A 57,084-nucleotide genomic window follows, 5' to 3' on the forward strand; every position below is an offset into this window, starting at 1 on the left:
GGCGGCTCGGCCGCCGATGTCTGGATCGTCAGCCGGAAACCCGTCGAGCGCACCTCGCTGCTGCCCGCCGAAGAGGTCTTCACCCGCAACATGCCCGGTAGCCTGCCGAGCCGCGCGGCCGACAACCTCTTCTGGCTCGGCCGCTACATCGAGCGGGCGGAAGGCGCCTTGCGCATCCTGCGCGCCTGGCACGGCCGTTACGCCGAATATGCCAATCCCGGGCAGCCGCTGCTGAAGGACGTCACCGACTACCTGGAAGCGCTCGACATCGACACGTCGGAGGCCGTGCCGACAAGCCTCATCCGCAACATCGACAGCGCGGTCTTCTCCGCCAGCAATATCCGCGACCGCTTCTCGCCGGATGGCTGGCTGGCGCTGAACGACCTGTCGAAGACAGCCCGCCGCTTCCATGTCAACGTCGAGGCCGGCGACGACGCGACGCGCGCCATGACCGTGCTGCTCCGCAAGCTCGCGGGCTTCGCCGGTCTCGTGCACGAGAACATGTACCGCTTCACCGGCTGGCGTTTCCTCTCCATCGGCCGCTATCTCGAACGCGGCCTGCACATGACGCGCCTGCTCGGCCACATGTCCGGCGAGGATGCGCCCGACGGCGCGCTCGACATGCTGCTGGAGATCGGCGACAGCGTCATGACCCACCGCCGCCGCTATAATGTCGCGACCGCGCGCCTGACGGTCACGGACCTCCTCGCGCTCGACCCGCTCAACCCGCGCTCGATCCTCTACCAGCTGAACGAGATCAAGAACGAGGTCGAGCAGTTGCCGAACGCCTATGCCAACGGCCAGATGTCACCCTTCTACCGCGAGGCCATGCGGCTGCATGCGGGGCTCGCGGTGATGACGCCGGAAACGATGACGGACGCGGTCTACAAGCGCTTCGAGACGGAACTCGAAAAGCTGTCCGACATTCTTGCACAGACCTATCTGAGCTGAGCGAGGGGGAGGCGCCGAAACCATGCTCTACGACGTCAACCTCCATATCAGCTACCTCTACGACACGCCGGTTTCCGGCGGCCGGCATATCGTACGCGTGCTGCCGCTGTCGATCGCCGGGCGCCAGCGGCTCGTCGCCGGCACGGTGGGCGTGACCCCCGGCCCCGGCGAACGGGTCGACCACACCGACTTCTTCGACAACCCGATGAGCGCCATCCTCTTCCGCAACGCGCATGAGCGGCTCGACATCCGCATGCAGGCGCGCGTGCATGTCGACATGCCGGAGCCCGCCGCCGACTTCTCCCCGCGCGTCACCGACCTGCCGGAGGATATCGCGAACTACTGGTCGCTCGATGCCGGCTCGCCGCACCATTATACCGGCCCGAGCCCGCGGCTGAAGGACTGCCCCGAGATCGCCGAATATGCCCGCTCCATCGTCAGGCCGGACATGACGATCCGCGCCATCGCGACGGCCGTCTGCGCGCGCATCCACAAGGATTTCACCTACGACCCGAAGGCGACGAATGTCGACACGACGCCGCGCGAGGCCTTCAAGCTGAAGCGCGGCGTCTGCCAGGATTTCACCCATGTGATGATCGTGGCGCTGAGGAGCCTCGGCATTCCCGCCGGCTATGTCAGCGGGTTCCTGCGCACCATCCCCCCGCCGGGCAAGGAACGCCTGGAAGGGGCGGACGCCATGCATGCCTGGGTGCGCTACTGGTGCGGCCGGGTGAACGGCTGGATGGAGCTCGACCCGACCAACGACATCCCCGCCGGCACCGACCATATCGTCGTCGCCTACGGCCGCGACTATGCGGACGTCGCCCCCGTCATCGGCGTTCTGAAAGGCTACGGCCAGCACAAGACGAACCAGGCCGTCGACGTCATCCCGGTGCGCCAGACGGCATGAAATCCCGTTTGGAAACAGCCGCAAAGGCCGGTTTCTCAGGGTCTATGCAATTTTACGAAAACTATACCACGCGCCCGAACCGTTAAATAACACTTCGCTGCTAGGTTCCCCCCACATTATGAAGATGGTGGGTGAATTCTCATGACGAAGAACACGGAAAGAAAGACCTGGGTCTCCCGCCTCCTGCGGGATCGCGGCGGCAATTTCGGAATGATGACGGCGCTCATCTTCCCAGTCATGCTGGCGGCCGGCGGCGTCGCCATCGACCTGACCACCATGGTCATGAAGAAGGCCGAGTTGCAGGACGCCGCCGATGCGGCCGCGCTCGCCGCGGCCTCGGCGCTCGCCAATGACGGCAAGAACATATCCGAGGCGAAGGTCATCGCCATGCGCTTCCTGAAGACGCAGATGAGCGGTTCGACCGCGGTCGAAGACGTCGAGGTGGGCGGCGAGAACGACGACCCGAAGAACGAATACGATTTCGATGCCTCCACCGTCGTCGACATCACCGAGACGGCGCTGCTCGGCAACGGCAAGTCGTTCAAGGTGAACGTCTCGACAAGCTACGAGATGAAGTTCAATCCCTTCACGCGGCTTCTCGGCCAGACGAAGACCACGATGAACGCCGCAAGTTCGGCGGAAAGCGCGACGGAATCGAAGAACGCCCTCTCGATGTTCCTCGTGCTCGACAAATCCGGCTCGATGGCCTGGATCACCAACGAAAAGGACACATCGGTCTATTCCTGCATCAACTGGACGGAATCGAACTGGGGCAATACCAAGACCAAGGCGACGAGCCCGTGCTATGTCTCCAAGATGGCCGCGTTGAAACTTGCCGTGGCAAGCCTCTTCACCCAGTTCAAGGCAGCGGACCCGACCAACACCTTCGTGCGCACCGGCTCGATCGCCTACGATTCGGTCAGCTACACGCCGAGCGCCCTGGCCTGGGGCTTCACGAATTCGCTCGACTACGTCAACAAGCTCAATGCCGAAGGCGGCACCGCCTCTGGCAAGGCCATGGAAACGGCCTACAACAGGCTGAAGGAATCGTCTGAAAACAAGGCGCACAAGGACAAGAACGGTCAGGTCCCGACCAAGTACATCGTCTTCATGACGGATGGCGACAACAACAACACATCCGACGACACGAGCACGAAGGCGACCTGCGCCGCCGCGAAGAAAGACGGCATGGAGGTCTACGCCGTCGCCTTCATGGCACCGACCCGCGGCCAGAATCTGCTCAAGGAGTGTGCATCGAGCACGTCGCACTACTTCCAGGCCGAGAACATGGCGGCCCTGGTCTCCGCCTTCAAGGTGATCGGCGAGCGCACCTCCGCAGTGGTCTCCCGCCTGACCAAATAAGCGGCATCCCGCTATCGGAAAACGCAAAACCCGCCGGGCTTGCCCGGCGGGTTTTTTAGCATGTTCAACGTGTTTCAGGCATGTCGAAAATGCATGCTGCCTTTCTTGAAAAGCATGTTGCAAGCGCTTCGGATAGATGCATAAATTGATTTAAACGCGACTTTCGCGAGAACAGACGCACAGAATGCGAGGGGGCAAAGTTCACCGATGATGAACCGGGTTACCAACAACGATCTCGCCCCCGCCCCCGATCATCCGATCGCGAACAGCTTGCGACCGAGCTGCTGGAGCGCCTCAAATACCGTATCGGCAAGGACCCGAAAGTGGCCAAGCCGCATGACTGGCTGACGGCGGCCATCCTGGTTGCGCGCGACCGCATCACCGACAAGTGGATGGACTCCACCCGCCGGACCTATGCGACAGGCGCAAAGCGGGTCTACTACCTCTCGCTCGAATTCCTCATCGGCCGTCTGATGCGCGACGCCATGACCAATATCGGTATCATGGACGAGATGCGCCACGCGCTCGCCTCGCTCGGCGTCGACCTCGACATCATCGCCGAGCTGGAGCCGGATGCCGCCCTCGGCAATGGCGGTCTCGGGCGCCTGGCCGCCTGTTTCATGGAAAGCATGGCGACGGTCGACGTGCCGGCCTATGGCTACGGCATCCGCTACGTGCACGGCCTCTTCCGCCAGCAGATGGCGGACGGTTGGCAGGTGGAACTGCCGGAGACCTGGCTTGCCCACGGCAACCCCTGGGAATTCGAGCGGCGCGAGAGTTCCTACGAAATCGGCTTCGGCGGAGCCGTGGAAACCATCAATATCGGCGAGGAAAAGCAGCGCTTCGTCTGGAAGCCGGCCGAGCGCGTCATCGCGACCGCCTATGACACCCCGGCCGTCGGCTGGCGGGCCAAGCGCGTCAACACGCTGCGCCTGTGGGCCGCCAACCCGATCGACCCGATCCTGCTCGACGCCTTCAATGCCGGCGACCATATCGGCGCGCTGCGCGAGAGCAACAAGGCGGAAAGCCTGACGCGTGTCCTCTACCCGGCCGACGCCACCTCCGCCGGCCAGGAGCTGCGCCTCAGGCAGGAGTTCTTCTTCTGCTCCGCCTCGCTGCAGGACATCCTGCGCCGCCACCTGCAGCAATATCCGGATTTCACCTCGTTGCCGGATGCCGTCGCCATCCAGCTCAACGATACCCACCCGGCCATTTCCGTTGCCGAACTGGTGCGCCTGCTCACCGACGTGCACGGCATCGATTTCGATACGGCCTGGGACATCGCCCACCGCACCTTCTCCTACACCAACCACACGCTGCTGCCGGAAGCGCTGGAAAGCTGGCCCGTGCCGCTGCTCGAGCGGCTGCTGCCGCGCCACATGCAGATCGTCTACGCGATCAATGCCAAGATCCTCGTCGAAGCACGCAAGGAGAAGGGGTTCGAGGACCAGCGCATCCGCAACATCTCGCTGATCGAGGAATCGGGCGAGCGGCGCGTGCGCATGGGCAACCTCGCCTTCGTCGGCTCGCACTCGATCAACGGCGTTTCGGCGCTGCACACCGAGCTGATGAAGGAAACGGTCTTCGCCGACCTGCACAATCTCTATCCGGACCGCATCAACAACAAGACCAACGGCATCACTCCGCGCCGCTGGCTGATGCAGTGCAATCCGGGCCTCTTCAACCTGATCCGCGAAGCGATCGGCGATGCCTTCATGGATGATGCCGAGGCGCTGAAGGCGCTCGACGCCTTCGCCGACAACAGGGATTTCCAGGAGCGTTTCGCCGCGATCAAGCGGGAGAACAAGAACCGCCTCGCCAACCTCGTCGGGAGCCGCATGGGGGTCCGCATCGATCCCGCCGCGATGTTCGATATCCAGATCAAGCGCATCCACGAATACAAGCGCCAGTTGCTCAACATCATCGAGGCCGTGGCGCTCTACGACCAGATTCGCTCGCATCCCGAACTCGACTGGGTGCCCCGCGTGAAACTCTTCGCTGGCAAGGCGGCGCCGAGCTACCACAATGCCAAGCTGATCATCAAGCTCGCCAACGACGTGGCGAAGGTGATCAACAACGATCCGGCCGTGCGCGGCCTGCTCAAGGTCGTCTTCGTGCCGAACTACAATGTCTCGCTCGCCGAGATCATGGTGCCGGCCGCCGATCTCTCGGAACAGATTTCCACCGCCGGCATGGAAGCGTCGGGAACCGGCAACATGAAGTTCGCGTTGAACGGGGCGCTGACGATCGGCACGCTCGACGGGGCCAATGTCGAGATGCGCGACCATGTGGGCGAGGAGAACATCGTGATCTTCGGCATGACGGCGGAAGAAGTGGCGAAGGTCAGGGCCGAAGGGCACAATCCGCGCGCCATCATCGAACAGTCGAGGGAGCTGTCGCAGGCGCTCGCCGCGATCTCCTCCGGCGTCTTCTCGCCCGATGACCGCAACCGCTTCGCCGGTCTCGTCGACGGCCTCTACAATCACGACTGGTTCATGGTGGCCGCCGATTTCGACGCCTATGACAAGGCCCAGCGCGATGTCGACGCCATCTGGACCGACCGGGCCTCGTGGTACTCCAAGACCATCCGCAACACGGCCCGCATGGGCTGGTTCTCGTCCGACCGCACCATCCGCCAATACGCCAAGGAAATCTGGAGAGCCTGATGATCGCACCGCCGAAAACAGGCACGACGGGTGGGCCGTCAGAGCTTCTGGCGAAGGCGGATATCGACGCGATCTTGGAAAGCCGGCACTGGGACCCGTTCGCCGTGCTCGGCCTGCATGCGGCCGGCAACGGCTATGTCGCCCGCTGCTTCCTGCCCGGCGCGGCTGAGGTGACTGCCGAGACGCTCTCGGGCAAGGAGATCGGCGAGCTGACGCAGGTCGATCCGGCCGGCATCTTCGCCGGCGAGGTCTCCGTCAAGAAACTCCAGCCGATCCGCTACCGCGCCAGAAATGACGGCGGCGAATGGGTGGTGATCGATCCCTATTCCTTCGGCCCGGTGCTCGGCCCGATGGACGACTACTACATCCGCGAGGGTTCGCACCTTCGCCTGTTCGACAAGCTCGGCGCCCATCCGATGACGCTCGACGGCATCGAAGGGTTCCACTTCGCCGTCTGGGCGCCGAATGCCAAGCGGGTCTCCATCGTCGGCAATTTCAACAATTGGGACGGCCGGCTGAATGCGATGCGGCTGCGCCGCGACACCGGCATCTGGGAAATCTTCCTGCCCGGCATCACCATCGGCCATGCCTACAAATACGAGATCGTCGGCATCAACGGCGAGGTCCTGCCGCTGAAGGCCGACCCCTTCGCCCGCCGCTCGGAGCTGCGCCCCAACAACGCCTCCATGACGACAGGGCCGATCGACCAGGCCTGGGAAGACGCGGCGCACCTTGCGCACTGGGCCGCTGCCGACGCCCGCCGCCAGCCGATCTCGATCTACGAGGTGCATGCCGGTTCCTGGCAGAAGAACGATAGCGGCGACTTCCTTACCTGGGACGAGTTGGCGAGCCGCCTGATCCCCTATTGCGTCGACATGGGCTTCACCCATATCGAGTTCCTGCCGATCACCGAATTCCCCTTCGATCCGTCCTGGGGCTATCAGACGACCGGCCTCTATTCGCCGACCGCCCGCTTCGGCGAGCCGGAAGGTTTTGCCCGCTTCGTCAACGGCTGCCACAAGGTGGGCATCGGCGTCATCCTCGACTGGGTGCCGGCGCATTTCCCGACCGACGCGCACGGCCTGCGCCAATTCGACGGCACCGCGCTCTATGAGCACGAGGACCCGCGGCAGGGCTTTCATCCGGACTGGAACACCGCGATCTACAATTTCGGTCGCGCCGAGGTTCTCTCCTACCTCATCAACAACGCGCTCTACTGGGCGGAAAAATTCCACCTCGACGGCCTGCGCGTCGATGCGGTCGCCTCGATGCTCTATCTCGACTATTCGCGCAAGCACGGCGAATGGGTGCCGAACGAATATGGCGGCAACGAGAACCTGGAGGCCGTGCGCTTCCTGCAGTCGATGAACAGCCATGTCTATGCCGCCCATCCCGGCATCCTGACCATCGCGGAGGAATCGACCTCCTGGCCGAAGGTTTCGGCCCCCGTGCACGACGGCGGCCTCGGCTTCGGCTTCAAGTGGAACATGGGCTTCATGCACGACACGCTGCAGTACCTGTCGCGCGAGCCGGTGCACCGCAAGTTCCACCACAACGACATGACCTTCGGCCTGCTCTATGCCTTCACGGAGAACTTCGTGCTGCCGCTCAGCCATGACGAGGTCGTGCACGGCAAGGGCTCGCTGATCGCCAAGATGACGGGCGACGACTGGCAGAAATTCGCGAATCTGCGCGCCTACTACGGCTTCATGTGGGGCTATCCCGGCAAGAAGCTGCTCTTCATGGGCCAGGAATTCGCGCAATGGCAGGAATGGAGCGAGGCGCGCGCCCTCGATTGGAACCTGCTCGAATATCCGCTGCACGAGGGCATGCGCCGGCTGGTGCGGGATCTCAACGGCACCTACCGCCGCAAGGCGGCGCTGCATGCGCGCGACTGCGAGGGCGACGGCTTCGAATGGCTGATCGCCGACGACCGGGAGAACTCCGTCTTCGCCTGGCTGCGCAAGGCGCCGGGCGAGAAGCCGATCGCCGTCGTCACCAACTTCACTCCCGTCTACCGCGAGAACTACGGGGTCCCGCTGCCGGTGGAGGGCCGCTGGCGGGAAATCCTCAACACCGACGCCGAGATCTACGGCGGCAGCGGCAAGGGCAATGGCGGCGCCGTGCAGGCCAAGAAAAACGCAAATGGAAGAATAGCAGCCACGATCACCCTGCCGCCCCTGGCGACGCTGATGCTCGAGCTGGACGCATAAGATTTCGACTGTCGGGAGGACACTATGGAGCAAAAGCGGATTCAACCCCTCGCCCGTGACGCGATGGCCTATGTTCTGGCGGGCGGCCGCGGCAGCCGCCTCAAGGAACTGACCGACCGGCGCGCCAAGCCCGCCGTCTATTTCGGCGGCAAGGCGCGCATCATCGATTTCGCCCTCTCCAATGCGCTGAATTCCGGCATCCGCCGCATCGGCGTCGCCACCCAGTACAAGGCCCATTCGCTGATCCGCCACCTGCAGCGCGGCTGGAACTTCTTCCGGCCCGAGCGCAACGAGAGCTTCGACATCCTGCCCGCCAGCCAGCGCGTCTCCGAAACGCAGTGGTACGAGGGCACCGCCGACGCCGTCTACCAGAACATCGACATCATCGAGGATTACGGCGTCGAATACATGGTCATTCTCGCCGGCGACCATATCTACAAGATGGACTACGAGCTGATGCTCCAGCAGCACGTCGATTCCGGCGCGCAGGTCACCATCGGGTGCCTCGAAGTGCCGCGCATGGAAGCGACCGGCTTCGGCGTCATGCACGTCGACGAGAAGGACCAGATCATCGCCTTCGTGGAAAAGCCGGCCGATCCGCCGGGCATTCCCGGCAATCCCGACATGGCGCTCGCCTCCATGGGCATCTATGTCTTCCACACCAAGTTCCTGATGGACCTCCTGCGCCGCGATGCCGCCGACCCGACGTCGAGCCGCGATTTCGGCAAGGACATCATCCCCTACATCGTCGAACACGGCAAAGCCGTCGCCCACCGCTTCACCGCCTCCTGCGTCCGCTCGGATTTCGAGCGCGAGGCCTACTGGCGCGACGTCGGCACGGTCGATGCCTACTGGCAGGCGAACATCGACCTCACCGACATCACTCCGGAACTCGACATCTACGACGGCTCCTGGCCGATCTGGACCTTCGCGGAGATCAAGCCGCCGGCAAAGTTCGTGCATGACGACGAGAACCGCCGCGGCTCGGCGATCTCCTCGCTCGTCTCCGGCGATTGCATCATCTCCGGCTCGACGCTGCACCGCAGTCTGCTCTTCACCGGCGTGCGCGCCAATTCCTATTCCCGCCTCGAAGGCGCCGTCGTGCTGCCCAACGTCATGATCGGCCGCCATGCCAACCTCAGGAACGTCGTCATCGACCGGGGCGTCGTCATTCCGGAGGGCCTCGTCGTCGGCGAGGATCCGGTGCTCGACGCCAAGCGCTTCCGCCGGTCGGAAGGCGGCATCTGCCTCATCACCCAACCCATGATCGACAAGCTGGAGCTCTAGTCGTCCTCATGAACATCCTTTCGGTGGCATCCGAAGTATTCCCGCTGATCAAGACGGGAGGCCTCGCCGACGTCGCCGGCGCATTGCCGATCGCACTCGCCGGGCATGGTATGCACATGCGCACGCTGATGCCCGGTTATCCCGCGGTCATGCAGCGGCTGGAAAGCGTCGAGGTGGTCGCCACCTTCGACGACCTTCTCGGCGAACCCGCACGCATCCTCGCCACCCGGCACGAGGGCATCGACATCCTCGTGCTCGATGCGCCCGGCTTCTTCGACCGGTCGGGCGGGCCCTATACGGATGCCACCGGCAAGGATTTCGTCGACAACTGGCAGCGCTTTGCCGCGCTCTCCTTCGCGGGCGCCGAGATCGCCCGCGGCCTGCTGGCGGACTGGCGGCCGGACATCGTGCATGCCCATGACTGGCAGGCGGCGATGACGGCGGTCTACATGCGCTATACCGGCCTGCAGCACATCCCCACCATCGTCACCGTGCACAACCTCGCCTTCCAGGGCCAGTTCGGCGCCGACATCTTCCCGGCCCTCGGCCTGCCGCCGGAAGCCTTCACCGTCGACGGGCTCGAATATTACGGCGATGTCGGCTTCCTCAAGGGCGGGCTGCGCACCGCCTGGTCGATCACCACGGTCAGCCCGACCTATGCCCACGAGATCATGACGGCGGACTACGGCATGGGTCTCGAAGGCCTGATCAATGCCCGCGCCGGCGACCTCGTCGGCATCGTCAACGGCATCGACACCGCCGTCTGGAACCCCGAGACCGACACGAACATCGCCCGCCCCTACGCCGCCGGCTCGCTGAAGCAGCGCGCGGTCAACCGGCGGGCGCTCGCCGAGCGCTTCAATCTCGAACAGGATGACGGCCCGGTCTTCTGCGTCATCAGCCGCCTCACCTGGCAGAAGGGCATCGACCTCATCGCCGAGGTCGCCGACTGGATCGTCGATCAGGGCGGCAAGCTCGCCGTGCTCGGCTCCGGCGACCAGGGCCTGGAAGGCGCGCTGCTCGCCGCGGCCTCCCGCCATCGCGGCCGCATCGGCATCGTCATCGGCTATAACGAGCCGCTGTCGCATCTCATGCAGGCCGGCGCCGACGCCATCCTCATCCCCTCCCGCTTCGAGCCCTGCGGCCTCACCCAGCTCTATGGCCTGCGCTACGGCTGCATCCCCGTCGTCGCGCGCACCGGCGGCCTCGCCGACACCGTCATCGACGCCAACGAGGCCGCCCTTTCCGCCCGCGTCGCCACGGGCTTCCAGTTCACGCCGATCAATGCCGAGGGCCTGCGCCAGGCGCTGCGCCGCGTCTTCAAGGCCTGGCGCGAGCCGAAAATCTGGGCCCGCATCCAGAACCAGGGCATGCGGTCGGACGTTTCCTGGGAAAACAGCGCCGCGCGCTATGCCGACCTCTATTCCAGCCTTCTTTCGCGAGTGTAAGCCGATGACCATCAAGACCGTATCGACCACGCCCTATTCCGACCAGAAACCCGGCACCTCGGGCCTGCGCAAGAAGGTCCCCGTCTTCCAGCAGAAGAACTATGCGGAGAACTTCATCCAGTCGATCTTCGATTCGCTGGAGGGGTTTGCCGGCGAGACGCTGGTGATCGGCGGTGACGGCCGCTACTACAACCGCGAGGTCATCCAGCTCGCCATCAAGATGGCGGCGGCCAATGGCTTCGGCCGCGTGCTCGTCGGCCGCGGCGGCATCCTTTCGACGCCCGCGGCCTCCAATGTCATCCGCAAGTACAAGGCCTTCGGCGGCATCGTGCTGTCGGCCAGCCATAATCCCGGCGGCCCGACCGAAGACTTCGGCATCAAGTACAATATCGGCAATGGCGGCCCGGCGCCCGAAAAGATCACCGATGCGATCTTCGCCCGCACGAAGTCCATCGACAGCTACAAGATATCGGACGTCGCGGACGTGAACCTCGATCTTGAAGGCACGCACGAGATCGAGGGCATGACCATCACCGTCATCGATCCCGTCGCCGACTATGCCGAGCTGATGGAGCAGCTCTTCGACTTCGCCGCCATACGCACCCTGCTGTCCGGCGGCTTCCGCATCGTCTTCGACGCGATGAGCGCCGTCACCGGCCCCTATGCCAAGGAGATCCTGGAAAACCGCCTCGGCGCCACCAAGGGCTCGGTGCTGAACTTCATGCCGCTGCCCGATTTCGGCGGCCACCATCCGGACCCCAATCTCGTGCATGCCCGCGCCCTCTACGAGACGATGATGGCCGACGACGCGCCGGATTTCGGCGCGGCCTCCGACGGCGACGGCGACCGCAACCTCATCATCGGCAAGGGCATCTTCGTCACCCCCTCCGACAGCCTCGCGCTGCTCGCTGCCAATGCCCATCTCGCCCCCGGCTATGCCAAGGGCCTCGCCGGCATCGCCCGCTCCATGCCGACCTCCGGCGCGGCCGACCGCGTCGCGGAAAAGCTCGGCATCGGCATCTACGAGACGCCGACCGGCTGGAAGTTCTTCGGCAACCTGCTCGACGCCGGCCTTGCGACGATCTGCGGCGAGGAAAGCGCCGGCACCGGCTCCAACCATGTGCGCGAGAAGGACGGCCTCTGGGCGGTCCTCCTCTGGCTCAACATCCTCGCCGTACGCAAGGAGAGCGTTCTCGACATCGTGAAGCAGCACTGGGCGACCTACGGCCGCAACTACTATTCCCGCCACGACTACGAGGAAGTCGACACCGACGCCGCCAACGGCCTGGTGGCCAACCTGCGCGGTGAGCTCGCCACGCTGCCCGGCAAGACCTTCGGCGCGCTGAAAGTCGAGACCGCCGACGACTTCGCCTACAACGACCCGGTCGACCAGTCCGTCAGCAAGAACCAGGGCGTGCGCATCCTCTTCGAAGGCGGCTCGCGCGTCGTCTTCCGCCTCTCCGGCACCGGAACATCAGGCGCGACGCTGCGCGTCTATATCGAGCGCTTCGAACCCGACCCCGCCCGCCACGACATCGACACCCAGGAGGCCCTTGCCGATCTCATCGCCGTCGCCGACGCGATCGCCGGCATCAAAAGCCGCACCGGTCGCGATGCGCCGACCGTGATTACCTGAGATGGCGATGACCGCCCCCTCCTTCGCGCCGGGCGCCACGCTCTCCGGGGACGGGGTGGAGTTCGCGGTCTATTCGCACGACGCCGCCCGCGTCGAGCTTTGCCTGTTCGACAAGGACGGCGACAGGGAACTTGCCCGCCTCGCCATGGGACGGGACGAAAACGGCTTCCACCGCGTCTTCGTCGAAGGCGCGACCGCCGGCACGCGCTACGGCTTTCGCGCCGACGGCGTCTATTCCCCCGACCACGGCCTGTGGTTCGACCCGGCGAAACTGCTCGTCGACCCCTATGCGAAGGAGATCGACCGCCGCTTCGTGCATGACGGCCGGCTCACCCGCTTCGGTGTCGAGACGGCGGAGATCGTGCCGAAGGCCATCGTCACGCGCGACCGGCCGGTCAGCCTGAAACCGCCGCTCTTCCGCCCCGGTGGCTTCGTCTACGAGGTGGCGGTGCGCAGCTTCACCATGCTGCATCCCGAGGTGCCGGAGAGAATGCGCGGCACGGTGGCGGCACTCGCCCATCCCGCCGTGCTCGCCCATCTCAAGCGGCTCGGCGTCGACGCCGTCGAGCTGATGCCGATCACAGCCTGGATCGACGAGCGCCACCTGCCGCCGCTCGGCCTTTCCAACAGCTGGGGCTACAACCCGATCGCCCTGATGGCGCTCGACCCGTGCCTCGTGCCCGGCGGCATGCGGGAGCTCGCCGACACGGTCGCGGCGCTCCGCGCCGAAAACATCGGTGTCATCCTCGACCTCGTCTTCAACCATTCCGGCGAGAGCGACCGCCACGGCACGACGCTCTCCATGCGCGGCCTCGACAATCTCACCTATTACCGCCATGTGGAGGGCCGCCCCGGCGAGCTGATCAACGACACCGGCTGCGGCAACACCATTGCCGGCGAACACCCGGTCGTGCGCCAGCTCGTGCTCGACAGCCTGCGCCATTTCGTGCGCCATGCCGGCGTCGATGGTTTTCGCTTCGACCTCGCGACGATCCTCGGCCGCGAGGCGGACGGCTTTTCCGCCCATGCCGCGCTGCTCTCCGAAATCTGCGCCGACCCGCTCCTGAAGGACCGCGTGCTGATCGCCGAACCCTGGGACATCGGCCCCGGCGGCTACCAGCTCGGCAATTTCCCGGCGCCGTTCCTTGAATGGAACGACCGCTACCGCGACGACACCCGCATGTTCTGGCGCGGCGACGGCGACCGGCTCGGCGCCTTCGTCACCGCCTTCGCCGGCTCCTCCGACATCTTCACCCGCCACGGCGGGGATCGCACCCGCTCGGTCAATTTCCTCGCCGCCCATGACGGTTTCACGCTGATGGACCTCGTCTCGCACACGGTGAAGCACAACGGGGCGAATGGCGAGGACAACCGCGACGGCCACAACGAGAACCATTCCTGGAACAACGGCGCCGAGGGCGAGACGACGGATGGTGCCGTCCTCTCCGCCCGCCGGGCGGATGTGAAGGCGCTGCTCTCCAGCCTCTTCCTCTCCCGCGGCACCGTCATGCTGACGGCGGGTGACGAGGGCGGGCGCAGCCAGCAGGGCAACAACAATGCCTATTGCCAGGACAATGCCATTACCTGGCTGCATTGGGACAGGCTGGACGAAGGCCTGATCGAACACACCGCCATGCTCTCGGCGATCCGCAAACGCTTCCCCGCCCTCACCGAAACGACCTTCTGGAGCGGCGCCGGCGATGTCGAATGGCGAACGCTGTCAGGCACCCCGATGACGGTCGGCGACTGGGAAGCGCCGTTCGCCGGAACCCTGCTTGTCCTTCTCAAGACACCTGATCTACAACAGCAGCGGATCGTCCACCTCGCGATCGCCATCAACCGGACGCATGGTGAGCAGGCGCTCGCCCTGCCGCCGCCGGAGGGACGCGACTGGACGAGCCTGCTTTCCGCCAACCATCCCGCGACCGGCCTCCTCCATGCCCGCAGTGTCGAGATTTTTGTCGAAAAGCACTGATCTTCATTGTCCGGACAAAGCGTCTCTCTAAAGCATGTCGCAAATGCGCCGCTGTCTTGCGAGAACACCGAATCCAGGCGCGCATCGAGCGGCAGGAAAACCATATGCCAGAGACCATTCACCTGAAGGACGTCAGTACTCTTGTCGGCACCGAACTCGGCCTGTCGCGCTGGTTCACGGTCGACCAGACGATGATCGACCGCTTCGCCGAGGCGACGGAAGACCATCAGTTCATCCACACCGACCCCGTGCGCGCCAGCGCGGAAACGCCGTTCGGCGGCACGATCGCGCATGGCTTTTTGACGCTCTCGCTGCTCTCGGCGATGAACTACGATTGCGTGCCGCGCATCGCCGAACAGACGATGGGCATCAACTACGGCTTTGAAAAAGTCCGCTTCATGACGCCGGTGAAGAGCGGCGCCCGCGTGCGCGGCCGCTTCATGCTCGCCGAGGCCCGCTTCCGCGGCGCCGGCATGGTGACCATCCGCTATGACGTGACCGTGGAGATCGAGGACGAGCGCAAGCCGGCGCTGACGGCCGACTGGATCACCATCATCCAGTTCGACCCGAAGGATCGCCCGGAGGACGCATGAAGATCCGGCCGGCCACGTCGGGGGACTTTCCGATCCTCGGTGCCTGCGACTTCTCCTTCCTCGTCACCCGTGAGGCCGTTCCACCCTTCGAAGGCGACTGGCTGGCGCATGCCCGGCCGGTGGAGCCCTACGCCAAGAGCTACGGCTTCGATCCCGATGAACTCGGCGCCCACGCGGGCGATGGCGACAGGGCGCTCTTCGTCGTCCTCGGAGATGAGGCGCCGGTCGGTTACATCGCGCTTTCGGCGGGGTGGAACAATTTCGCCTTCGTCGATGATATCGCAGTCGACATGGAATGGCGCGGCACGGGCGCGGCGCAACGGTTGATGCAGCACGCCTGCCATTGGACGAAGGAAAAGGGCCTGCCCGACATCCGCCTCGAAACCCAGACGAACAATATTGCAGCCTGCCGGTTCTACCTGCGCCAGGGTTTTGCGCTCGGCGGCCATGACCGGCACCTATATGAAGGGCTGTCCCCCGGCACGCGGGAGACAGCCCTGTTCTTCTATCGCTTCCTCTGACTGCGATCAGAGCCCGGCGTCTTCCGCGCCTTCCGCCAGAAGGCCGAAGGCATAAGGCGAAAACGAGCGCCAGCATTCCACACGGTAGTCCTCTTCGCCGGAGCGGAAGAGCACGATCTCGATCTTGCCGAGCACGGTGCGCGCCGCGGCGCCGACCGGGAAGATCGTGTTGCCGAGATCGAGCGGGCAGGCGCTGGCGATCGCCCCGGCCGCATCCGGGCCGGAAACCAGGATCGCCGTGTTGCGGTGGGAGACATCCGTCGCCGAATGCAGCGCGGAAACACCGGATGCGATGCCCATCAGGTCTGTGCCGTTCTCGTCGATCAGCAGCCACTCGTCCGGGCCGAGCCAGAGCGCGTGACGGCCGCTGACGGAGGCCGAAGTCTTGGGCCGCCGCGGCAGTTCGAGGCCGAAGGCCAGCGAGAGCGTGCCAATGGCATCCTCGCCGGCGCGCAGCGAGAGACGGGTCGCGGCAGCGGCGGGCGTGACGCGCGCACCGGCGGAGCCGCCATGGCGGCCAGCAAGCGGCGCCTTGCGAAGAGCTTGATCAGCCATTGAGGCGTCCTCCTTCCTTGTCGATGAAGACCATGTCGCTGACCTCGACCGCGATGGTGCGGTCGGGCATCGGCACGTAGAGCGTCTGGCCCATGCGCGCCTGGCCGCCGGCGACGAGCGCCATGGCGATGGAGCGGCCGCAGTTTTCCGACCAGTAGGACGAAGTCACGTGGCCGAGCATCTTCATCGGCTTCGGCTCGTTCGGATCGGCGACGATCTGCGCGCCCTCCTCCAGAACCACCTTCGGGTCCTTGGTCAGAAGGCCGACGAGCTGCTTGCGGCCTTCCTTGACGAGGTCCGGTCGCTTCAGGCCGCGGATGCCGACGAAATCCGCCTTCTTCTTGGAGACGGCCCAGCTCAGGCTCGCATCATGCGGCGTGACCGTGCCGTCCGTGTCCTGGCCGACGATGATGTAGCCCTTCTCGGCGCGCAGGACGTGCATGGTCTCCGTGCCGTAGGCGCAGGCGCCGAGCGGTTCGGCGCGCGCCCAGATGGCTTGCCAGACGGCTTCGCCGTAATCGGCGGGGACGTTGACTTCGTAACCCGCTTCGCCGGTGAAGGACATGCGGAACAACCGGGTCGGCACGCCGCAGATCTTGCCCTCGCGCACGCTCATATGCGGGAAGGCTTCGTTGGAGATGTCGATGCCCTCGACGAGCGGTTCGAGGATTTCACGCGCCTTCGGCCCCTGCACGGCGATGACCGCCCACTGTTCCGTGGTGGAGGTCAGCCAGACCTTCAGGTGCGGGAATTCCGTCTGGAGATAGTCTTCCATGTGGTGCATGACGCGCGGCGCACCGCCCGTCGTGGTGGTGACATGGAAGCGATCTTCCGCCAGACGCCCGACGACACCGTCGTCATAGACGAAACCGTCCTCGCGCAGCATGATGCCGTAGCGGCAGCGGCCGGGCTTCAGCGTATCCCAGGCGTTTGTGTACATGAGGTTGAGGAACTCGGCGGCATCCGGGCCGACGACCTCGATCTTGCCCAGCGTCGAGGCGTCGAACAGGCCGGCAACATTGCGCACCGTGCGGCACTCGCGGTTGACCGCGTCGTGCATCGTCTCGCCGGAGCGCGGATAGTACCAGGCGCGCTTCCAGTTGCCGACATCCTCGAAGACCGCGCCATGCGCCTCTTCCCAGGCATGCATCGGCGTCTTGCGCGCCGGATCGAAGAGCTCGCCGCGCGAATGGCTGATCAGCGCACCGAAGGTGACGGGCGTGTAGGGCGCGCGGAAGGTCGTGAGGCCGATCTTCGGGATCTCGCGGTTCAGCACTTCCGATGCGATGGCAAGGCCGTGGATGTTGGACAGCTTACCCTGGTCCGTCGCCATGCCGTTGGTGGTGAAGCGCTTGATGTGCTCGATCGAATGCATGCCCTCGCGCACGGCAAGGCGGATGTCCTTGGCGCAGACGTCGTTCTGGAAGTCGACGAAGGCCTTGACGGTGGTGTCGATCCCGGCGCCCTCGCCGCTGCCTGCCATGCCGCCGGTCCATTCGAAGGCGTTTTCGCCGCGAAGCTCGACCTTGCCGCCGCCCTCATTGCCGGTGGCGCGGGCCATCAGCTCGCCGGCGGCGAGCGATTCCTCGATCGTCGCCTGCAGGCCGTCCGTGCCATTGCACGAGCCGACCGAGAGGCAATCCTGCGCATAGGTGCCCGGCAGGAAGCGGCCGGAAGCGGCGTCATAGGCGACCTTGCCGCGCGACTGCGAGAAGAGATGCACGGAGGGCGTCCAGCCGGCGGACATCAGGAGCGCATCGACCGGAATGGCGCGGGCCGAGCCGCCACCGTTGCGGACGACCGACATGGAGGAGACGCGGAGCTTGCCCTTGGTGTCGACGACCGAATGGCCCGTCAGCACTTCGATGCCGAGCTTGCGAGCCTCGGCGAGAACCGCCTCGCCGGGCTTCTCGCGGTTGTCGACGATGGCGGCGATGGTGACGCCGGCGCGCTTCAGGTCGAAGGCGGCCTCATAGGCCGAATCGTTCGCCGTGTAGACACCGACCTTGCGGCCGACGGCGACGCCGAAATGGTTGAGATAGGTGCGCGCCGCAGACGCCAGCATGATGCCCGGCCGGTCGTTGTTGGCGAACACCATGTGGCGCTCGATCGAGCCGGTGGCGAGGATGACGCGCTTGGCGCGGACCTGCCACAGACGCTCGCGCGGCAGCGTCTTGTCCGGACGCGCGAGGTGATCGGTGACGCGCTCGACGAGGCCGACGAAATTGTGGTTGTAGTAGCCGAAGGCCGTGGTGCGGGTGAGAATGGTGACGTTCTCCATCGCCTCCAGCCTGGCGGCCGTCGCCTGCGCCCAGTCGTAGCCGTTCTGGCCGTCGATCTTCACCGACGTGTCGAAATGCAGGGCGCCGCCCACTTCCGGCTGCTCGTCGCAGAGGATGACGCGGGCACCGGCCTCAGCGGCCGCAAGCGCTGCCGAGAGACCAGCCACACCGGCGCCCGCGATGAGCACGTCGCAATGGGCGTAGCGGTTGGCATAGCGATCCGGATCCTCCTCCGTCGGCGCGACGCCGAGGCCGGCGGCACGGCGGATGAAGGGCTCGTAGACCTTTTCCCAGGCCGCCTTCGGCCACATGAAGGTCTTGTAGTAGAAGCCGGCGGCGAAGAAGGGCGAGAGCAGGTTGTTCACACCGCCGACATCGAAGGCGAGCGACGGCCAGCGGTTCTGCGAGGAGACCTTCATGCCGTCGAAGACTTCCTGCACCGGCGCGCGCACGTTCGGCTGGCGGCGCGCGGCGTCGCGGGACACATCGATCAGCGCGTTCGGCTCTTCCGGACCGGCCGAGAGAATGCCGCGCGGGCGATGATACTTGAACGAGCGGCCGACGAGGTGCACGCCGTTGGCGAGCAGCGCGGAGGCGACGGTGTCGCCTTCCAGCGCGTCGAAGGTCTTTCCGTCGAAGGTGAAACGCGCCGTCCTGGCGGGGGTCAGGCGGCCCTGACCGGCAATGCGATTGGCGCCGCTCATTTCGCGGTTCCTTCCGTGGCTTCATAGGTTTCGACGGTCTTTTCGGTGGCGGTCGGCTCGCCGGAAAGGTTCGGCTTCGGCTCGCCCGCCTTGTAGCTCATGACGAACTTGTCGCTCACCGTGTCGCGCGCCGCGTTGAAGAAGCGGCCGCAGCCATGGATATGGCGCCAGCGTTCGAAGATCAGGCCCTTCGGGTTGTCGCGCAGGAAGAAGTAGTCCTGGAACTCCTCGTCCGTGATGTCGGCGATGTTGGTCGGCCGGGCGATGTGCGCGTCGCCGCCATGGCGGAATTCGAGCTCGGAGCGCTCTTCCTCGCAGTAGGGGCAGTAGATCAGCAGCATTTTATCCTACCTGTTTAAAGCTCTGGTCCCGTCACGAACGTGCCCGGGTCCTGGTCGCAAAGTCGCTGGCCCATGGTGACGAAGGGAGCAATCCGGTGCACGAGCTGCTCGACAGTGTCGTAAGGGGCCAGAATGTCGTTCATTCCCAGATTGACGATGCTCATCGCAAAGACGTTCATGTCGAGGTTGAAGGCACGGTTCATGTCGGTCTCATCGGGAATGAAATAGACCGCCCGATTGCCCAGCACCTTCGTGCACCCCAGCATTCCGCCCTTGGCCAAGAAGGGCCATTCCACCTCGCCCGCCGCCCGATGGATCTTCTGGAAACGGAAATCCCCCGCCTCGGGGAAGATGTCTCCAGCCGGAACGGCACCAGCCGTCATCAGCAATCCGGCGACGAGCGCGCCGTTCATCAGTGGGCCACGGCCGCCGCCGCCGCCTCGTCGATGAGGCGGCCGGTGCGGAAGCGGTCCAGCGTCAGGCCGGCGGCCAGCTTGTGCGGCTCGCCCCTGGCGATGAGGTGGGCGAAGAGATGCGCCGAACCCGGCGTCGCCTTGAAGCCGCCGGTGCCCCAGCCGCAATTGACGAAGAGGTTCTTCACCGGCGTCACGCCCTGGATCGCCGAGCGGTCCGGCGTGTTGTCGGTGATGCCGCCCCACTGGCGCATCATCTTGACGCGGCGGAACATCGGGAAGAGTTCGCAGATCGCATCAAGCGTGTGCGTGATGATCTGCAGGCCGCCGGTCTGGGAATAGGAGTTGTACTGGTCCGTGCCCGCGCCGATGACGAGTTCGCCCTTGTCCGACTGCGAGATATAGGCATGCACCGAGTTGGACATGACCACGCAGGGGAAGATCGGTTTCATCGGCTCGGAGACCAGCGCCTGGAGCGGCACGGAATGCAGCGGCAGCTTGACGTCGGCCATGGCCATGATGACCGAGTTGTGGCCGGAGGCCGACACCGCGACCTTCTTCGCGCCGATGAAGCCCCTGGAGGTCTCGACGCCCGTCACCGCGCCGTCCGGCCCGCGGCGGATGCCCTTGACCTCGCAGTTCTGGATGACATGCACGCCACGGTCCGAGGCGGCGCGCGCATAACCCCAGGCGACGGCATCGTGGCGGGCGGTGCCGCCGCGGCGCTGCAGGGCCGCGCCGTTGATCGGATAACGGGCGGAGGCGGAGATATCGAGAACAGGCACGAAATCCTTCGCCTGCTGCGGCGTCAGCCATTCATTGTCGATGCCGTAGAGCCGGTTGGCATGGACATGGCGCTGGAAGGACTGCTTGTCGTGCACGTTGTGCGACAGCATCATCACGCCGCGCGGCGAGTACATGACATTGTAGTTGAGATCCTGGCTCAAACCTTCCCAGAGCTTCAGCGAGTGCTCGTAGATGTCCATGCTCTCGTCATAGAGATAGTTCGAGCGGATGATCGTCGTGTTGCGGCCGGTGTTGCCGCCGCCGAGCCAGCCCTTCTCGATGACCGCGACATTGGTGATGCCGTGCTCCTTGGCGAGGTAATAAGCCGCGCCGAGGCCATGGCCGCCGCCGCCGACGATGATCACGTCATATTCCTTGCGCGGCTCGGGCGAGGTCCATTGCGCCTCCCACCCCTTGTGGCCGCGCATCGCCTCGCGGGCGACGGCGAAAACCGAATATTTGCGCATCCCGTGTCCTCAAATTCCCGCCGGCCCGGCCGGCTTGTTTCCTGCCCCGATAGAAAGCAAATCCTGGCGCGCCGCGCCGTATTCTTTGCGACGCATTCGGGCGCACCTTGTACCACATGCGACATGAGCACCGCCGGGAATTTTGCCGCGGCCTTTCGCGCGACAACAGCGCATGGGAAGCACCCCTGTCCGTGGGAGGCGTGCATGACGAGAGGCCACCTATACCGCGATTTCCGTGGCTCCTCGCAAATATCCTCAGCCTTCCGGCGCTTCAGGCTGGACTTCTGCGCAGGCTTCTGATATCCGACGCCTCAATCGTCAGCCTTCCGGGCTGCGCGAACGTCATTTATTTGCCTGACGAGCGATAGAATCGCCGGGCTAACAACGAACAAAGGAACGGGATTCTCGTGCAGGTACTTGTCCGCGATAACAACGTTGATCAGGCTCTCCGCGCTCTCAAGAAGAAGATGCAGCGCGAAGGCATTTTCCGTGAAATGAAGATGCGCGACTTTTACGAAAAGCCGTCGCAGAAGCGTGCGCGTGAAAAGGCCGAAGCCGTCCGTCGCGTTCGCAAGCTGGCCCGCAAGCGCGCCCAGCGCGAAGGCCTTATCGGCGGTCGTCCCGGCGCCCGTTGATCGGCCGTCTTTTCGACGTTTTCGGATGCAAGACCGGGCGGGGGCGAACATTTCGCCGCCGCCTTTTTTGACGTGACCGGACGTTCTTTCACGGAAGTGAAAGACTTCCCGTGCAATTCCGGGCGCCATCGCTACGCACCTTCGCCGGAATTGCTTTCAAGCGTAGCGTTTTCATCGCGCATGAGGCGCGACAGAAGCCCACTTTGAGGATTCGCACTTGGACATGGCTGCATCTACCGGGTTCCCGACCGACCGCTTCTCCCTCTCGGCTGCCCGCCTGCGCCGCCCCCTGATGGCCGCCGCCGCCGCCACGTCCATCGCGCTTCTGCTCACCGGCTGCCAGTCGACCGCGACGTCGACGGATGTGCTGAAGGTCGAGCGCGCCCAGGGCTCGGAAGAGAACATCTCCTCGCTCTCGGCCGTCATCGCCGCCAATCCGCAGGATCCGGCAGGCTACAACGTGCGCGGTTCCGCCTATGGCCGCGCCGGCCAGCATCGCCGCGCGATCGACGACTTCAACCGCGCCATCGAGCTCAATCCGCGCTTCTACCAGGCCTATGCCAACCGCGCGCTCGTCGAGCGCAGCCAGGGCAACCAGGCACAGGCGGCGAGCGACTACAACATGGCGCTGCAGCTCAACCCGAACTATGACGTCGCCTATATCGGCCGCGGCAACCTCTATCGCCAGGCCGGCCGCCTCGATGACGCCTTCCGCGACTTCAACCGCGCCATCCAGCTCGACACGACCGATCCGCGCGCCTATCACAATCGCGGCCTGATCTACCAGGCACGCCGCCAGCACGACAAGGCGATCGAGGATTTCTCGAAGGCCATCTCGCTCTCGCCGAACTCGGCCGAGCCCTATAACGGCCGCGGCATTTCCTACGCCGCGCAGGGCGACGACGACAACGCGTTCCAGGATTTCAACACGGCGATCAACCTCGACGGCAAGCTCGCCGAATCCTGGGCGAACCAGGCACTGATCTACGAGCGCCGCGGCGACATGGCCCGCGCGGCGAAATCCTATTCGCACGCGCTGAGGCTGGACCCGAACTACAAGCCCGCCAAGGACGGCCTCGCCCGCACCCGCGGCCCCGCCAGCGCCGCCAAGCCGGCCTGACCGGCGCAAGAGATCGACTACCTCTCCTTCGTCATGCCACGGCTGTGGATCCTCGGGTCAAGCCCGAGGATGACGGGAGAAGAGAGGTAAGCAACATATAAAAAGGGCACGGCATGCCGCACCGCTTGATAGGCCCCGCCCCTCTCCTCCGTCATCCTCGGGCTTGACCCGAGGATCCACGCTCCGGGCGGGTCACAAACAAAAAGCCCGCGATCATCTCGCGGGCTTTTTGTTTCGGGCTGTTTGCCGGTCAGTGGTTCATCGCCTTGACGATGTCCTCGGTCATCTTCTTGGCATCGCCGAGCAGCATCATCGTGCCGTCCTTGTAGAACAGCGTGTTGTCGATGCCCGCATAGCCGGAGCCGAGCGAGCGCTTGACGAAGAGGCAGGTCTTGGCCTTGTCGACATCGAGGATCGGCATGCCGTAGATCGGCGAGGACTTATCGTCGCGCGCCGCCGGGTTCGTCACGTCGTTGGCGCCGATGACATAGGCGACGTCCGCCTGCGCGAATTCCGAGTTGATATCCTCCAGCTCGAACACTTCGTCATAGGGGACGTTCGCCTCGGCGAGCAGCACGTTCATGTGGCCCGGCATGCGGCCGGCGACCGGATGGATCGCGTATTTCACCTCGACGCCCTGCTTCTTCAGCGTATCGGCAAGCTCGCGCAGCGCGTGCTGGGCCTGTGCCACCGCCATGCCGTAGCCCGGCACGATGATGACCTTCGAGGCGTTCGCCATCAGGAAGGCCGCGTCGTCGGCCGAGCCCTGCTTGACCGTGCGCTGCACGCCGTCGTCAGCAGCAGCGGCCGTCTCGCCGCCGAAGCCGCCGAGGATGACGGAGACGAACGAGCGGTTCATGCCCTTGCACATGATGTAGGAGAGGATCGCGCCCGAGGAGCCGACCAGCGCGCCGGTGATGATCAGCGCGAGGTTGCCGAGCGTGAAGCCGATGCCCGCCGCCGCCCATCCCGAATAGGAGTTGAGCATGGAGACGACGACCGGCATGTCCGCCCCGCCGATCGGCACGATGAGCAGCACGCCGAGCGCCAGCGCCAGCACGACGATCAGCCAGAAGTCCATATGGCTTTCCGACAGCGTCAGGCCGACGATGAAGAAGACGATCGCGGCGAGCAGCACGATGTTGATGACATGCCGGTAGGGCAGCATGATCGGCTTGCCGGACATGCGCCCGTCGAGCTTGAGGAAGGCGATGATCGAGCCGGTGAAGGTGATCGCGCCGATGGCGGCGCCGAGCGCCATTTCGACGAGCGCCTGGCCATGGATTTCGCCCACCGCGCCGATGCCGAAGGAGACCGGCGAATAGAGCGCGGCGGCCGCCACCAGCACGGCGGCAAGGCCGACGAGCGAATGGAAGCCGGCGACGAGCTGCGGCATGGAGGTCATCGGAATGGAGCGGGCGATCCAGGCACCCGCGCCGCCGCCGATGGCAAGGCCGAGCACGATGAGCACGAGGCCGCCGAAGGACGGCGTCGCCAGCAGCAGCGTCGTGCCGATGGCGATGCCCATGCCGATCATGCCGAGCATGTTGCCGCGCCGGCTGGTCGTCGGATGCGACAGGCCGCGCAGCGCCATGATGAAGAGCACGCCGGAGACGAGATAGAGGAAGGCTGCGAAGTTTGCGTTCATCGGGCCGGCCTCACTTGTCTTTTTTCTTGTACATCGCCAGCATGCGCTGGGTGACGAGGAAGCCGCCGAAGATGTTGACGGAGGCGAGGATCAGCGCCACGAAACCAAAACCCGTAGCAACGCCCGAAAGCGAGATGCCGACGGCGAGCAGCGCGCCGACGACGATGACCGAGGAGATCGCGTTGGTGACGGCCATCAGCGGCGTGTGCAGCGCCGGCGTCACCGACCAGACGACATAGTAGCCGACGAAGATCGACAGCACGAAGATCGCCAGGCGGAAGACGAAGGGATCGATCGCCCCGCCGGAAACGCCATGCGCCACGGCGGCGGCCGCGTCCGGCACATATTCGGAGGCGGTGCGCACAGCCTCCACGGCACGTTCCAGATCGGTGATTGCCTTGTCGAGAAGTTCGTTCGCCATCACTTGCCCTCCCCTTGCTGAACGGCGCCGCCGAAGTTCGGATGCACCACGGCGCCGCCGTTGGTCAGCATCGTCGCCTTGACCAGCTCGTCCTCGACATTGACCGAGACCGATTTCGTTTCCTTATCGACCATGGTCTCCAGGAAGGTGAGAAGGTTCTTGGCATAGAGCGCCGAAGCCGACGCCGCGATGCGGCCGGGCACGTTGAGATAGCCGATGACCTTGACGCCCTCGACCTCGACGACCTTGCCGGCTTCCGACCCTTCGATATTGCCGCCGCGCTCGACCGCGAGGTCGACGGCGACGGAACCGGTGCGCATGGCGGCCAGCATCTGGCGCGTCACGAGACGCGGCGCGGGACGGCCGGGGATGAGCGCGGTGGTGATGACGATGTCCTGCTTGGCGATATGGTCGGCGACAAGCGCCGCTTGCTTCGCCTGATATTCGGCGGACATTTCCTTGGCATAGCCACCGGCGGTCTCCGCGGCCTTGAACTCGTCGTCCTCGACGGCGATGAACTTTGCGCCGAGCGAGGCAACCTGTTCCTTGGCGGCCGGACGCACGTCCGTCGCGGAGACGGCGGCGCCGAGGCGGCGGGCGGTGGCGATGGCTTGGAGGCCGGCGACACCCGCGCCCATGACGAAGACCTTGGCGGCCGGGACGGTGCCGGCGGCAGTCATCATCATCGGCATGGCGCGGTCGAATTCATGCGCGGCGTCGATGACGGCCTGGTAGCCGGCAAGGTTCGCCTGCGAGGACAGGATGTCCATCGACTGGGCGCGCGTGATGCGCGGCATCAATTCCATGGCGAAGGTGGTGAGACCGGCACGGCCCATCTCGGCGATGGCCGCTTCGTTGCCGTAGGGATCCATCGTGGCGATGACGATGGCGCCGGATTTGTAGCCGGCGATCTCGGCGGCAGTGGGCCGGCGCACCTTCAGGACGACGTCGGCCGCTTTCGCCTCGTCCGCCCCGACGATGCGGGCGCCGGCGGCCTCGTAGTCGGCATCCAGGATGCGTGAAGCAAGGCCGGCACCGGCCTCCACCAGCACGTCGAGCCCGAGGCCCTTCATTTTCTTGACGGTTTCAACGGAACCCGCGACGCGGCCTTCCGCCGGGTCACTTTCCCTTGCGACAAAAACACACTGACTCAAACCGTGGTCCTCCCCCCGAGACTGGCCGTGTTGGATCACGGCGCCGGGATGGCGCCGCGTGACAAACCGCGAATGCGGCTGTTCAGGTCAACGCAGCAGGAAGTAGCCGACGACGTTGAGAATGATGAGGAGCAGCAGGCTCGAGAAGAAACCGGCGCTCGTGAAGAAGCCGGCGGCCATGGCGATCAGCAGCGCGACGCAGAACAGCGTGCCGTATTTGGCACCGGCGATGAAGAGGTCGTAGGTCTTCTCGTGCTCCGGGTAATCCATCGCAGCGCCCGTTTCGACCGGTCCGGAATGATGTTCAGCCATAGTCTACCTTCTCCTAAGCACCCGCACCCGTGAGCAGAAAGCCCGACCCGACGAGCGCCAAAAACAGATTCCCTCAAGCGTGAAGACACGCGTCTTTCTGGCCATACACAATGGATTGGCAAAGCGCAACGGCAAGGCAGGCAGAGCGTTTCGACCTGTATCGTTTCCGAAACAGAACGGGCCGGTTTCGGAAGAAACCGGCCCGGCATGCGACATCAGGGCGCGGGCGCCCTACCCGGCATAGGCGTTGCCGGAAAGCTGGATCCGCTCGCCGCCGAAATGGGCTCTACGCGCCGTCGGGCGCACGGTCAGCGGGCTGAACGGCAGGTCGTCGCCGCGGGCGAACATCATGCGGCGCTCATAGGGCTCCGACTTGAAGAACGGGAAGCGCTGGTAGAGCGAGGGCAGCGTCTCCTTGACATTGGTCGCCAGCAGCATCAGGTCGATGATGAACTTGCCCTGGTTGCTCTTCGGCGAAGCGACGAAATCGGCATCGAAGACGCGCTTGTAGAAGGCCGAATGCGCGGGCTTGACCATCTGCACGCAGCGATCCGTCTGGAAATAGTCCGTCGCCATCGTGGCGATGCGCAGCGTCAGATACGGAATGGCCGGCATCTCGCTCCAGATCTCCGGGTCGGCCGCAAGGCGAACCGGGTCGATCAGCGACATGCCCGCGTCGAGGAAGGCATTGATCTCATCCGGGAAGACCTTTCCCGACGAGGTGACGCGGTGCTCGGGCGTCACATGGTGCAGGCGCACCGTCGAGATCAGCCGCTCCTCGTAATAGATGCCGAAGACATAGGCATGGCTGTCGAAATCGACCTCGTCGATGAGGACCGCCTGATCATCGAGATGCATGACGGCACCGGCCTTGTAGGCCTTGTAGCGGATGCGGGCGACATCCTCCATGTCCTCGCCCGTCTCGACCCGGCGGTACTCGATCCTGTCGAGCAGTCCCAGAAGCTTGTCCGAAAAGCGGTTGGTCGCCGTCTCCACGCTGGCCATTGTCCCCGTATCCTCGATTGAAAAACACCGGCAGCCACCGCGCTGCCGTCCTTACAATCGTCGATATAAGACAATTTGTGTAAAATACCATTCATTAACCTTAATAGATGGTTAACGCTAATTTTGAATAAGCTGATATATCGTATCGACTTCACATACTGCGGGAAAAGGAAGGATCAGGCGACGCGGCGGCCGCGGCGACCGGAGGAGGAACCGCCGGATTTGCGGGCGAGCGTGTCGTAGAGATCGCGCAGCGCATCGGGCGACATGGGCGCCGCGAAGACATAGCCCTGCACGAGATCGGCACACTGGTACTTGTTGATGAGCGCGAGCTGCTCGCGCGTCTCCACGCCCTCGATGACGATGCGCAGGCCGAGCTCGCGGGAGAGGTTGACCGTGCCGCGCAGGAGCTTGAAGCGGCGCGGGTCCTCACCGATGTTGCGCACGAAGGAGCGGTCGATCTTGATGACGTCGAGCGGCAGCTGGTCGAGATAGCTGAGGCTGGAATAGCCGGTGCCGAAATCGTCGATGGCGATGGTGATGCCGCGGGCGCGCAGCTCCTGCAGGATCGCCTGCACCTTGACCGGCTCCTCCATGAGGCAGCTTTCGGTGACTTCCAGATGCAGCCGGTGCGGCGCGAGCCCCGCCGCCTCCAGCGCCTCGGCGACGAGGTCGATGATGCCGGTGCCGCGCAGGTCCTGCACGGAAAGGTTCACCGAAACGCCCATATGCGCCGGCCAGCCCGCGCAGTCGGCGCAGGCGCGCATGATCATGAAGCGCGTGATCTCGGAGACGATGCCCATCTCCTCGGCGAGCTGGATGAAGACATTCGGCGGCACCGGGCCGCGCTCGGCATGCGTCCAGCGCGACAGCGCCTCGCAGCATTCGATGCGCGACCCGTCCGGCACGAACATCGGCTGGTAGGCGACGGAGAGCGTGTTGCTGGCGAGCGCCTCGCGCAAATCGTCCTTGAGCTTCTGGCGATCCATGTATCGCGCGTCCATCTCCTGCTCGAAGACGGTGACGCTGCCCTTGGCGCGCGATTTCGTCTCGAAGAGCGCGAGATCGGCGCGAATCTGCATTTCCTCCAGCCGGAAATCATCGCTCGACACCATCACGGCGCCGGCGCTGAAGGAGACGAGGAAGGTCATGCCATCGAAATCGTAGTTGCCGCGAAGCTGCTCGTGGAAACGGCGCATGCGCGTTTCGAGGTCGCGGCGGTTCGTCTCGTTGGGGAAGAAGAGGATGAATTCGTCGCCCATCAGATGGCCGGCGAGCACCTTGTCGCCGGCAAGCCGGCGCAGGCGCTCGGCAATGGCGCAGAGCAGCCGGTCGCCGGTGACGTGCCCCTTCATGTCGTTGACATGCTTGAAATCGTCGACATCGAGCACCATGAAGCCGACCGTACCGGGCTTCTTACGCTCGCCCAGCGCCTCCTGCACGAGATCGGCGAAATAGGTACGGTTCGGCAGGCCGGTGAGGCTGTCGTAGCGCACCATGTGCAGGATCTTCTTTTCTGCCCGAACGCGCCCCGTCACATCCTCGAAAATCAGCACGGCGCCGCCGTTTTCACGCGGCGAGGCGGTGAATTCGAGATAGAGCCCGTCCGTGACCTGGACCAGCGCACGGGAGCGCTCGCCCTTCAGGAGTTCGTCGAGCTGGCGCAGGATCACCCTGCTCTGCTCGGCATTGAGGAAGGTGTTGCGCACGCCGAACCTGAGGACGACATCGAGATGGCAATCCTTCAGCCGCTCCTGGTTGCCGAGATGCAGCAGCTCGCAGGCCCGGCGGTTGGCGACGAGGATGCGATGATCGGCATCCAGCATGAACAGGCCGTGCGGCATGTTGTTGAGCGCCGTGTCGAAACGGTCGGCGATGATGGAGACCTCACGCGTCGCCAGCACGTTCTTGTAGAGGAATTCGCGCACGCCGTTCGCCATCATGCGCGTCGTCATCACGAAGGGCAGGATGAGCACCGCCAGCACCGCGTGGTAGAAATCCTGCAGGCCCAGGAAGCCGACGACCATGGGGAAGCAGGCGGAGAAGGTCATGTAGTCGACGGCCCGCTTCGAGCCGCAGTTGCGCCCGACGACGGAGACCATGGTGGCGAGCGTTACCGCGATCGTGGCAAGCTCGGCAAAGCTGTCGCGGCTGAAGAGCAGGCTGTAGCCGCAGGAGGTGCCGAGCGCCAGCGTCGTGCCGACGGCACCGAGATTGTACCAGTTCTCCCAGTAGCGGATGCCGTCCATGTCGAGCGCCGCATGGTCCACCCGGTCGAAATGGCGCATGCCGACGGCGCGCAGCGACCAGATGGCTACGACAAGGCCGCTCCAGATCAGGAAAAAGGGGTCGGATGTCTTGGCGTAGACGAAGGAGAACGTGATGACATGCGAAATCATGCCCACGAAAAGGGTCTGGCGGTTCCCGTACAGCGAGCTGACAAACGACAGATACACATCAGCCGGCAGTGTGTTTTGACCCTTATCCTTCATGGACTCGGCACTCCCTATGACACGAGAGGGTTACCGACCAAAATTTAATGAATGATTTCGGGAAATTACCCAATAACAAGGGTATTGCCCGGCATTATTGCACGCGCATTCAACCCACGGAAGATGCCCTCAACCCCATATTGCAGAATTAGGGTCTTTCACGCGATGAATTCAACCTCGCATGAGTCATCCGCGCAATATCCTGTCTCCAAGGCGACACAGTATTACACGCAAGCAAAGCGAAAAAAGTCGTCCGTGCAATCGTTGTTTGCAAGCGTGTGGTTAATGAGGCGTCGCCGGACGGGGCTGAGATCCGTCAATCCGATACCACTATATCCTGCCGCCTACCGCCTGGAAACCGGGCTTCGGCCGTCATTTCGCCCGAATGGGGGAATTGACTGATGGAAGATTTGATAGCAAATCGTCGATTGGTATTTCTTTTTCCGGAGCCCCTCATGTCGAAACCCGTCGTCGCCATTCCCGCCGATATCAGGGAAATCGAAGGCAACGTCTGGCAGGCCACCCCGAACCAGTATGTGCGCGCCGCCGTCAAGGGCGCGGACGTCACGGTGTTCCTCGTGCCGGCGCTCGAAGCGGACAACGATTTCGACGGCATTCTCGACCGGGTGGACGGGCTCCTCGTCAGCGGCTCGCGCACCAATGTGCATCCCTCGCTCTACGGCAAGGAAGCGACCGAGGCGGAAGGCCCCTATGACACGGCGCGCGACGCCACCAGCCTGCCGCTGATCAGCCGCGCGCTGGAACGCGGCATTCCGCTGCTGGCCATCTGCCGCGGCATCCAGGAGCTGAACGTCGTGCTCGGCGGCACGCTCGCCAACGAGATCCAGGAACAGCCCGGCATGTGGGATCACCGCAAGCCGGATACGCCCGTCCTCGACGTCGCCTACGGCATCCGCCAGACGGTCCATGTCAAGGAGGGTAGCTGCCTTGCCGCCGTCGTCGGCGCCGGCGAGGTGCAGGTCAACTCGCTGCACCGGCAGGCGATATCCGACATCGCGCCGCGCCTTGCCGTCGAGGCCGTCGCCGAGGACGGCACGATCGAGGCCGTCTCCGTCATCGGCGCCAAGGCCTTCGCGGTCGGCGTGCAGTGGCATCCGGAATACTGGGTCGGCTCCGACCAGCCGTCGAACAGGCTTTTCGCCGCCTTCGGCCAGGCCGTGCGCGACTATGCCGCCTCCAAGCAGGCGACTGCGCACCGGACCGCTGCCGAATGATCGCTCAGTCGGCAGAAATCATCGTGATCATGGCGTCGGCAGGCTCGACGGCCTCGTAGGCAGGGCCGTCGCCGTCGACGACGGTCAGGATGGCCTCGCCCTGCGCATCGGCGACGACCACCGTGCCGTCACCATTCTTGACCCAGGTCCGCGCGGCGGAAAGACCCGGCCACACGGCATCGCAATCGGCGCCGGCGGAGAAGCGCTCGCTGCGGCTCGAAATGCGGTCGCCCCGCTCGGCAAGGCAGGCGGTGTTCGCCACCACGTTGGAAATGGTATAGCTGTGCGCTCCCACCGCGGCGGGAACGGAACTCGTCGTCACCGGGTCCACGGCCGGTGCCCGGTCCGCGGCAACGCTCCAGAGCCCCAGCGCCAAGGCGCCGACCGCGGCGGCAATCATCAGCGTCTTCATGGGGCTCTCCTTCGCGCTCGACTCGATGGCAAAAGCATGCGCCCGCAAAATTGCCGAAAGGTTAACGAAGGCTTTCCAGACCGTTCCCTGTTTTTCGCGTAAAGGGTGTTTCGGGCACCGGCGTCAGGGCCGCGCCACGCGCGAACCAGGCGAAGAGATTGTCCGCCACGAGATCGGCCATGGCATCGCGTGTCGCCACCGAGGCGGAGGCGACATGCGGCAGCAGCGAGACGTTCGGCAGGTCGAGCAGCGCCTGCGGTACGTTCGGTTCGTCATAGAACACGTCGAGCCCCGCCGCCGCGATCACGCCGTCCTTGAGCGCCGTGGCAAGTGCATCCTCGTCCACCGTCCAGCCGCGCCCGACATTGATCAGCACGCCGTCCGGCCCCAGCGCGCGAAGGATATGCGCATCGATCGTCCGGTGCGTCTCGGCCGTCTTGGGCACGATGGCGATCAGGATATCCACCGCCTCCGCCAGCTCCGCCAGCGAGGGGTAATAGGCAAAGGGCACGCCCTCGCGCGGGCGCCGCGTGTGATAGGCGATTTCGATGCCGAACCCCTTGAGCCGCTCGGCGATCGCCATGCCGATACGCCCGAGCCCGTAGATGCCTGCCTTGCGTCCGCGCAGGCTGAGGGGCGTCAGCGGGAAGGCGCCCTCGCGCACCCAGCGCCCCTCGCGCAGCCAGGTCTCGGCCTGCGGAAAGCGGCGCACCGTGTTAAGCAGCAGGCCGATCGTCGTATCGGCCACCTCGTCGTTCAGAACGTCAGGCGTGTTTGTGACGGTTATGCCGCGCGCCGCTGCGGCCGCCACATCCACGCCGTCATAGCCGACGCCGAAGCTCGCGATGATTTCCAGCGCCGGCAGATGCTCGATCATCGCCGCACCGAAGCCGCCGGAGACCGCGACGCCGGAAATGGTCGCCGCCTCGGAGCGGGCGAGCAGGGCCGGGTCCGCCCGCTCGATGCGCACCACGTCGAAGGTGTCCTTCAGCCGGTCGAGCACCCGTTCGCGGATCGTGCCGGGCACGAGAAGACGCGTCTTGGCCACCATGGCGAGATCTCCCATTGCCCGATGCCTCAGCCTTCCGAATGGACCTTGAGCGGTCCGGTGGACTGCCGGATGCGCATTTCCGGCTTGATGAGGTGGATGCCGTCAGGCTCATGGCTGCCCGAGAGCTTGTCGAGCAGCGCACGGGCGGCGTTGCGCCCGACCTCGGACTGGCCGTTCCAGACGGTGGTGAGCGCGGGCGTGGCGATCGCCGCCTCCTCCAGGTCGTCATAGCCGGTGACGGAAACGTCGCGGCCGGGCACGAGACCGGCGCGCGCGATGCCGTTCATCAGGCCGATCGCCACGAGGTCGTTCCAGCAGACGGCCGCGGTCGGCTTCTGCGGCAGGGAGAGGAAATGCACCGCCGCCTCGAAACCGCCCTGCTTGGTGCGCGGACCGGGAATGCGCAGGCCCGGATCGACCTCGATATTGGCCTTGCGCAAGGCATTCACATAACCCTGGTAGCGGTCGCGGCCGGTCGACGTCTGGTCCGTGCCGCCCACCATGGCGATGGTGCGGTGGCCGAGGCCGATCAGGTGGTTGGTGGCGAGCGAGATACCGTAGCTGTCGTCGCCGCGGAAGATCGGCACATCCAGCCCCTCGATCGAGCGGGCGATGAGGATCGCCGGCATGCCATTGTCCTCGGCAAGCTGGATATCCTCCGGCGGCGTGCCGATGGCCGGCGACATGATGACCCCGTCGCCGCCGAGCTGCAGCAGCGTCTCGACGAAATTGCGCTGCTTTTCGACCGAATCGTAATGGTTGGAGAGAATGAAGGTCTGCCGGTCGCGGTCGAGCTCGCTCTCGATGGCCTTCAGGATTTCCGCATAGAACGGGTTCATGATGTCGTGCACGACGACGCCGATGATGCCGGAGCGGGAGGTGCGCAGGCTGGCGGCACGACGGTTGTAGATATAGCCGAGCGCGCGGGCCTGCTCCTTGATCTTGTCGCGGGTGGACGCCGCGACGAGCGGGCTGTCCCTGAGCGCAAGCGATACCGTCGCCGTGGAAACGCCGAGCGTTTCCGCGATGGTGGAAAGCTTGATTTTCTGTGCCACGACCCCTCCCCGACGAACGCCAAGCAACGCGGCGTTTAAAACCGTTTATTTAAACAGTTTAAATCTCGTCGGCAACTGCCTTTTCAACGTCCCGCGGCGCATCCGGCAGGCCGCCATGCAGGTTTTCGTCCACGGCGCGCAGGAGCTTGAGCAACTGGCGCACGTCCTTCTCGCTCAGCCCGTCCGCCGCCTGCTGCTCGCTGAGCCGGCCGGCCTCGGTGATGTGCTCGACGGAGGCCTCGCCGGCCGGCGTGAGGCGCACGACGGTGAGCCGGCCGTCCGTTTCATCCGGCCGCCGCTCCACGAAACCCTGCGCCTCCAGACGCCCGATCGTGCGCGTCATGGTCGGCGCCTTGACACCGAGCCGGGCGGCGAGCGCGCCGGCGGTCAGGCCCCCCTCTTCCGCCAGCGCCAGGATCACACCGTCCTGGCCGGCATAGAGGCCGGTGGCGAGAAGATTGCGCGACAGCACCGTGCGCATGGAGCGGGCCGCATTGACGACGGCGGCGGCAAGACCTGCGCCGGAGACATCCTCGTGTCCCTTCTTCTTCTTGCCCTTCTTGCCGTCCTTATGCTTCTTGCCCATCGATTGCCTCCGCCTCACCGTTCCCTGCATCACCCTTGCATCGCGGGCATGGCCTTGTATGACTCATGTGACAGTCGGGCGGCAAGACGGGATAGAGGCAGACGATGACGCATCCGAAGATGCGGTGGAACGACAACGATCCGGCCCTGTCGGTAAAGGACCGCGCGGACTGGATCGCCATTCTGCCGCTCGGCGCCCATGAGGGCCACGGCCCGCACCTGCCGCTCGATACGGATACGCTGATCGCCGAGGGCATCGTCAGGCGGTTGATGGCGGTGCTGCCGGCGCACCTGCCCGTCACCATCCTGCCCACGGAGCCCGTCGGCTATTCGCCGGAGCATCTCGACGTGCCGGGCACGCGCTCGCTGGGTTATGCGGAGGCGGTGGAGCGATGGCTGGCCATTGCGAAGACCCTGCATGAAAAGGGCGTGCGGAAACTCGTCCTGCTCAACGCCCATGGCGGCAATTCGCCCCTGATGACGATCGTCGCCACCGAGGCGCGCGTGCGCTGGAACATGCTTGCCGTCGCGACGGCCTGGACCCGTTTCGGCCAGCCGGAAGGCTGGATCGCGCCGGAGGACAAGGCGATCGACATCCACGGCGGCGATATCGAGACCTCCGTCATGCTCGCCCTGCATCCGGACCGCGTTCGCATGGACAAGGCGGAACATTTCGGCTCGCGGCAGGCGGAATTTGTCGCGCGCTTTGCCCATCTGCGCGCCTATGGCCCGCATGCCTTCGGCTGGAAGATGTCCGATCTCAACCCAAAGGGCGTCGCCGGAAATGCCGCGGCGGCAACCGCGGAGAAAGGCGAGGTCCTGATCGCCCATGCCCTCAGCGGCCTCGTCGCGCTTCTCAAGGACGTCGCGGCCTTCGACGTGGAGATGCTGCGCTAAAGAAGCGCCGGGCGGTTTTGCAGGCAACAAAGGCCGGATCGCATTTGCGCTGGCCCGTGCGATCTCCTATATCAGACGCCAACCGGACGCTGCATGCGTCCCCGCCATCGCTCGAGGTTCCCATGACCGAAACAGCCCTCCCCAAGCCCATTCCCGTCACCGTGCTCACCGGCTATCTCGGCGCCGGCAAGACGACGCTGCTCAACCGCATCCTGACCGACAACCACGGCAAGAAATACGCCGTCATCGTCAACGAATTCGGCGAGATCGGCATCGACAACGACCTCATCGTCGAATCCGACGAGGAAATCTACGAAATGAACAACGGCTGCATCTGCTGCACCGTGCGCGGCGACCTGATCCGCGTCGTGGAGGGCCTGATGCGCCGTCCCGGCCGCTTCGACGCCATCATCGTCGAAACGACGGGTCTTGCCGATCCGGTGCCGGTCGCCCAGACCTTCTTCATGGACGACGACGTGCGCCAGAAGACCGAGCTCGATGCCGTCGTGGCCCTGGTCGATGCAAAGCACCTGCCGCTGCGCCTGAAGGACAGCCGGGAGGCCGAAGACCAGATCGCCTTTGCCGACGTCGTGCTGATCAACAAGACCGACCTCGTCAGCCCGGAAGAGCTGGCCCGGATCGAGGCGACCGTGCGCGTGATCAACCCGTCGGCCCGCATCCATCGCACCACCCGTTCGGAAATCGATCTCACCAAGATTCTCGATCAGGGCGCGTTCAACCTGGAACGGGCACTGGAAAACGATCCGCATTTCCTTGACCACGACCATCCGGACCATGTCTGCGGTCCCGATTGCGGCCATGACCATCACCATCATGGTCACGACCACGATCATCACCACCATGATCACGACCATCACCACCACGATCATGATCATGACCACCATCACCATGACCACGGCGTCTCACCGATCCATGACGTGACGGTGCAGTCGATCTCGCTGCGCGGCGGCGAGATGAACCCGGACCGCTTCTTCCCGTGGATCCAGAAGATCACCCAGACGGACGGCCCGAACATCCTGCGCCTCAAGGGCATCATTGCCTTTGCCGGCGATGACGAACGCTACGTCGTGCAGGGCGTGCACATGATCGTCGAGGGCGACCACCAGCGCGCCTGGAAGGACGGCGAGAAGCGCGAAAGCCGCCTCGTCTTCATCGGCCGCGACCTCGACCGCGAGAAGATCGAGCGCACCTTCAAGGCCTGCGAGGCGCAGCAGGCATGATTTCAAGACATGTTATGCGCCGCCCGGATGCCATTCTGCGCATGAAAGACAAGACCTGATGCCGACCGTCGCGCCTCTCGACCTCGACGACCACGTCGTCGCGGCCGCCTTTCTCGGCGACGTGCCGTTCTTCGCCACCGCCTCCGGCGCCATCCACCGCCTCGACCACGGTCAGAAGGTCACGCAAGCGCATGACGGGCTGCTCGCCTGCATCAGGGACGAAGCGAACGACACGCTGATCACGGGCGGCGAGGACGGCAAGGTGCAGCGCATCGCCGCCGACGGCAGCGCGACGCTTCTTGCCGAAGTGCCGCGCAAATGGATCTCCGTCGTCGCCGCCGGCCCGCAGGGCGCCGTCGGCTTCGCGGAGGGCCGCACGGCACGCGTCCGCCTTGCCGACGGCACGATCAAGGAATTTGCCGAAAGCCGCTCGGTCGAGGGCATTGCCTTCGCGCCGAAAGGCCTGCGCATCGGCGTCGCGCGCTACAATGGCGTCTCGCTGCACTGGGTGGCGATGGCCGGCCAGCCGGTCGACCTGGAATGGAAGGGCGCCCACACCGGCATCACCTTCTCCCCCGACGGCCGTTTCGTCGTCACCAGCATGCAGGAAAACGCCCTGCACGGCTGGAAGCTCGACACCAAGCCCGGTGCCGACACCCGCCACATGCGCATGACGGGCTATCCGGCCAAGGTGAAGTCGCTCTCCTGGTCGGTGAAGGGCAAGTGGCTCGCCTCGTCGGGCGCGCCGGCAGCCATCGTCTGGCCGTTTTCTGCCAAGGATGGCCCGATGGGCAAGCCGCCGCTGGAACTCGGCACCCGTGCCGATGTGATGGTGACATCCGTCGCCTGCCATCCGGCGGAAGAGGTCGTCGCCATCGGCTATTCCGACGGCATGGTGCTCGCCGCCCGGTTCGCCGACAGCCGCGAGGTGCTGCTGCGCCGCCCCGGCAAGGGCGCCATCACCTCCATGGCCTGGAGCAGGAACGGAAAACTTCTGGCTTTCGCCAGCGAAGCCGGCGATTGTGGTGTCATCGATCTTGCGGGATAGGAGCGGCACCGTGGCGCGTCAGGTGATCAAGTTTGCCTCCCCCGTCGCCAGGCATCCGGAAAGACGGATCTGGACCGACATACGGGCCGCAGCGCAGCATCGCGCCGACGACCAGCCGCATCTTGCCGAATTGCTTCGCCCCATCCTAGCGGCCACGACGGGCCGGCAGATGCTGATCGGCACGCTCGCCGCGCGGCTCGCCCACGCGGCCGGCGACCGGGCACTTGCGGCGAACGTCCTTGCCTCCATCGAAGACGGTACGCTTCTCGAAGAGACCGAGGCCGATATCCTGGCGATCGTCACGCGCGACCCGGCCAATCCCGATCCGCTCACCGTCCTCCTCCATCTCAAGGGGTTCCAGGCCCTGCAGGTCCACCGCTTCGCCCATCGCCTCTGGCACGCGGGCCGCATGGAAGGCGCGCGCTGGCTGGCCTCGCAGGCCTCGCTGGTCTTCGGCCTGGATATCCACCCTGCCGCGCGCATGGGCCGCGGCATCATGCTCGACCATGGTTCCGGCATCGTCATCGGCGAAACGGCCGTCGTGGAGGATGACGTCTCGATGCTGCAGCAGGTCACGCTCGGCGGCACGGGCCGCGACAAGGGCGACCGTCACCCGAAGGTGCGCCGCGGCGTGCTGATCGGGGCCGGTGCCAAGATCCTCGGCAATATCGAGATCGGCGCTCATAGCAAGATCGCCGCGGGAAGCGTGGTGGTGGAGCCCGTTCCGCCGCACACGACCGTCGCCGGCGTTCCCGCCAGGATCGTCCGCGTCCACCCGGCGGACGAGATGCCGGCCGTGACCATGGACCAGCAGATCGACTGATCCGTCACCCGCCTCCCCTGAAAACGGGAAGACCCGGGAGAGCGGCGCTCTCCCGGGCCCCGCTGACCGCACGGGCGGGGATGAATGCGGTCAGCGCTTGGGCTTCTTGCAACCGCAGTCGCTGCCGCCGAGAATGCCCAGCGTGTTGCCGTTGAGGATGCCCGACAAGGTGCCGTTGAGCACGCCGTTCAGCACGTTGTTGCCGCGATTGTCACTGAGGATATCGCCGACCCCGACGCCGACACTCGGGGCGATCACGACACCGCCCGTCTTGTTGTTGTTCAGGATGCCGAGGCCGCCGAGCAGGCTGCCGGCCGATGCCTGGCCGGCGCCGGCGATTGCGAAGACGGTTGCGATGGCGATGATGCGGGTCTTGTTCATGCTCTCTCTCCTTCGGTTGTGTACCTCACTGGTACGCAATCGAAGGTAATATAAGCGCTGATTTACTCAACCGGATTTCCCAGTCATAGAAAACAGTTAACCATAATGTAGACAAGTTTAACAATTCCCAACCTAAAACAAGCAAAGGTGGTATAAATCAGACTTTTCAGTTGAAAATCAACTATTGAGGGAATTTTTAACCATGCAACTCTAGGATTCTGTTCCAGAAACGGACAGAGGCAGAATTCGATGCGCTTCCTTGGTGGCTTGCTTTGCGCGGCTTCAATACTGGCCTGGCACAACCCGACAGAAGCCGATTCAACCTTGGATTACAAGGTCGGCAAGGGCTGGAGCTCAAATATTTTTCAGGATCCGACCCAACTTTCGGCCGCTTTCGGCGAGGCGAAACTCGCGCTGCGCGGCAGCCTGGCGCTGGAGGACTCCCAGTTGGCCTATGCGCTGAGCACGAGCGCCCGGCGCGTGCCGAAATACCGTTTCGCCGACCAGCGCACGGCCGGATTCGAAGTCGGCTACGCCTATGATGTCGGCAAGGCGGTGAAGCTGACGTTGAAGGGCAGCCTTGAACATCGGCGCAACGGCGATCTCTTTCTCGCCCTGCCCGGCGCGCTGATCGGCTACCGCAAGGACGATGTCTTCGCGACGGCAAGCGCCGGCCTGACGGTCGACCATTCGGGCGGCCGCAATCACCTGACCGCGGCCCTCTCGAACCTCGACCGCGGCAAGGCACATTTCACGCTCGCCGGCCTGAAGCCGACCCAGCTCGAAGCCGGATACAGCCTGCTGGACGTCACCGGCGGCCATATCCGTCCGCTGCTCGGCGGCGAGGTGGGCGCGACGCTGCAATACCGGGCAAGCCACATTGCCGGTGCCGAGCGCAGGACGTTCGGTCGCTTTCCGGCCGAAACCCTGCGTGGCTCGCTCGCCTATGGCCGGGTCTACGGCAACGGCATCACCCTGATGGCTGAGGCCGGCGTCGTCGGCATAACCAGCCCCCATCTCGGCGAGACCGTCGAGCGTGCCCGCCCTTTCCTCAAGGGTGAAGTGACCTGGCAATTGCCGCACAAGGCCGTGCTGAAGGCAAAACTGGCGCGCGACCTCCAGCTCGCCGATATCGACGATCCGCTCGCCGAGGACATGCGCACCATCGGCCTCTCGCTGGAAAAGGCAGTGACGGAAAAACTGACGCTGACGCTCGCCTACGAGCAGGCCTATAGCGACTGGCTCTACTACGACTACCGCACGCGCACGAAATCGGCCGCCGCCACGCTGACCTATAGGCTGCCAAGGGGCGCGACGGTGGCGCTGGAATACAGCCATCTCGTGCGCCGCGAAAACGACAAGGCCGCCGATTTCACGGTCGACGGCCTTGCAGTGCGGTTTGCCGGTTCCTTCTGAAGCCGCTGCAGCAACGGTGTGCAGCGGCTTTGCGCAAGCCAAAGGGCCTCACCATTCGAGTTCGAGATGCGGCCGGCCGTTCGAGGTCTTTTCCATGGTCCTGCCCGTTTCATCGACGGTGCAATGCACGCGCTGGCGAAAAGCGGAAAAGCTGTCGAAGGTCACCACATCGACCGGCTCGTCGAAATGCAGCACCATGCGGTAACGGCCGGGCTGACCGGTCAGCGCCTGCACGCCCAGCACCTGCGCATCGAAAGGCTGGCCGAGATAGTGGCCGCGCACGCGCGCGCCGAGCATCCACGGATTGAATGGCGGCCGGTTGCCGACGACCGCATGCAACGTGTTCCAGTCGCGAAAGCCGTATTGGGCGGCGACGAGTTCGAGGGCACGGGAATGGGAAAGAGCCTGGCCGTCCTCGCAAAAGCGGGCGCGCAGCCGCCTTGCCTGGTCTTTCAGGGCGTCAAGCGATGGAAGGGGCGTCGATGATGAACGCATGTCGGATCTCCAGTCGGTGCATGCGTCTTTTCGGAGGGAGCCCGCATTGCCACCGGTTCGCATGCCTGATGCTGGAAGACCGATTTTCTGAAGGAGAGACTTCACCAAAGCTTGCGCTCGCGGACGGCAGGGGCTCTCACCCTTGCCTCGCACATAAGGCCTTGCCGGCCTCCTGTCAAATCCGCCGCCGGCTCGACCGCATCTGCGGCACGCTGCTGGCGCTTGCCGGATCCCTTGCCTTGTCCCGCCATGCGCCGACCCGGGCAGCCTCAGCCCTCCGCCGAGCCGATGATCTTCGCCAGGAGGTCGTGCAGCTCGTCGCGATAGCCGGAGCGCGCGGACGGCCCGCTCTCGTCGGAGGTCATGGCGACCGTCAGGCCGAGATCGGGCACGACATAGAGCATCTGGCCGCCAAAACCCCAGGCGAAATGGACCGTCTTGCCGCCGATCACGCGTTCGAACCAGCCATAGCCGTAGCCGTCGTTGGAGAAGCGGGAATTGGTGCGCGACGTCCAGGACCGGCGGATCCAGTCTTCCGGCACGAGTTGCTCGCCCCTGGCCGTGCGCCCGCCATTGCGGTAGAGCTCGCCGAAGGCCAGCAGCGAGCGGGTGCTCATCGCCATCTGGTTGCCGCCGAGATAGACGCCCTGCGGGTCGCGGTCCCAGGCGCCGATGCGAAAGCCCTCGACCGGCCCCAGCCAGTCACGCGCAAGCTTCAGGGTGGATTTGCCCCCGACCTTCGTCAGGATGGCCGAAAGCAGGTGCGTGGAGCCGGTCGAATAGAGCATGCGGCCGCCCGGCTCGTCGACGAAGGGCATGGCGAGCGCAGCACGCACCCAGTTGCGGCTGGCGATCCAGCGTCCGTAATTGCCGCCGGAGGTGCGATCCAGCCCCGCCTGCATGGAAAGGAGATGGCCGATCGTGATGCGGTCGAGCCGCGGATCGCGCTCCGCCGGCAGGTCGCCGGAAAGGATCGGCGCGATCGGCTGGTCGACGCCTTCCAGCAGGCCCTTGTCGATCGCGATGCCGACGAGGGCGGAGATGATCGATTTGGAAGCGGACTTGATATTGGTGCTTTCGGCCGGCGTATGGCCGCCATAGCCCCGCTCGGCGACGATCTCACCGTCCCGAGCCACGACGACGGCCCTTAGCTGCGACAGCGCGGCGGCAGCCTCCAGCGTCTCGGCGATCGTCTGTGCCGGCTGCACGACGGCCGGTTGCTGCGCATGCACGGCAGGCGGCGGCGTGATGGCAAGCGCGAGCGAAAGTCCGGCGATAAGAGCGTGCATCCTCATGCCATGGCACATAGGCGCAGGCCGGCGCGAATTCATGGCCGATTGCCGGTTTTCACGCAATGTTGAAGGCGCCCACCCTGCCGGGCGGGCGCTTCGGAATCTCGTCGTCAGAAGCGGTAGGTAACGCCGGCACCGACGAGCCAGGGATTGAGCTTCGCCTTGCCGGTGAGCGGCGCGCCGTCGAAATCGACCTTCCATTTGGGCTCGAGGAAGATCTTCTTCACGTCGAAGTTCACGCCCCAGTGGTCGTCCAGCATGTAGTCGAAACCGACCTGCAGGGCTGCGCCGACCTTGTTCTCGATGTCGAGATTGGAGAACCTGCCCGAGCCGGACTGCTCATAGAAAAGGCTGTAGTTCACCCCGGCGCCGACATAGGGCTTGAAGGCGCCGAAATCGGTGAAGTGATATTGCAGCGTCACCGTCGGCGGCAGCAGCCAGGCCTTGCCCACCTTGCCGAGGCCCTCGATCGCGCCGTCCGCATGGACATTCGCATAGGTCGTGCCGAGAATGAGTTCGGCCGCGATGTTGTCGGTGAAGAAATAGGAAATGTCGAGCTCCGGAATGACCGTATCCGTATAGGAGAGGTCGGAACCCGGGATACCGTTCACCGAACCGGAATCGTTCGTGATGACGCCGAGGCCGCGCACGCGGATCTGCCAGGGGCTCTGCGCCGCGAAATCAACGGTCGCCTCCGACGGCGCCATGCGCTCCTCAAGATCGGCGGCGAGCGCCTGCCCAGCCAGCAGCCCCAGACCGGCGGCAAGGGCGGCACGCCCCATCCAATGTCCCTTCATGTCGTCTCTCCATCAAACGCGACTCGTCTTTGCGAGCGCGACTATGGAGCGGCAGGGTGCGAGGCTCCCTTGAGATGGATCAATCAGCGGCAGGCGAATGGGAAGATTGGCGCGAATACCACGCCAATCTTGACAATTATCCAATTAAAACAATGATAAACATCAGACAAAGGGCCGGCAGGTCGCCGGTCCGTCTCAGGCCGCCTTGCGCAGCTCCGCCGCCACCCGGCGGCGACCGCTAGCGACGAGCACGCCGGCGGCATCGGCCAGCCAGCCATCCTTCAGCTCCAGCCCGAGGAAACGGCGGCGCTCGAACGGGCCGGGCATGACGAGATGTTGTGCCTTGTCGGCGAAGAAGCCGAAGCGCTCGTAATATTCAGGATCACCGACCAGCAGCACCGCGCCGTGGCCACGATCGCGCGCCTCGGTGATCACCGCCCGCATCAGCGCGCCACCGATGCCCTTGCCTTCATGTTCGCAATCGACGGCGAGCGGGCCGAGCAGCAGCGCCGGCACGGCGTTGCCGTCCGGATCGACACCCGCCTCGACATTCCACAGCCGTACAGTGCCGATGACGTGGCCATCCGCATCGCGGGCGACAAGCGCGAGGCCTTCGGCCGGCATGCGGCCCCGGCGGATCTTTTCCGACGACTTGCGGAAGCGGGCCTCGCCCATGACGCGGTCGAGCAGGCGCTCGCGCGCAACGACGTCGCCGGCGTTTTCCCGGTCGATGGCGAAGGCGGCATGCGCGAAGAACGCGCGGACAGAATCAAGAACAGTGGCCATCTCTGGGCCTCCCGCACTCAAAACCGATTCAAACGGTATCCGGAACAAATTGTGAAGGCTGGCGCTCCCGCAGGGACGGGAGCGCCAGGTGGTCAGATGACGTAGGCCTTGAGCGGCTCGAAGCCGTTGAAGGCGACGGCCGAGTAGGTCGTCGTATAGGCGCCGGTGCCCTCGATCAGGACCTCGTCACCGATCGAAAGGGTGATCGGCAGCGGATACATGTTCTTCTCGTACATCACGTCGGCCGAATCGCAGGTCGGGCCGGCGAGCACGCAGGGCTCCATCGCATCCTGATCGCGCACGGTGCGGATCGGGTAGCGGATCGCCTCGTCCATGGTTTCGGCGAGACCGCCGAACTTGCCGATGTCGAGGAAGACCCAGCGGTGGTTGTCATTGTCGGACTTCTTCGAGACGAGAACGACTTCCGCCTTGATGACGCCCGCATTGCCGACCATGCCGCGGCCCGGCTCGATGATGGTTTCCGGGATCTGGTTGCCGAAGTGCTTCTTCAACGCGCCGAAGATCGCCTGGCCATAGGCTTCGGCGGAGGGCACGTCGCGCAGGTACTTCGTCGGGAAACCGCCGCCCATGTTGACCATCTTGAGTTCGATGCCCTGCTTGGCAAGCTGCACGAAGACGCGCTTGGCATCGGCAAGCGCCGAATCCCAGGCATCGAGCTTCGTCATCTGCGAGCCGACGTGGAACGACACGCCGTAGGACACCAGGCCGAGCTGGTGGGCGTAGACGAGCACGTCGACGGCCATCTGCGGCACGCAGCCGAACTTGCGCGACAGCGGCCATTCGGCGCCTTCGCCATCCGTCAGCACGCGGCAGAACACGCGCGCGCCGGGCGCGGCACGGGAAATCTTCTCCACTTCCTCATGGCTGTCGACGGCGAAGAGCGAGACGCCGAGCGCATGCGCCTTGGCGACATCACGCTCCTTCTTGATCGTGTTGCCGAAGGAGATGCGGGAAGCGGTCGCGCCGGCATCGAGCGCCATTTCGATCTCGGCGACGGACGCGCAATCGAAGTTGGAGCCCATGGAGGCGAGCAGGCGCAGGATCTCCGGCGCCGGGTTGGCCTTGACGGCATAGTAGATGGCGCTGTCGGGCAGCGCGTGGCGGAAGGCCTTGAAATTGTCCCGCACGACATCGAGGTCGACCACGAGGCACGGGCCGTCGGGACGTCGGGTGTTCAGGAAGTCGATAATACGTGCAGAGGTCATCTCGGTATTCCCCATATCCAGGTTGCTCCGGGAAACCCCGGAGGACAAAGGGCAGAATGCAGGCACGCTCTGGAACCAGCCGGTGGAGACCCCGGAACCAAGCATGCGCATCATGCGCGAACGGTGAACCGAAGCCCGCCTAGGCTTCAATTCGGCTTTGTCTGCCATGGATTGGCGGGAGAACCCGACCGCACGTCCGGCAATGAAGGTGTGCCTCTTCAGTAACCCCGGCTGTTGGAAAGCCGGCAGACACCAGAAAGGCCCGCACCGTCGTTGCTTCAAGATGTCCTCGCTCTTCCGGTTGGCCGGAGAAACGACTGGAGGGGTTAATTCCAGGTACCTTACCGATTTCCTCACCAATTCGAGGGTCGGCGGACACCCACAGGCACGTGCGACTTTGGGCAAGGCGGGAGATAAGAAGAATCGCTGTCGTAATCAAGAGGTTTTTTGCGAAATGCTATTGAAAATATTCCGGCAGCCACGACATTCGCCGGACTGGTTTTCTAGAGAATGCTGATAACGCACCGGCCACCGTTTCGGCCGCAGCCGAATGGGGACACATGGATACTCTGACCCGAATTCGCGCCTTCATCGACGTCGTCGACGCCGAAGGCTTTTCCGCCGCCTCCCGCAAGACCGGCCGCTCCAAGGCGCTGCTGTCGAAATATGTGCGCGAACTGGAAGACGAGCTCGGCACGCTCCTCCTCAACCGCACGACCCGCCAGTTCTCGATGACCGAGGCCGGCCATACCTACTATCGCACCGCCTCCGACATCCTGAAGGAGATCGACAACCTTGCCGACCTCGTGCGCGAGAAGAACACGGACCTGCGCGGCAAGCTGAAAGTCTCCGCCCCGCGCACCTTCGTCGACGCCGATATCGGCCAGTCGCTCATCGATTTCGGCAAGGAGCATCCTGAACTCTCGCTGGAAATCGTCTCGGACGACCGTTTCGTCGATCTCGTCGAGGAAGGCTTCGACGTCGCCGTCCGCATCACACGGCTCGAGGATTCCGCCCTCATCGCGCGCAAGCTCGGCGATTTCTACCTGAAGATCTGCGTCAGCGAGGAATTTCTCGAACGGGTCGGCCCGATCAACCATCCAAGCGACCTCGCCCGCCTGCCCTGCATCATCGACACCAATGGCAAGTCGCACAGCAACTGGCGCTTCATCGACGAGAAGGGCACGGGCTTTTCCGTGCCGGTCGGCGGCCATATAGAGGTGAACAGCCCGACGGCGGCGGTGCGCGCGGCAGCGAGCGGCCTCGGCGTCGCGCAGGTGCCGGCCTTCATCGCCCGCCATTGCCTCGACAACGGCAAGATCGTCTCGATCCTGGAGGATTACCTGCCGACGGACCGCGGTATCTATGCGATCTATCCGCACCGCCGCTACCTGCCGGCGAAGGTGCGCACCTTCGTCGACTTCCTGCACGGCTGGTTCCGCCGCAATCCCGGCATCGAGGCTTGAGGCGACCGGGCGGAGGTCCCAATTCCGACCCATTTGCGTTACATTCAACCGGTCGATTCTGAACGCCGCCGCGAGAGGACATACCCCATGCGCTTCCTCCCCCTCCTCGTTGCCGGAGCAGCCATCATCGCCCCGGCTGCGGCCCTCGCCCATCCGCATATCTTCGCGGAGGCGCGGCTGGAGGTGGTGGCCGGCGAGGATGGCACGGTCAGCGAATTGCGCAATGTCTGGCGTTTCGACGAGATGTTCTCGGCCAGCGTCGTGATGGACTTCGACAAGAACAGCAATGCCGAACTCGACCCGGACGAACTGGCGGAAGTCGGCCAGACCGTGCTCGAATCGCTGGAAGAGTTCAGCTACTACACGACGATCACCGAGGATGGCAAAACCATCAAGGTCGCCAAGCCCGACGCGATCAACGTCGACTACAAGGACGGCCAGCTCCTGATGTTCTTCACCGTCAAGCCGGGCGAGACCATGCCGCTCAAGGGCACGCTCACCTTCGGCGTCTACGATCCCACCATGTATGCCGCGATGGACTTCGCCTCGGATGACGACCTCATCGCCGTCGGCGACAAGTTCGCCGCCTGCAAGCGGGCCGTCGTGCGGCCGGACCCGGACGAGGTGCTCGCCCAGAACCAGGACAGCCTGACGGAAGCCTTCTTCAACGACCCGGCCGGCACCGACATGTCGAAACTCTTCGCCACCCGTCTGGAGCTGACATGCTGACCCGCAGCCGGGCTCTCGCCCTTCTCACGCTGACGCTCGCGATCGCCGCGGCCGCCGGCCTTGCCCACGCCCAGTCGCCGCTCGGTATCGGCTCGGCCGAACCCGGCTTCAACACGACGGGCACCTTCGGCAGCCTGTTCGGCTGGATCAACGCGCAGCAGCAGGGCTTCTACCGCGCCATGACCGGCGCGCTGAAGGAGATGCGCGAAAATCCCTGGGCGGCCTCGACGCTGGTCGGCCTCTCCTTCGCCTACGGCGTCTTCCATGCCGCCGGCCCCGGCCACGGCAAGGCCGTCATCTCCTCCTACATGCTGGCGAACGAGGTCGAGCTGAAGCGCGGCGTCTTGCTCTCCTTCCTCTCCTCGATCCTGCAGGGCATCGTCGCCATCCTGCTCGTCGGCGCGGCCTATCTCTTCCTGCGCGGCACCACGGTCTCGATGACCGATGCCACCCGCGCGCTCGAAATCGGCAGCTATGCCCTCATCGCCCTTTTCGGCGCCTGGCTGCTCTTCAGGAAGCTGCGGCCGGCGGAACGCCGGGCCTCGGCGCTCGGCGCACAGGCGGTCGAGGTGCACGATCATTACCACCATGGCCATGCGCATCACCACCACCATGCCGGTGAAATCTGCTCGACCTGCGGCCATGCCCATGCGCCGGATCCCTCGCTGCTGAAGGGCGAGCGCTTTGCGCTGCGCGAGGCCTGGTCGGCCATCGTCGCCGTGGGCCTCAGGCCCTGCTCGGGCGCGCTGATCGTGCTGAGCTTCGCGCTTCTGAACGGTCTCTATCTCGGCGGTGTGCTCGCCGTCGTCGCCATGTCGATCGGCACGGCCATCACCGTTTCCATCCTCGCCACCCTCGCCGTCACGGCCAAGGGCGCGGCCGTACGTTTCGCCGGCAACGGCTCGGCGGCCGCCCGCGTCGGCAGCGCCATCGAGATCGGCGGCGCCGCGCTGGTCATGGTGCTGGGACTGCTGCTGCTCGGCGCCGCGCTGCAGGGCTGAGACGCCGCTTTAATTGCCACGGCTGCGCTGGTAGCGCGCCCGGAGCCAGAAGAGCAGGAAGAAACCGAGCACGAGCAGCGTGCCGAAGACGCCCGCCAGCCACGGCGAGACGTCGCCGAGCGCGATCATCACGCTCGGCAGGAAATAGAACACCACGCCCGTTCCGAGCAGGATGAGGAGCGCGGCCAGCGCCGGCGACTTGCCCTTGCGCTCCCCGCTCATGCCGCGCCCGCCTTGATCTCGGCGCGGATGTCTTCGAGGCGACGTTTCTGCTGACCGCCGGCATCGAAATTGTCGGGCGAGAGCCAGGCGTCGAAGGCCTTGGCAAGAACAGGCCATTCGCCGTCGATGATCGAGAACCAGGCGGTGTCGCGGTTCTCGCCCTTGGACAGCATGTGCTGGCGGAAGACACCCTCGAAGGTGAAGCCGAGGCGGGCGGCGGTGCGCTTGCTGGCCGCGTTGCCGTTGTGGCATTTCCACTCGTAGCGGCGATAGCCGAGGTCCTCGAAGACGTGCTTGGCGAGCAGGTACTGCGCCTCGGTGGAAAGCGGCGAGCGGGACATGCCGCCGCCATGGGCGATGCCGCCGATCTCGACCACGCCGTTCGCCGGGTCCGGCCGCATGTAATGCGCCATGCCGACGACCTTGCCGGCCGCCTTGTCGATGATGACCTCGCGCACCCAGCCGGACTTGATGACCGATTCCGACCAGGCATCGAAATCCTCGATACCGGCAAAATCGGCCTGCGTGAAATAGCGCAGCAGCGGATTGATCTGCATGCCGCCGAACGCATCCCAGAGCGCCTGGAGATGTTTCGCGCGCTCATAGGGCTCCAGACGCACGCTACGCCCTTCGAGGACGACGGGCGACGGGGCCGGGCACCCTTTCCAGTCTTTGAGATCGCGCATGAGAATTCTCCTTCGGTCTTGCCGAAGGGATAGAGCAGGCGCCCTGCGCGCGCAATGCGCAAAACGGGGAGCGGCGTTCGGCCGCTCCCCCGAAAGGTTCAGACGGTGGCGGCGGAAACCGTCGCCTCGATATGGTCGACCAGTGCGTCCGGCAGGCCGAGGCGGCCGGCGAGCAGATCGAGGTAACCGCGTTCGGCACGCGACTTCGGCTCGATGGCGAGGCGCGAGGCGGTGTAGAGCTCGACGCGCTGCTCCTCGGTCTTGGCCGCGGCGATGATCGCGTCGAGATCGACCGGGTTGGCAAGCTCATCCTCAAGGAACTGCGCCGCGTCGGCGCCAAGGCCGGAGACCTTCAGCTTGTCCATGATGCGGGCGCGCTCGGCCTCGTCGATATGGCCGTCGGCGCGCGAGGCGGCGATCATGGCGCGCACGAGGATGAGGGCGAAATCGGTGCTGACGGCCTCGGGGTGGAAGCCGGAATCGGTCGGCGGCGGCAAGAGTTCCGGTGTCGTGCCCTGCGCGGTCTCGGCAGGGTTCTGGCCGGCCTGGTAGTTCTTGTAGGCCTGGTAGCCGAGGCCGGCGATGGCGGCGAGGCTGCCGAGCTTCAGCGCGGAACCGGCGACCTTGCGCCCGCCGCCCGTGCCGAGCAGCACGCCGGCAATGGCGATGGTGGCAAGCGGGTTGTCCTTGGCGAGCTGCGTCACCTGGCCGGCGCGGTCGCGCACGGACCCGCCGGCGCCGGGCACCTGCGAACCGAGGAACTGGTCAAGCAACTTCTTGGCGTCAAACATGGGCGGTCTCCGTTTCGCTTGTTCTCTTGTCATCGCAAGGGCCGACAGCAAGGCAAGATAGGAATGCACGACCGCAATTACAAACGCATAACGGGCGACCAAGGGCCGCCCGTCTGCAAATCCGCTGAACCTGCCTCAGCCCTTCAGCGCCGCCGCTTCCGCGGCGAGCTTCGTGATGCCCGCCCAGTCGCCCTTGGCGACGAGGTCCTTCGGCGCCACCCAGGAGCCGCCGACGCAGACGACATTGGGGAGCGAGAGATAGTCGCGGGCATTGGCAAGCGAAATGCCGCCCGTCGGGCAGAACAGCGTGCCGGCGAGCGGCGAGGACAGCGACTTCAGATAGGCGGCGCCGCCGGCCTGCTCGGCGGGGAAGAACTTCAGCACCTGGTAGCCCTCCTCGCGAAGGCCCATGACCTCGCTGGCGGTGGCGGCGCCCGGCAGCAGGGGGATATCGCTGTCGGCGGCCGCGTCGATCAGCTCCTGCGTCGTGCCGGGGCTGACGATGAACTGCGAGCCGGCCTCGACGGCCGCCTCGAACTGCGCCGCGTTGAGGATCGTGCCGGCACCGGCGACGGCGCCCTCGACCTCGTTGGCGACAGCGCGGATCGCCTCCAGCGCGGCGGGCGTGCGCAGCGTGATCTCGATGGCCTTGAGGCCGCCTGCCACCAGCGCGCGCGCCAGCGGAACGGCGCTCGAAAGGTCATCGATGACCAGCACCGGCACGACCGGCTGCAGCTTCAGGACGGAAAGGAGCTTGGCGTTCTTCTCGCTCATTGGCACGACCTTTTAAAACGATTGAATTTTGACCCGAATAGCGCGTCTGCGACGTCGTGTCGAGCCTAAAGCATAAAGGCTTCTCTTGTCATGACAGACTTATCGTGTAGTGTTTCCCTCGCCCAAGCCCATCTCCAACAGCGAAAGCGAGCCTATGGCGAAAGAGATCGAGCGGAAGTTTCTGGTATCGGGCCAACGGTGGCGCACCTTCGCAGACGAAGGAATCGCCATACGGCAAGCCTACATTGTGGCCCAGGACGACCGATCGCTGCGGGTCCGCATCTACGGCAACGGGCAGGCACGCATTACCCTCAAGGTCGGCCATACCGCGCTGGTGCGCGATGAATACGAATTCGAGATCGACCGCGACGAGGCCGAGGACATGCTGCGCCATGCCATCGGCAATGTCATCCGGAAAGTCCGCTACAAGGTACCGCACGAGGGCCACATCTGGGAAGTCGACGTCTATGAAGGCGTCCATCGCGGGCTTGTGATCGCCGAGGTGGAGCTTGCCTCGATCCATGACGAGCCGGAGCTGCCCAACTGGGTGGGGCGGGAAGTGACGGGCGAAAGCCAGTATTCCAACCAGTCCATGGCACTCGGCATCAGTGAAGGCGCGCGGCTGCACCAGCTTGCCTGAGCCGCTGCGCCGCATTGCCTGAAATGCGGCAAGGTTGTATGTGGCGGCCATGACCCAAGAGATTTCTTCGCCCGTCCCGGCCGACGGCTTCCTTGTCGCCGCGCTCTATCATTTCGTCTCGGTTCCGCGCTTTGCCGAGTTGCGCGCGCCCTTGCAGGCGCTCTGCGAGGAGAACGGCGTGCGCGGCACGCTGCTGCTCGCCCATGAGGGCATCAACGGCACGATTGCCGGCCCGGCCGATGGCATCCGCCGGGTGCTCGCCTTCCTGCGCAGCCAGCCGGAATTTGCCGCACTGGAGCACAAGGAGAGCCATGCGGGCGAGATGCCCTTCCTGCGCATGAAGGTGCGGCTGAAGAAGGAGATCGTCACCATGGGCGTCGAGGACATCGACCCCACGCGCTCCGTCGGCACCTATGTGGCGCCTGAGGACTGGAACGCGCTGATCTCCGATCCCGAGACGATCGTCATCGACACGCGCAACGACTACGAGACGGCGATCGGCATGTTCAAGGGCGCGGTCGATCCGAACACGAAGACGTTCCGCGAGTTCCCGGACTGGGTGCGGAGCAATACCGGCCTGCACAACAAGCCGAAGATCGCCATGTACTGCACCGGCGGCATCCGCTGCGAGAAGGCGACCGCCTTCATGAAGGAGCAGGGCTTCGACGAGGTCTACCATCTCAAGGGCGGCATCCTGAAATATCTCGAAGAGGTGCCGGCGCAGGACAGCCTCTGGGAAGGCGCCTGCTTCGTCTTCGACGAGCGCGTCTCCGTTCTGCACGGCTTGGAAGAGGGCGAGCACAAGCTCTGCCGCGCCTGCCGCCATCCGTTGACCGCGGAAGAGATCGCCTCGCCGCTCTACGAGGCCGGCGTCTCCTGCCCGCATTGCCATGCGACGCGCAGCGAGGAGGATCGCCTGCGCTTCCGCCAGCGGCAGATGCAGATGGATCTTGCAAGGAAGCGCGGCGAACGCCACCTCGGCAAATAGTCAGCCGGCCGCGGCCTCGACGTCGGCAGGCGGGGCGAGCAGGTCGCTGATCGCCCTCTCGCTCATCGGCTTGCCGAAGAAATAACCCTGCAGTTGGTCGCAGCCGCACAGGTGCAGGAACGCGGCCTGTTCGGCCGTCTCCACCCCCTCTGCCGTTACCGGCATATCAAAGGAGGCGGCGAGCGCCACCGTCGCCTGCAGCATCGCCCCGCCCTTCGGCGACTGTTCCCCGGCAAGGGTGAGCGAGCGGTCGATCTTCATGCGGTCGAAGCCGAAGCGGATGAGATAGCCGATACTGGAAAAGCCGGCACCGAAATCGTCGAGCGCGATGCGCACGCCGCCGGCCTTCAGCCGGTCCATGACGAGTTTCGCGCGGCCGGGATTCTGGATGAAATAACCCTCGGTGATCTCCAGCGTGACGCGGGACGGCGCGATGCCCGCCTCCGCGATGATGCCGAGCGCCTGGTCGGGGAAATAGGGATTGCGGAACTGCGCCGGCGAGACGTTGATCGAAATGTCGATGTCCGGCCAGTTGCGCACCGCCGCGCAGGCCCGCTTGAGGACGAGCGGCCCGAGCGTATCGATGATGCCGGTCGCCTCCGCCAGCGGAATGAAGACATCCGGTGGCACCGGCTTCGTTCCGCCGCGAGACCACCGGGCGAGCGCCTCGACACCGCAGATCGTCCGGCTCCGCGCCCCGACGATCGGCTGGAACACGACGTCGATCTCGCCGCGGGCCACCGCGGCCCGCAGCGCCTCCTCCATTTCCCGCCGTTCGTCGCGGTCATCGTCCATCAGCGTTTCATAATACATCGCGCGGCCGCGGCCGGCATGCTTGGCCCGGTACATGGCGACATCCGCCCGGCGCAGAAGCTCCTCGCCCCCGACCGCCCCTTGCGCGAGACGGCAATGCCGATGCTGGCGCCGACCACGGCGACGCGCTCGCCGATCGAAAAGGGTTCGGAGAAGAAATCCAGGATGGACCGGGTGAGGTGTTCGGCCTCCGGCCCGTCCAGCCTGTCGATGAAGGCAATGGCGAATTCGTCGCCGCCGATGCGGGCCAGCATGGCCTTGGCCGGAACGAGACGGGAAAGCCCGGCCGAGACCCCGCGGATCAGCCGGTCGCCGACCGCATGGCCGTAGAAATCGTTAACGTCCTTGAAGCCGTCGAGATCGAGATAGAGCATCACGACGTCGCGCTCCTCCGTCCTCGCGCGGGCGGTCAGTTCGTCAAGGCCGAGATAGAGGCCGGTGCGGTTCCTGAGGCCGCTGAGCCTGTCGGTGAGGGCCTGGATCCGCGCCGTGTTTTCATCCGCCTTGAGGCGTATGGCGAAGGCGGCACCAGTCAGCACGAGGAGCGCGAAGAAGAAGACGACTCCGGCGAGCGCCAGAAGCACGAGCGGGCGCACCTGCGCATAGCTCTGGTTACCTGGCGCATCCGGCGTCCAGGAAAGGAAGCCGAGGGTCTTTCCATCCGGATCGGCAAGGGGCACGGCAGGACCGTTCGAAGGAGCCGATTCCGCCAGCAGCAGGCCCGAGATCAGGAAATTATCGGCAATGCGGGAAATGCGAGCGGGTGTCAGGTGGCGGATGATGAAGAGCGTGCGCAACGCCTCCGCCGGAGCCTCGACCGCGCTGGAAACCGGCCGGATGGCAGAGGCGGCACCGACCGCAGGTCCATCCGGCGTTTGCAGGAAGACGCCGAGTTCCGCGCCCGGCTCCAGCCCGGCGCGCAGGATCTTGCGGTGCATCTCCAGGAAGACGGCACCGCCATAGCTGCGTGCATCGGCCTCGACGGGCGCACCGTTGCGGTAGGCGAGCATCGTCTTGCCCGTCTCGTCGACCAGGAAGACCGTATCGAAGAGCGGCCCGCCCTCGGTGGCAAGCCCCATATTGGCAATCAGCCACGGCATGTCGGGTGTGCCGTAGACGGCCGTGACCGCGTCGTCCCAGACGGCATAGTCGCGCACGGTGGTGACAATGGAACTGCGCATGGAAGAGAGCGCGCCGAATACGGTCTGGCGTGTGCGTTCCGCGTCGAGTTCGTTCGCCCGGTTCGCAAGGAACCCGAGCGCCATCATGACGAGCACGGTCGCAAGGCTGACGACGATGGCAAAGGAAGCGAGCACGCCCAGAACGACCGCCAGCCGTCGGGCGCCGATCATGCCAGAAAGGTGGCGCGCTAGCCGCAGCATCGTTTTCTCCAACTTGGCAGAAATGATGCGGCAGAACCGTTATGAATCCTTTACGGCCGGCATGACAATACGAGGAAATACGGGCAGTCAGGCTGCCCGATGATTGCCCTTGGGAAATGCACCGGCGAGCTCGGCATACCACCTGCCGCTCTTCTTGATCGTGCGGAGCTGGGTCTCGTAGTCGACATGCACGAGACCGAAGCGCATCCGGTAGCCCTCGGCCCATTCGAAATTGTCCATCAGGCTCCAGGCGAAGTAACCGCGCATCGGATAGCCTTCGCGGATGAGGTCCGCGGTGACGCCGAGATGCTCGGCGATGTAATCGAGGCGCGGCTGGTCGTCGACCGCGCCGTTTTCCACGCCCATATTGTAGCAGGCACCGTTTTCCGTGATGTAGCAGGCGGGCAGCGCATAATCCGCGTTGAGCTTGCGGATGAGGTCACCGAGCGCCGGCGTAAACACCTCCCAGCCGATATCCATCCTGATGTCGGCGACCGGCGGCGCGGGCACGGTCGCGGGGAATTCGGCACCCTCCGCCGGATCGTGCGAAACCCGCATCGGCGTATAGTAGTTGAGCCCCCACCAGTCGAGCGGCTGGCTGATCGTCTCCATGTCGCCCGGCTCGATGGCCGGCATGCGGGTGCCGAACGCCGAGAGGAAGCTTTCGGGATATTCACCCTTGAAGACCGGGCCGAAGAAGACGCCATTGTGGAAGTCGAAGGCGCGCGCGGCGGCCGCCTGGTCTGCCTCGCCATCGCTGCCGGCATGGATGGAATGCGCATTCAGGACGAGGCCGGCGGCAAGCTGCGGGCGCTCCGCACGGATCGCCGCAACGCCGAGGCCATGCGCCAGGTTGGTGAAATGCAGGGCATGCAGCGCCGCATCCATGTTGCGTTCGCCCGGCGCATGAATGCCGTAGAGATGGCTGAGCCAGACGGAGCACCAGGGCTCGTTGAAGGTCGCCACCGCATCCAGCCGGTCGCCGAGCCGGGCGATCACGGTTTTCGCGTAGCGCTGGTAGGCATAGGCCGTCTGCCGCGCCGTCCAGCCGCCATCACCGGCCAGCATCAGCGGCAGGTCCCAGTGATAGAGCGTGGCGAAGGCCTTTATGCCGCGTGCCTTGAGGCCATCCACTAGGCGATCGTAGAAATCCAGCCCCTTCTCGTTCACCGGGCCGGTGCCTTCGGGAATGATGCGCGGCCAGGCGATGGAGAACCGGTAGGCCGACACGCCGAGCGACTGGATGAGATCGAGATCCTCCTCCAGGCGGTTGTAGTGATCGCAGGCCACATCACCATTGTGCCGGCCATAGACGCGGCCCGGCATGTTGGAAAACGCGTCCCAGATCGAAGGCTTGCGGCCATCCATCTTTGTAGCGCCCTCGATCTGGAAGGCGGCTGTCGCCACACCGAACACGAAGTCGCCGGGAAACCGGTCGGCCAGGATTTTGGGATCGTTCATTTTCGTCTCTCAGGCGTGGAAGATTGCGCGCGTCCGGTCACTGCAACGTTGCAGTAAGCAGCTTGACTGTAAAAATCAATGGTTTTCGCAAACCCGGCTTTCGCCTCCAGGCAAAAGGTTGCGAAGTTGCCGTCAAACAGGGACTGCTTAAACAAAGGTTAGACACTTCTCCCTTAAACTGCCTGTAGCTGGGACGGAGGCACTGGCGTGGTACGACGAATCGCAAAGCATCTCGTACGGAAGGGCATGTTCGTGGAATCGCTGGAATGCCCGGATGCCGAGTTTTCCGGGCGGCGTTTCCTCGTCCAGTCCGACGAAACCGTGCGGGCCATCCTGGCGACCTCCGCCGCCTATGCGCTGGTCAATCCGCAAAGAAGCACGGTGGACATCGACCACGGCACCTGCGCGGCGCCCGCCGCGCAGGCCTCCGAAGAGCGCGGGCGCACGCTGGAAACGGTGGCGCAATCGGCCCGCGCGCTGCGCAACAGTTTCGACGCCGCACGAACCGGCCAGTTGGAAATCGACGCGCTGTCGCCGGTCGCCGACGAGATTTCCGACCGCATCGACGCCGCCCCCGATGTCTTCCTGAAGGTCACGCGCCTGAAGACAAAGGACGAGGGGACCTATGTGCACTCGCTGGCGGTGAGCGCACTCATGATGCGCCTTGCCCGCCTGCTCGGCCAGGATGAAAGCGCGGTGCGCGAACTCGGCGTGGCCGGTCTGCTGCACGATGTCGGCAAACTGATGATCCCGAATTCCGTTCTCAACAAGAGCGGCCGGCTGGACGGCGACGAGAAGCGCCTGGTGCGCGGTCACCCCGAACTCGGATACCGCCTGCTGAAGGAGCAGGCCAATGTCTCCGACCTCGTGCTCGATATCTGCCGCTACCATCACGAAGCCCTGGACGGCAGCGGCTATCCGCTCGGCCTCAAGGCCGACAAGCTGAGCCCGGAAATCCGTCTTGCCACGGTCTGCGACGTCTTCGAGGCTCTGACGAGCACCCGCCCCTACAAGCGGCCGTGGACCACGCGCGATGCGCTGAACTGGATGTTCGACCGGGGCCACCTGTTCGACAAGAAACTGGTGATCCGCCTCGGCAGCATTTTCACCTGAAAGGTCCGGCCGCCACAGAGGGCGGCGGCCGGCAATCCGGCGGAAACCTCAGACCTTGACCCAGGCCCCGTTCTTCTTCGACGACTGCACGCAGGCATCGACGAAAAGCATGCCCTTGAGACCGTCATCCACCGTCGGATAGGTGACGGCGGGATCGACCGGCGCGCCCTTGCGCTTGGCGTGGATGGCCCGGGCGGCCTCGGAATAGATGTTGGCAAAGCCTTCGAGATAGCCTTCCGGATGGCCGGAGGGCACGCGGCTGACGCGGGCGGCGGCCGCACCGGAGCCTGCACCGCCTCGGGTGATCAGGCGCTTCGGTTCGCCGAAAGGCGTGTACCAGAGGTAGTTCGGATCGGCCTGCACCCATTCCAGACCGCCCTT

52 protein-coding genes and 2 pseudogenes (2 of these 54 only partly in view) are annotated in these 57,084 nt (G+C 64.9%); 25 read left to right on the plus strand and 29 right to left on the minus strand.

Going from position 1 to position 57,084, the window contains the following annotated elements:
* The 11 genes and pseudogenes from shn_RS15490 to shn_RS15540 all read left to right on the plus strand — a co-directional run.
* A pseudogene (locus shn_RS15490) lies at window positions 1-951 on the plus strand (circularly permuted type 2 ATP-grasp protein) (it extends 1,445 nt beyond the left edge of the window).
* Window positions 952-973: 22 nt separating this feature from the next.
* Complete coding sequence (locus shn_RS15495; RefSeq protein ID WP_064331194.1) at window positions 974-1,861, plus strand: transglutaminase family protein; 888 nt, start codon at window positions 974-976, stop codon at window positions 1,859-1,861.
* 141 nt (window positions 1,862-2,002) lie between these two features.
* Window positions 2,003-3,223, plus strand: a complete 1,221-nt coding sequence (locus shn_RS15500) for a TadE/TadG family type IV pilus assembly protein (RefSeq protein WP_064331195.1) — start codon at window positions 2,003-2,005, stop codon at window positions 3,221-3,223.
* A gap of 207 nt (window positions 3,224-3,430) precedes the next feature.
* Window positions 3,431-5,889, plus strand: a pseudogene (locus shn_RS15505) (glycogen/starch/alpha-glucan phosphorylase).
* Complete coding sequence (gene glgB / locus shn_RS15510; protein WP_064331197.1) at window positions 5,889-8,102, plus strand: 1,4-alpha-glucan branching protein GlgB; 2,214 nt, start codon at window positions 5,889-5,891, stop codon at window positions 8,100-8,102. Before shn_RS15505 ends, glgB begins: the two are co-directional and overlap by 1 nt.
* A gap of 24 nt (window positions 8,103-8,126) precedes the next feature.
* Window positions 8,127-9,389, plus strand: coding sequence for a glucose-1-phosphate adenylyltransferase (gene glgC / locus shn_RS15515; protein WP_064331198.1), 1,263 nt, complete (start codon window positions 8,127-8,129; stop codon window positions 9,387-9,389).
* A gap of 8 nt (window positions 9,390-9,397) precedes the next feature.
* Entirely contained in the window at window positions 9,398-10,837 is a 1,440-nt protein-coding gene (gene glgA / locus shn_RS15520; protein WP_064331199.1) for a glycogen synthase GlgA, read from the plus strand.
* A 4-nt stretch (window positions 10,838-10,841) separates the two neighbouring features.
* Window positions 10,842-12,473, plus strand: coding sequence for an alpha-D-glucose phosphate-specific phosphoglucomutase (locus shn_RS15525; RefSeq protein ID WP_064331200.1), 1,632 nt, complete (start codon window positions 10,842-10,844; stop codon window positions 12,471-12,473).
* A gap of 7 nt (window positions 12,474-12,480) precedes the next feature.
* Window positions 12,481-14,448, plus strand: a complete 1,968-nt coding sequence (gene glgX, locus shn_RS15530; RefSeq protein WP_084438055.1) for a glycogen debranching protein GlgX — start codon at window positions 12,481-12,483, stop codon at window positions 14,446-14,448.
* Window positions 14,449-14,552: 104 nt separating this feature from the next.
* Window positions 14,553-15,041, plus strand: a complete 489-nt coding sequence (locus shn_RS15535; RefSeq protein WP_064331202.1) for a MaoC family dehydratase — start codon at window positions 14,553-14,555, stop codon at window positions 15,039-15,041.
* Window positions 15,038-15,562, plus strand: coding sequence for a GNAT family N-acetyltransferase (locus shn_RS15540; protein WP_064331203.1), 525 nt, complete (start codon window positions 15,038-15,040; stop codon window positions 15,560-15,562). The genes shn_RS15535 and shn_RS15540 overlap by 4 nt, the downstream gene beginning before the upstream one ends.
* Before the next feature lie 6 nt (window positions 15,563-15,568).
* Here the strand turns inward: shn_RS15540 and shn_RS15545 are convergent, their stop codons facing one another.
* Genes shn_RS15545 through shn_RS15565 form a run of 5 tightly spaced genes read right to left on the minus strand, consistent with a single transcriptional unit; the run spans window position 15,569 to window position 21,110 of the window.
* A complete protein-coding gene (locus shn_RS15545; RefSeq protein WP_064331204.1) occupies window positions 15,569-16,117 on the minus strand; it encodes a sarcosine oxidase subunit gamma in 549 nt (182 codons plus the stop codon).
* Window positions 16,110-19,103 carry a sarcosine oxidase subunit alpha gene (locus tag shn_RS15550; RefSeq protein ID WP_064331205.1) on the minus strand — a complete coding sequence of 998 codons (2,994 nt, stop codon included), beginning with the start codon at window positions 19,101-19,103 and terminating at the stop codon, window positions 16,110-16,112. Before shn_RS15550 ends, shn_RS15545 begins: the two co-directional genes overlap by 8 nt.
* Complete coding sequence (locus tag shn_RS15555; protein ID WP_064331206.1) at window positions 19,100-19,444, minus strand: sarcosine oxidase subunit delta; 345 nt, start codon at window positions 19,442-19,444, stop codon at window positions 19,100-19,102. The genes shn_RS15550 and shn_RS15555 overlap by 4 nt, the downstream gene beginning before the upstream one ends.
* Window positions 19,445-19,458: 14 nt before the next feature.
* Entirely contained in the window at window positions 19,459-19,857 is a 399-nt protein-coding gene (locus shn_RS15560; RefSeq protein ID WP_064331207.1) for a hypothetical protein, read from the minus strand.
* Complete coding sequence (locus shn_RS15565) at window positions 19,857-21,110, minus strand: sarcosine oxidase subunit beta family protein (RefSeq protein ID WP_064331208.1); 1,254 nt, start codon at window positions 21,108-21,110, stop codon at window positions 19,857-19,859. The genes shn_RS15560 and shn_RS15565 overlap by 1 nt, the downstream gene beginning before the upstream one ends.
* Window positions 21,111-21,517: 407 nt before the next feature.
* Here shn_RS15565 and rpsU point away from each other — a divergent pair, with 407 nt between their 5' ends.
* On the plus strand, window positions 21,518-21,745 hold the full coding sequence (gene rpsU, locus shn_RS35060; RefSeq protein WP_024270893.1) for a 30S ribosomal protein S21: 228 nt from the start codon (window positions 21,518-21,520) through the stop codon (window positions 21,743-21,745).
* A gap of 223 nt (window positions 21,746-21,968) precedes the next feature.
* Complete coding sequence (locus shn_RS15575) at window positions 21,969-22,865, plus strand: tetratricopeptide repeat protein (RefSeq protein ID WP_064331210.1); 897 nt, start codon at window positions 21,969-21,971, stop codon at window positions 22,863-22,865.
* A gap of 250 nt (window positions 22,866-23,115) precedes the next feature.
* Here shn_RS15575 and shn_RS15580 read toward each other — a convergent pair whose 3' ends face one another.
* From shn_RS15580 to shn_RS15605, 6 genes are all read right to left on the minus strand, one after another.
* A complete protein-coding gene (locus shn_RS15580; RefSeq protein WP_064331211.1) occupies window positions 23,116-24,513 on the minus strand; it encodes an NAD(P)(+) transhydrogenase (Re/Si-specific) subunit beta in 1,398 nt (465 codons plus the stop codon).
* Window positions 24,514-24,523: 10 nt separating this feature from the next.
* Entirely contained in the window at window positions 24,524-24,934 is a 411-nt protein-coding gene (locus shn_RS15585; protein WP_064331212.1) for a proton-translocating transhydrogenase family protein, read from the minus strand.
* Entirely contained in the window at window positions 24,934-26,088 is a 1,155-nt protein-coding gene (locus tag shn_RS15590) for a Re/Si-specific NAD(P)(+) transhydrogenase subunit alpha (protein ID WP_064331213.1), read from the minus strand. The genes shn_RS15585 and shn_RS15590 overlap by 1 nt, the downstream gene beginning before the upstream one ends.
* 87 nt (window positions 26,089-26,175) lie before the next feature.
* Window positions 26,176-26,400, minus strand: coding sequence for an aa3-type cytochrome c oxidase subunit IV (locus shn_RS15595; protein WP_064331214.1), 225 nt, complete (start codon window positions 26,398-26,400; stop codon window positions 26,176-26,178).
* A 231-nt stretch (window positions 26,401-26,631) separates the two neighbouring features.
* On the minus strand, window positions 26,632-27,405 hold the full coding sequence (locus tag shn_RS15600; protein WP_064331215.1) for a hypothetical protein: 774 nt from the start codon (window positions 27,403-27,405) through the stop codon (window positions 26,632-26,634).
* 176 nt (window positions 27,406-27,581) lie between these two features.
* Entirely contained in the window at window positions 27,582-29,897 is a 2,316-nt protein-coding gene (locus shn_RS15605; RefSeq protein WP_064331216.1) for a bifunctional diguanylate cyclase/phosphodiesterase, read from the minus strand.
* 455 nt (window positions 29,898-30,352) lie between these two features.
* Between shn_RS15605 and shn_RS15610 the strand changes: the two genes are divergently transcribed.
* Window positions 30,353-31,132 (plus strand): gamma-glutamyl-gamma-aminobutyrate hydrolase family protein, encoded by a 780-nt coding sequence (locus shn_RS15610; protein ID WP_064331217.1) that lies wholly within the window; start codon window positions 30,353-30,355, stop codon window positions 31,130-31,132.
* Window positions 31,133-31,136: 4 nt separating this feature from the next.
* Here the strand turns inward: shn_RS15610 and shn_RS15615 are convergent, their stop codons facing one another.
* The 4 genes from shn_RS15615 to shn_RS15630 form a co-directional block, all read right to left on the minus strand.
* A complete protein-coding gene (locus tag shn_RS15615; RefSeq protein ID WP_064331218.1) occupies window positions 31,137-31,544 on the minus strand; it encodes a hypothetical protein in 408 nt (135 codons plus the stop codon).
* Window positions 31,545-31,605: 61 nt separating this feature from the next.
* A complete protein-coding gene (locus shn_RS15620) occupies window positions 31,606-32,592 on the minus strand; it encodes a 2-hydroxyacid dehydrogenase (protein ID WP_145926018.1) in 987 nt (328 codons plus the stop codon).
* A gap of 29 nt (window positions 32,593-32,621) precedes the next feature.
* A complete protein-coding gene (locus shn_RS15625; protein WP_064331220.1) occupies window positions 32,622-33,650 on the minus strand; it encodes a LacI family DNA-binding transcriptional regulator in 1,029 nt (342 codons plus the stop codon).
* A gap of 58 nt (window positions 33,651-33,708) precedes the next feature.
* Complete coding sequence (locus shn_RS15630) at window positions 33,709-34,236, minus strand: MarR family winged helix-turn-helix transcriptional regulator (protein ID WP_064331221.1); 528 nt, start codon at window positions 34,234-34,236, stop codon at window positions 33,709-33,711.
* 104 nt (window positions 34,237-34,340) lie between these two features.
* Between shn_RS15630 and shn_RS15635 the strand changes: the two genes are divergently transcribed.
* The 4 genes from shn_RS15635 to cysE all read left to right on the plus strand — a co-directional run bounded on the left by shn_RS15635 (window position 34,341) and on the right by cysE (window position 38,244).
* Window positions 34,341-35,132 (plus strand): creatininase family protein, encoded by a 792-nt coding sequence (locus shn_RS15635; RefSeq protein WP_064331222.1) that lies wholly within the window; start codon window positions 34,341-34,343, stop codon window positions 35,130-35,132.
* Window positions 35,133-35,254: 122 nt separating this feature from the next.
* The gene (locus shn_RS15640) at window positions 35,255-36,373 is read left to right on the plus strand and encodes a GTP-binding protein (RefSeq protein ID WP_064331223.1); all 1,119 of its coding nucleotides are present in this window, start codon (window positions 35,255-35,257) and stop codon (window positions 36,371-36,373) included.
* 58 nt (window positions 36,374-36,431) lie between these two features.
* Window positions 36,432-37,421, plus strand: a complete 990-nt coding sequence (locus shn_RS15645) for a WD40 repeat domain-containing protein (protein ID WP_064331224.1) — start codon at window positions 36,432-36,434, stop codon at window positions 37,419-37,421.
* A gap of 10 nt (window positions 37,422-37,431) precedes the next feature.
* Window positions 37,432-38,244 carry a serine O-acetyltransferase gene (gene cysE / locus shn_RS15650; RefSeq protein WP_145925945.1) on the plus strand — a complete coding sequence of 271 codons (813 nt, stop codon included), beginning with the start codon at window positions 37,432-37,434 and terminating at the stop codon, window positions 38,242-38,244.
* 90 nt (window positions 38,245-38,334) lie between these two features.
* On the opposite strand, the gene shn_RS15655 is transcribed toward cysE, so the two are convergent.
* Window positions 38,335-38,625: a hypothetical protein gene (locus shn_RS15655; RefSeq protein WP_064331226.1), complete on the minus strand. Its 291-nt coding sequence runs from the start codon at window positions 38,623-38,625 to the stop codon at window positions 38,335-38,337.
* A gap of 324 nt (window positions 38,626-38,949) precedes the next feature.
* Here shn_RS15655 and shn_RS15660 point away from each other — a divergent pair, with 324 nt between their 5' ends.
* Window positions 38,950-40,041, plus strand: coding sequence for an outer membrane beta-barrel protein (locus shn_RS15660; protein WP_064331227.1), 1,092 nt, complete (start codon window positions 38,950-38,952; stop codon window positions 40,039-40,041).
* Window positions 40,042-40,089: 48 nt separating this feature from the next.
* Here shn_RS15660 and shn_RS15665 read toward each other — a convergent pair whose 3' ends face one another.
* The 5 genes from shn_RS15665 to odc2 form a co-directional block, all read right to left on the minus strand.
* Window positions 40,090-40,536 carry a glyoxalase superfamily protein gene (locus shn_RS15665; protein WP_064331228.1) on the minus strand — a complete coding sequence of 149 codons (447 nt, stop codon included), beginning with the start codon at window positions 40,534-40,536 and terminating at the stop codon, window positions 40,090-40,092.
* 269 nt (window positions 40,537-40,805) lie between these two features.
* Window positions 40,806-41,825: a serine hydrolase gene (locus tag shn_RS15670; RefSeq protein WP_084438325.1), complete on the minus strand. Its 1,020-nt coding sequence runs from the start codon at window positions 41,823-41,825 to the stop codon at window positions 40,806-40,808.
* Between the two features lie 113 nt (window positions 41,826-41,938).
* Window positions 41,939-42,625 (minus strand): OmpW family protein, encoded by a 687-nt coding sequence (locus shn_RS15675; protein ID WP_064331230.1) that lies wholly within the window; start codon window positions 42,623-42,625, stop codon window positions 41,939-41,941.
* Between the two features lie 195 nt (window positions 42,626-42,820).
* Entirely contained in the window at window positions 42,821-43,411 is a 591-nt protein-coding gene (locus shn_RS15680; RefSeq protein WP_064331231.1) for a GNAT family N-acetyltransferase, read from the minus strand.
* Between the two features lie 92 nt (window positions 43,412-43,503).
* A complete protein-coding gene (odc2, locus tag shn_RS15685; RefSeq protein ID WP_064332643.1) occupies window positions 43,504-44,637 on the minus strand; it encodes an ornithine/lysine decarboxylase in 1,134 nt (377 codons plus the stop codon).
* A gap of 560 nt (window positions 44,638-45,197) precedes the next feature.
* Here odc2 and shn_RS15690 point away from each other — a divergent pair.
* The 3 genes from shn_RS15690 to shn_RS15700 all read left to right on the plus strand — a co-directional run bounded on the left by shn_RS15690 (window position 45,198) and on the right by shn_RS15700 (window position 47,833).
* Complete coding sequence (locus shn_RS15690; RefSeq protein ID WP_064331232.1) at window positions 45,198-46,103, plus strand: LysR family transcriptional regulator; 906 nt, start codon at window positions 45,198-45,200, stop codon at window positions 46,101-46,103.
* 87 nt (window positions 46,104-46,190) lie between these two features.
* Window positions 46,191-46,832, plus strand: coding sequence for a DUF1007 family protein (locus shn_RS15695; RefSeq protein WP_064331233.1), 642 nt, complete (start codon window positions 46,191-46,193; stop codon window positions 46,830-46,832).
* Window positions 46,826-47,833, plus strand: a complete 1,008-nt coding sequence (locus shn_RS15700) for a nickel/cobalt transporter (protein WP_064331234.1) — start codon at window positions 46,826-46,828, stop codon at window positions 47,831-47,833. The genes shn_RS15695 and shn_RS15700 overlap by 7 nt, the downstream gene beginning before the upstream one ends.
* Before the next feature lie 9 nt (window positions 47,834-47,842).
* On the opposite strand, the gene shn_RS15705 is transcribed toward shn_RS15700, so the two are convergent.
* From shn_RS15705 to shn_RS15720, 4 genes are all read right to left on the minus strand, one after another.
* Complete coding sequence (locus shn_RS15705) at window positions 47,843-48,055, minus strand: hypothetical protein (protein WP_064331235.1); 213 nt, start codon at window positions 48,053-48,055, stop codon at window positions 47,843-47,845.
* The gene (locus tag shn_RS15710) at window positions 48,052-48,741 is read right to left on the minus strand and encodes a GNAT family N-acetyltransferase (RefSeq protein WP_064331236.1); all 690 of its coding nucleotides are present in this window, start codon (window positions 48,739-48,741) and stop codon (window positions 48,052-48,054) included. The genes shn_RS15705 and shn_RS15710 overlap by 4 nt, the downstream gene beginning before the upstream one ends.
* Window positions 48,742-48,839: 98 nt before the next feature.
* Entirely contained in the window at window positions 48,840-49,532 is a 693-nt protein-coding gene (locus shn_RS15715; protein ID WP_064331237.1) for a tellurite resistance TerB family protein, read from the minus strand.
* Window positions 49,533-49,667: 135 nt separating this feature from the next.
* Window positions 49,668-50,306 carry a 2-dehydro-3-deoxy-phosphogluconate aldolase gene (locus tag shn_RS15720; RefSeq protein WP_064331238.1) on the minus strand — a complete coding sequence of 213 codons (639 nt, stop codon included), beginning with the start codon at window positions 50,304-50,306 and terminating at the stop codon, window positions 49,668-49,670.
* A 154-nt stretch (window positions 50,307-50,460) separates the two neighbouring features.
* Here shn_RS15720 and shn_RS15725 point away from each other — a divergent pair, with 154 nt between their 5' ends.
* Both shn_RS15725 and shn_RS15730 read left to right on the plus strand, forming a co-directional pair.
* Window positions 50,461-50,946, plus strand: a complete 486-nt coding sequence (locus shn_RS15725) for a CYTH domain-containing protein (RefSeq protein ID WP_064331239.1) — start codon at window positions 50,461-50,463, stop codon at window positions 50,944-50,946.
* A gap of 49 nt (window positions 50,947-50,995) precedes the next feature.
* Complete coding sequence (locus tag shn_RS15730; protein ID WP_064332644.1) at window positions 50,996-51,934, plus strand: rhodanese-related sulfurtransferase; 939 nt, start codon at window positions 50,996-50,998, stop codon at window positions 51,932-51,934.
* On the opposite strand, the gene shn_RS37065 is transcribed toward shn_RS15730, so the two are convergent.
* From shn_RS37065 to shn_RS15740, 3 genes are all read right to left on the minus strand, one after another.
* On the minus strand, window positions 51,935-52,783 hold the full coding sequence (locus tag shn_RS37065; RefSeq protein WP_245337311.1) for a bifunctional diguanylate cyclase/phosphodiesterase: 849 nt from the start codon (window positions 52,781-52,783) through the stop codon (window positions 51,935-51,937).
* Window positions 52,729-54,129 carry a diguanylate cyclase domain-containing protein gene (locus shn_RS37070; RefSeq protein WP_245337312.1) on the minus strand — a complete coding sequence of 467 codons (1,401 nt, stop codon included), beginning with the start codon at window positions 54,127-54,129 and terminating at the stop codon, window positions 52,729-52,731. The genes shn_RS37065 and shn_RS37070 overlap by 55 nt, the downstream gene beginning before the upstream one ends.
* 87 nt (window positions 54,130-54,216) lie before the next feature.
* Window positions 54,217-55,590, minus strand: coding sequence for a GH1 family beta-glucosidase (locus shn_RS15740; RefSeq protein ID WP_064331240.1), 1,374 nt, complete (start codon window positions 55,588-55,590; stop codon window positions 54,217-54,219).
* A gap of 207 nt (window positions 55,591-55,797) precedes the next feature.
* Here shn_RS15740 and shn_RS15745 point away from each other — a divergent pair, with 207 nt between their 5' ends.
* Complete coding sequence (locus shn_RS15745; RefSeq protein ID WP_064331241.1) at window positions 55,798-56,703, plus strand: HD-GYP domain-containing protein; 906 nt, start codon at window positions 55,798-55,800, stop codon at window positions 56,701-56,703.
* 48 nt (window positions 56,704-56,751) lie between these two features.
* On the opposite strand, the gene shn_RS15750 is transcribed toward shn_RS15745, so the two are convergent.
* Window positions 56,752-57,084, minus strand: the 3' portion of a protein-coding gene (locus shn_RS15750; RefSeq protein WP_064331242.1) for a Gfo/Idh/MocA family protein. The gene runs 852 nt beyond the window's last position; 333 of the gene's 1,185 nt are visible here — the last part of the coding sequence; its start codon lies beyond the right edge, outside the window; the stop codon is at window positions 56,752-56,754.

The organism is Shinella sp. HZN7 (assembly GCF_001652565.1).
Taxonomy (GTDB): domain Bacteria; phylum Pseudomonadota; class Alphaproteobacteria; order Rhizobiales; family Rhizobiaceae; genus Shinella; species Shinella granuli.

What these genes read in the sequence shown, in the direction of transcription:
- shn_RS15495 (WP_064331194.1), top strand. Translation starts at nt 974, where the DNA reads ATGCTCTACGACGTCAACCTCCATATCAGCTACCTCTACGACACGCCG.
- shn_RS15500 (WP_064331195.1), top strand. Translation starts at nt 2,003, where the DNA reads ATGACGAAGAACACGGAAAGAAAGACCTGGGTCTCCCGCCTCCTGCGG.
- glgB (WP_064331197.1), top strand. Translation starts at nt 5,889, where the DNA reads ATGATCGCACCGCCGAAAACAGGCACGACGGGTGGGCCGTCAGAGCTT.
- glgC (WP_064331198.1), top strand. Translation starts at nt 8,127, where the DNA reads ATGGAGCAAAAGCGGATTCAACCCCTCGCCCGTGACGCGATGGCCTAT.
- glgA (WP_064331199.1), top strand. Translation starts at nt 9,398, where the DNA reads ATGAACATCCTTTCGGTGGCATCCGAAGTATTCCCGCTGATCAAGACG.
- shn_RS15525 (WP_064331200.1), top strand. Translation starts at nt 10,842, where the DNA reads ATGACCATCAAGACCGTATCGACCACGCCCTATTCCGACCAGAAACCC.
- glgX (WP_084438055.1), top strand. Translation starts at nt 12,481, where the DNA reads ATGACCGCCCCCTCCTTCGCGCCGGGCGCCACGCTCTCCGGGGACGGG.
- shn_RS15535 (WP_064331202.1), top strand. Translation starts at nt 14,553, where the DNA reads ATGCCAGAGACCATTCACCTGAAGGACGTCAGTACTCTTGTCGGCACC.
- shn_RS15540 (WP_064331203.1), top strand. Translation starts at nt 15,038, where the DNA reads ATGAAGATCCGGCCGGCCACGTCGGGGGACTTTCCGATCCTCGGTGCC.
- shn_RS15545 (WP_064331204.1), bottom strand. Translation starts at nt 16,117, where the DNA reads ATGGCTGATCAAGCTCTTCGCAAGGCGCCGCTTGCTGGCCGCCATGGC.
- shn_RS15550 (WP_064331205.1), bottom strand. Translation starts at nt 19,103, where the DNA reads ATGAGCGGCGCCAATCGCATTGCCGGTCAGGGCCGCCTGACCCCCGCC.
- shn_RS15555 (WP_064331206.1), bottom strand. Translation starts at nt 19,444, where the DNA reads ATGCTGCTGATCTACTGCCCCTACTGCGAGGAAGAGCGCTCCGAGCTC.
- shn_RS15560 (WP_064331207.1), bottom strand. Translation starts at nt 19,857, where the DNA reads ATGAACGGCGCGCTCGTCGCCGGATTGCTGATGACGGCTGGTGCCGTT.
- shn_RS15565 (WP_064331208.1), bottom strand. Translation starts at nt 21,110, where the DNA reads ATGCGCAAATATTCGGTTTTCGCCGTCGCCCGCGAGGCGATGCGCGGC.
- shn_RS15575 (WP_064331210.1), top strand. Translation starts at nt 21,969, where the DNA reads ATGGCTGCATCTACCGGGTTCCCGACCGACCGCTTCTCCCTCTCGGCT.
- shn_RS15580 (WP_064331211.1), bottom strand. Translation starts at nt 24,513, where the DNA reads ATGAACGCAAACTTCGCAGCCTTCCTCTATCTCGTCTCCGGCGTGCTC.
- shn_RS15585 (WP_064331212.1), bottom strand. Translation starts at nt 24,934, where the DNA reads ATGGCGAACGAACTTCTCGACAAGGCAATCACCGATCTGGAACGTGCC.
- shn_RS15595 (WP_064331214.1), bottom strand. Translation starts at nt 26,400, where the DNA reads ATGGCTGAACATCATTCCGGACCGGTCGAAACGGGCGCTGCGATGGAT.
- shn_RS15600 (WP_064331215.1), bottom strand. Translation starts at nt 27,405, where the DNA reads ATGGCCAGCGTGGAGACGGCGACCAACCGCTTTTCGGACAAGCTTCTG.
- shn_RS15605 (WP_064331216.1), bottom strand. Translation starts at nt 29,897, where the DNA reads ATGAAGGATAAGGGTCAAAACACACTGCCGGCTGATGTGTATCTGTCG.
- shn_RS15610 (WP_064331217.1), top strand. Translation starts at nt 30,353, where the DNA reads ATGTCGAAACCCGTCGTCGCCATTCCCGCCGATATCAGGGAAATCGAA.
- shn_RS15615 (WP_064331218.1), bottom strand. Translation starts at nt 31,544, where the DNA reads ATGAAGACGCTGATGATTGCCGCCGCGGTCGGCGCCTTGGCGCTGGGG.
- shn_RS15630 (WP_064331221.1), bottom strand. Translation starts at nt 34,236, where the DNA reads ATGGGCAAGAAGCATAAGGACGGCAAGAAGGGCAAGAAGAAGAAGGGA.
- shn_RS15635 (WP_064331222.1), top strand. Translation starts at nt 34,341, where the DNA reads ATGACGCATCCGAAGATGCGGTGGAACGACAACGATCCGGCCCTGTCG.
- shn_RS15640 (WP_064331223.1), top strand. Translation starts at nt 35,255, where the DNA reads ATGACCGAAACAGCCCTCCCCAAGCCCATTCCCGTCACCGTGCTCACC.
- shn_RS15645 (WP_064331224.1), top strand. Translation starts at nt 36,432, where the DNA reads ATGCCGACCGTCGCGCCTCTCGACCTCGACGACCACGTCGTCGCGGCC.
- shn_RS15655 (WP_064331226.1), bottom strand. Translation starts at nt 38,625, where the DNA reads ATGAACAAGACCCGCATCATCGCCATCGCAACCGTCTTCGCAATCGCC.
- shn_RS15665 (WP_064331228.1), bottom strand. Translation starts at nt 40,536, where the DNA reads ATGCGTTCATCATCGACGCCCCTTCCATCGCTTGACGCCCTGAAAGAC.
- shn_RS15670 (WP_084438325.1), bottom strand. Translation starts at nt 41,825, where the DNA reads ATGCACGCTCTTATCGCCGGACTTTCGCTCGCGCTTGCCATCACGCCG.
- shn_RS15675 (WP_064331230.1), bottom strand. Translation starts at nt 42,625, where the DNA reads ATGAAGGGACATTGGATGGGGCGTGCCGCCCTTGCCGCCGGTCTGGGG.
- shn_RS15680 (WP_064331231.1), bottom strand. Translation starts at nt 43,411, where the DNA reads ATGGCCACTGTTCTTGATTCTGTCCGCGCGTTCTTCGCGCATGCCGCC.
- odc2 (WP_064332643.1), bottom strand. Translation starts at nt 44,637, where the DNA reads ATGACCTCTGCACGTATTATCGACTTCCTGAACACCCGACGTCCCGAC.
- shn_RS15690 (WP_064331232.1), top strand. Translation starts at nt 45,198, where the DNA reads ATGGATACTCTGACCCGAATTCGCGCCTTCATCGACGTCGTCGACGCC.
- shn_RS15695 (WP_064331233.1), top strand. Translation starts at nt 46,191, where the DNA reads ATGCGCTTCCTCCCCCTCCTCGTTGCCGGAGCAGCCATCATCGCCCCG.
- shn_RS15700 (WP_064331234.1), top strand. Translation starts at nt 46,826, where the DNA reads ATGCTGACCCGCAGCCGGGCTCTCGCCCTTCTCACGCTGACGCTCGCG.
- shn_RS15705 (WP_064331235.1), bottom strand. Translation starts at nt 48,055, where the DNA reads ATGAGCGGGGAGCGCAAGGGCAAGTCGCCGGCGCTGGCCGCGCTCCTC.
- shn_RS15710 (WP_064331236.1), bottom strand. Translation starts at nt 48,741, where the DNA reads ATGCGCGATCTCAAAGACTGGAAAGGGTGCCCGGCCCCGTCGCCCGTC.
- shn_RS15715 (WP_064331237.1), bottom strand. Translation starts at nt 49,532, where the DNA reads ATGTTTGACGCCAAGAAGTTGCTTGACCAGTTCCTCGGTTCGCAGGTG.
- shn_RS15720 (WP_064331238.1), bottom strand. Translation starts at nt 50,306, where the DNA reads ATGAGCGAGAAGAACGCCAAGCTCCTTTCCGTCCTGAAGCTGCAGCCG.
- shn_RS15725 (WP_064331239.1), top strand. Translation starts at nt 50,461, where the DNA reads ATGGCGAAAGAGATCGAGCGGAAGTTTCTGGTATCGGGCCAACGGTGG.
- shn_RS15730 (WP_064332644.1), top strand. Translation starts at nt 50,996, where the DNA reads ATGACCCAAGAGATTTCTTCGCCCGTCCCGGCCGACGGCTTCCTTGTC.
- shn_RS37065 (WP_245337311.1), bottom strand. Translation starts at nt 52,783, where the DNA reads ATGTACCGGGCCAAGCATGCCGGCCGCGGCCGCGCGATGTATTATGAA.
- shn_RS37070 (WP_245337312.1), bottom strand. Translation starts at nt 54,129, where the DNA reads ATGCTGCGGCTAGCGCGCCACCTTTCTGGCATGATCGGCGCCCGACGG.
- shn_RS15740 (WP_064331240.1), bottom strand. Translation starts at nt 55,590, where the DNA reads ATGAACGATCCCAAAATCCTGGCCGACCGGTTTCCCGGCGACTTCGTG.